Genomic DNA, 40,432 nt, shown 5'->3' on the forward strand with positions numbered 1-40,432 from the left:
GCCGGCCGCCGCACGTGGCGTCCGGGCCCGGGCGCCGCGCCCGCCGCCGGTGGTGAATCCGATTCGATGTACGAGCGCTCGAAGCTGAACCCCGTGCTCACGTTCGACAACTTCGTGACCGGTAAGGCGAACCAGTTGGCGCGCGCCGCCGCGATCCAGGTCGCGGACAACCCGGGCATCTCGTACAACCCGCTGTTCCTGTACGGCGGCGTCGGCCTCGGCAAGACTCACCTGATCCACGCGATCGGCAACCAGCTGCTGCTCGACAAGGCCGGCGCGCGGATCCGCTACATCCACGCGGAGCAATACGTGTCCGACGTGGTGAAGGCGTACCAGCGCAAGGCGTTCGACGACTTCAAGCGCTACTACCACTCGCTCGACCTGCTGCTGATCGACGATATTCAGTTCTTCTCCGGCAAGTCGCGCACGCAAGAGGAATTCTTCTACGCGTTCGAGGCGCTGGTCGCGAACAAGGCGCAGGTGATCATCACCAGCGATACGTATCCGAAGGAGATTTCGGGGATCGACGATCGCCTGATCTCGCGCTTCGACTCGGGCCTCACCGTCGCGATCGAGCCGCCCGAGCTGGAAATGCGCGTCGCGATCCTGATGCGCAAGGCGCAGTCGGAAGGCGTGAACCTGTCGGAGGACGTCGCGTTCTTCGTCGCGAAGCACCTGCGCTCGAACGTGCGCGAACTCGAAGGCGCGCTGCGCAAGATCCTCGCGTATTCGAAGTTCCACGGCCGCGAGATCTCGATCGAGCTGACCAAGGAAGCGCTGAAGGACCTGCTGACCGTGCAGAACCGGCAGATTTCGGTCGAGAACATCCAGAAGACCGTCGCCGACTTCTACAACATCAAGGTCGCGGATATGTACTCGAAGAAGCGTCCCGCGAACATCGCGCGGCCGCGGCAGATCGCGATGTATCTCGCGAAGGAACTCACGCAGAAGAGCCTGCCGGAAATCGGCGAGCTGTTCGGCGGGCGCGACCACACCACCGTGCTGCACGCGGTGCGCAAGATCGCCGACGAACGCAGCAAGGACGCGCAGCTCAACCACGAGCTGCACGTGCTGGAACAGACGCTGAAGGGCTGAGCGCGCGGCGCGCTTGATAATTCGGCCTCCGCCCCAATTTAAGGGGGGCGGTTCGGTTTTGAGGCACAATACTGGTTTGACCGCCCCGGTGGTGGCGGGCCAAGAGCCCGGCCGGCGGGGCGCTGCGAGGCTGCTGCGCTGCAGGCCGTTACTCAACGAAGGAACTCTATGCAACTGGTCAAGACCGAACGAGACACCCTCCTCAGGCCGCTGCAAACGGTCAGCGGCATCGTCGAACGCCGCCATACGTTGCCGATCCTCGCCAACCTGCTGATCACCAAGAACGGCTCGGACGTTTCGTTCCTGTCGACCGACCTGGAGCTGCAGATCACCACGCGCGCCGATTTCGGCGTCGGCGGCGACCAGGTCGCGACCACCGTCGCGGCGCGCAAGCTGCTCGACATCCTGCGCGCGATGCCTGACGGCCAGGTCACGCTGTCGCTCGCCGACAAGCGCCTCACCGTTCAATCCGGCAAGAGCCGTTTCGCACTCCAGACGCTGGCGGCCGACGAGTTCCCGACCGTCGCGCAGGCGAAGGATTTCGGCGCAACGCTGACCGTCCCGCAGAAGTCGTTCCGCCAGCTGCTCGGCATGGTGCACTTCGCGATGGCGCAGCAGGACATCCGCTACTACTTGAACGGCATGCTGCTCGTCGTCGACGGCGACCAACTGATGGCCGTGGCCACCGACGGCCACCGCCTCGCGTTCTCGTCGATGAAGCTCGAAGGCGGCACGTTCGGCCGCCAGGAAGTCATCGTGCCGCGCAAGACGATTCTCGAGCTGCAACGCCTGCTCGAAGACATCGATGACACCGTCACCATCGACATCGCGCAAACCCAGGCCAAGTTCACGTTCGGCCAGGTCGAGCTCGTGTCGAAACTCGTCGAGGGCAAATTCCCCGACTTCCAGCGCGTGATTCCGAAGGCGCACAAGAACACGTTCGAGATCGGCCGTGAAGAACTGCAGCGTTCGCTGCAGCGCGCGGCGATTCTGACCTCGGACAAGTTCAAGGGCGTGCGCTGCATCATCGCGCCGGGCCAGCTGAAGATCATGTCGACCAACGCCGATCAGGAAGAGGCGCAGGAAGAACTGGAAATCGCCTACCAGGGCGATACCGTCGACATCGGCTTCAACGTCACGTATCTGCTCGACGTGCTCGCGAACCTGAAGGTCGACACCGTGCAGGTGAGCCTCGGCGACGCCAGCTCGAGCGCGCTGATTACCGTGCCCGAGAACGACGAGTTCAAGTATGTCGTGATGCCGATGCGCATCTGACGCGCGCGACATCACGACACACACCAGGGGGCGGCAAGCCCCTTTGGCGTTTTTATGGCGAACCGACAACCCGTCCCTTTGGTGCCCTAACGGCGCCTCGGACGGGCCAGGAAAACTGGAGCGGCCCGGCGTTTTCGCAAGGAAACGCACCATGCCGCCGCTTGAGTGGCCTCGCAGAACCGGAAGATATCCATGAGTGAACAGCACAATCCGCAACCCGATAACAGCAGCTACGGCGCTTCGTCGATCCAGATCCTCGAAGGTCTGGAAGCGGTGCGCAAGCGCCCCGGGATGTACATCGGCGACACGTCGGACGGCACCGGTCTGCATCACCTCGTGTTCGAGGTGCTCGACAACTCGATCGACGAAGCGTTGGCCGGGTACTGCAACGACATCCACGTGACGATTCACGCCGACAACTCGATTTCCGTGACCGACAACGGCCGCGGGATTCCGACCGACGTGAAGATGAACGACAAGCACGAGCCGAAGCGCAGCGCTGCCGAAATCGTGATGACCGAGCTGCATGCCGGCGGCAAGTTCGACCAGAACAGCTACAAGGTGTCCGGTGGCCTGCACGGCGTGGGTGTGTCGTGCGTGAACGCGCTGTCGAGCTGGCTGCGCCTCACGGTGCGCCGTGATGGCAAGAAGCGGTTCATGGAGTTCCATCGTGGCGTCGCGCAGGAGCGCGTGCTCGAGATGGTCGATGGTGTCGAAGTGTCGCCGATGCTGGTGACGGGTGACACCGAGAACCGCGGCACCGAAGTGCACTTCATGGCCGATCCGACGATTTTCGGGACGGTCGAGTATCACTACGACATCCTCGCGAAGCGGATGCGCGAGCTTTCGTTCCTGAACAACGGTGTGCGGATTCGCCTCACCGATCTTCGTTCGGGCAAGGAAGACGATTTCGCGTTCGCCGGCGGCGTGAAGGGTTTCGTCGAGTACATCAACAAGACGAAGACCAACCTGCACCCGACGGTGTTCTTCGCCACCGGCGAGAAGGATGGCGTGGGCGTCGAAGTCGCGATGCAGTGGAACGACAGCTACAACGAAAACGTGCTGTGTTTCACGAACAACATTCCGCAGCGCGACGGCGGCACGCACTTGACTGGCCTGCGCGCCGCGATGACGCGCGTCATCAACAAGTACATCACCGACAACGAAATCGCGAAGAAGGCGAAGGTCGAGACGACCGGCGACGACATGCGCGAAGGGCTGTCGTGCGTGCTCTCCGTGAAGGTGCCGGAGCCGAAGTTCAGCTCGCAGACGAAGGACAAGCTGGTTTCTTCCGAGGTTCGTGCGCCGGTTGAAGAAGTTGTGGCGAAGGCGCTGGAAGAATTCCTTTTGGAAACGCCGATCGACGCGAAGATCATCTGCGGGAAGATCGTCGAAGCGGCTCGTGCGCGCGATGCTGCGCGGAAGGCGCGTGAGATGACGCGCCGCAAGGGCGTGCTCGACGGCGTCGGCCTGCCCGGCAAGCTCGCGGACTGCCAGGAGAAAGACCCGGCGAAGTGCGAAATCTACATCGTAGAGGGTGACTCGGCAGGTGGTTCGGCGAAGCAAGGGCGTGACCGGAAGTTCCAGGCAATCCTGCCGCTGCGCGGCAAGGTGCTGAACGTCGAGAAGGCTCGCTACGACAAACTGCTGTCGTCGGAACAGATCGTCACGCTCGTGACCGCGCTTGGGTGCGGGATCGGCAAGGAAGACTACAACCTCGACAAGCTGCGCTATCACCGCATCATCATCATGACCGACGCGGACGTCGACGGTGCGCACATCCGGACGCTGCTGCTCACGTTCCTCTATCGCCAGATGCCGGACATGATCGAGCGCGGGTACGTGTATATCGCGCAGCCGCCGCTTTACAAGATCAAGGCGGGCAAGGACGAGCGTTATCTGAAGGATGACGTGGAGCTCAACGCGCATATGCTGCGGTTGGCGCTGCAAGGGTCGGAGCTGGTGCCTGGTGAGAACGCAGCCGTGATTTCGGGCGATGCGCTTGGAGAGCTGGCGCGGTCGTATCTGCTGTCGAAGAGCGTGATCGAGCGGTTGAGCCGGTTGTATGACCCGGCCGCGCTTGAAGCGATCATGGACGGGGTGGTGATTGATCTTTCCAACGAGGCTTCGACGGAGGCTTCGGCTAAGGCGCTGCATGCTGCGTTGCATGATGAAGCGCTGAAGAACGAAGTTCGTGTCGTGCCTTCGTATGACCCGGTTCGCGAACAGCGGTCGCTGCATGTCGAGCGTACGCATCACGGCAACGTGCGGGTTTCGGTCATCGACCAGGAATTCCAGCACACGGCGGATTATCAGCAGCTCGTGACCACCGCGAATACGTTCAAGGGGCTGATTGGGGAAGGTGCGGTCATCAAGCGTGGTGAGCGCAGCATGGCTGTGACGGACTTCAAGAGCGCGATGAAGTGGCTGCTGGCGGATGCAGAGCGGAACGTTTCGAAGCAGCGGTATAAGGGGCTCGGCGAGATGAACCCCGGGCAGCTGTGGGAAACGACGATGGATCCGGCGGTGCGGCGACTGCTGCGCGTGCAGATCGAAGACGCGATTGCGGCGGATGGGATCTTTACTACCCTCATGGGGGATGATGTGGAGCCGCGGCGGGCGTTTATCGAGTCGAATGCGTTGCGAGCGGGGAATATTGACGTTTGAATTTTCTCGTAGGCGTAGGGCGCCAGAGTAAGTGCGACTGGCGCCAAAGTTTTGCGACTGGACGACGAAGTTGATGCGACTGGCCTACTGTTGAACGTCACGATGAGGGAATTTCCCGAAGGCGTTTGGCGCGCGTCCGCCTAACTCGGCGCACAAATGCTCTGATGGGCTTGGAAGGGCGCGCCCCCAAGGTGGGAAACTCTGTGAAGGTCGAAAATCCTATCCTCCCCAACTCCACCAATTGCAAAAAACCAACCGCTCTCGGTTGGTTTTTTGCCTTTTTCTCCCAGGTATTGACGCGGATTCCGGGCCCAACCTGGCGAGCATCACCCGTGTGAACCTAGAGCACCCCCTCCCGACACCTCCAGTCATCGCCTAATGACTGTGGGGCGCTGTACATTGCTGCCAAGACAGGGGGCATTGCGACCGCCGTGACGGGTGGTGCATCGTCCGTTAAAATCGCCGCTTTAGAGGGGCTCAAGTATGACCGTTTTCACCATAGGCTACGAAGGACTGGACATTGACGCGTTCATGTCGTTGCTCGCTGAGCACGGCATCGACACCGTCGTGGACATCCGCGAGCTGCCCCTGTCGCGCAAACCCGGATTTTCGAAGAAGGCGCTGGCCAGCGCGTTGAATCTCTCAGGCCTCGAGTACGTCCATATGGTTGACTTGGGCTGCCCAAAGATGGTACGCAACCGTTATCGTGAGGATGGTAACTGGAAGCGCTACACCGAGGGTTTCCTGAAGCATCTCAAGACGCAAGAGACCGCGATCGCCGATCTGTCGGAGTTAGCGAGTACGTCGAACTGCGCGCTACTGTGCTATGAGGCCGACTTCAACTTCTGCCACCGGTCGATAGTGGCCAATGCCGTGCGTGACTATTGCGGCGCGGACGTCGAACACATCAACGCTGCAGGCGCTAAAACAACAAACCCTGCCCCACTTCGACTTGCTTTCGCTTAGGCGGATAAACCAAACTGATGATCAGCCACTGGTCTTGGAACCGGTGCTGATTGCCCATCAGGAACATTAAATCCTTTCCACCGAGCGATTCTTCCAGCTTGGCACGGAACGGTGCTTCCCAAGTGACGCCGTGGCTACGGCGGCAGTTCCAAAACAACGCGCCAGCCTCCCAGTCGACGAGCTTGTGTTTGTGCTCCTTTTCGCCCTCCGGCGTATCACACACATACCGATAGTAGAAGTCGAACGGTACCTTGCGAAGCCCCACCACCTGCCGTTTCGCCTCGGCCTCGGAAAAGAGATCGCCCTGCATCTGCTCACGCATCAGCTTCTCTTTTTCCTCCTCCGTCCACTCCTGGTTTCTGGCATTGGTGATTTCGAGACCGAGCAACCTCTTTGGGCGCAGTAATGCAATCGACAAGCTATCGCCAAGCCGTCCAGCTTCGACGGCATCAAAGCTGTCGAAGGTCGGGATCTTGCCCAACCATTCCCAACGGGCGGCCCACTCCTTCTTGGTGTCTATCACGTCCCCACAGCTGATCGTGTCGACGTAGAGCTTGTGGCTCTCAGGCCGATGATCCTTGTTGGCTTTCTCGACTCTGACTTCGATCCACTGCCATTTTTTGAACTGCTGGCCTTCTTCGATCATCCTGAATGGCACAGGGTACAAGCGGCGCATTGAGCCGTCCTGGCTTATGCCTGCCACGCAGGACGTCTCAACATACTGGGCACTGGGCGAGGGGTATGTCTTCGCCAAGATCAAAATACGCTCTATTCGACCCAACGCCATAGTTATCCCCCTCGCTTTTTCTTCGGTGACCTTACATCAGAACCCGATAGTGTCGCTTGTCCGCATCGGACGACTTGAGGATACGGTACTCCATCCCGCTGGCCACCGCGATCTGCTGAGCGAAGTCCTTCTTGGCTTGCACCACGGCGTCCTCGATCTGGTTGTCGGCCTTCACCTCGACAATGACATACTTCAGACTACCATCCAGCTCTTCTCGCTGGAAGATAAAGTCGGGGAAGTAACTACGCACGGTACGCGAGTCTGGGTCGATGTATTGGATGAAGAAATCAGACTGGCCGTGGGTCAACATTCCAGTGAAGTAGATTTTCCTCACCCGCTGCTCACGCAGCAGGTCCCAGAACAGCCAGTTCTCCGAGCCGGAGTCAAAGCAGTAGGTGTCGAGGTGGAAGCTCTTCGCGCGCTCCTCGTCCTTGATCTGCGCGTCATTCATCCGGACGATCTTGTCCTTGGCAGCCGACACCTCGTAGTAGCCGTTCGGGGGCATCTTAATCAGATCGACTTCATGCTCCTCAGTTTGCTGCGACTCGTCAAGGTCGTAAAGCTGGCGGAACAGGCGCGGGATGATCTCGTCATATAGCAGCTCGTTGAATTCGTTGGTTATCGCCACCAGCTCGTCAACGCCTTCCTTCGTCGAGTCCAGCAGTTCCTCAATGTCGAGTGGCCGTAGATTGAGGTAGCGGGACGCCTCCGCCACCAGCGTCATCCGTGAGAAGATCCGCTTTTCGCGGCGCTCGGTCAGGTCGAAGGTGCGGCTGCCCGACGCGCGTGCGGCGTCGGCGGCGGTCAAACCCTCCTGCTGCGTTTCGATTAGCCGATACCTCTCAACTAACTCCGCCCACTTCTCTCGGCTAGAGCGTTCAGGGATCAGTTCCTGCCCAGGAACAAGTTGCTTTTCGCGCATCTGGTATTGCTTGCGCACGCGCACGAGCTTAATCTTAACCGGCGGCTCCACTACGCGCACTTCCACGCGCTCCTTGTCGCTGCCCGTCTTTTGCAGCTCGTCGGCGCTGATGCGGAAGTTCTGTTGTAACTCGTCGTTCAGGGTATTGAGGTTGTCGTTCGAGAGGAAGACATGGCCGGTGTGCTGGGCCTCTCCGATGGCGCGCAGGCAGCGCATCGTGGCTTGCAGCACGAACACCTTGGACTTCGGCTCGCGGAACAGGCCAACGCCGAACAGCGAGCGGCAGTTCCAGCCTTCTCGCCCCTTATTGACCAGCAAGACGAATTGCTTTTCCGAGCCTTCGGTATCGAGCCGATTGAACTCGCGGATGTCGTCGTTGGTGGTGAGCTTGTCGTCACCCACGTTAACCAGAATGCGCGAGGTCGGGATACCGTGCTTGATAAGTGCGCGCTCAACCGCCGGTTTCAGCTCGCTGGTCAGCTCATCGATTGTGGCGGCAAAGAAGGCCAGTTTGGGCAGTAGACCTTCCGGGCGCAGTGTGCCGGATTCCTTCAGGAAGGCTTCGACAGCGATGTCTACGAACTCCTCGGTGCGAGTGTTGCTGTAGCCGTGCAGCAGCACTTTCTTCAAGAAGCCCTTGTCGACTGCTTCCTTCAAGCCGTAGGCATACACCACCTCCGGTAACACCTCACGCCCGACGTAGGGCGTACCTGTGTAGTTGTAGCAAGCCACCACGCGCGTGCCCGCCGCGTTGAGGCTGGCGGCGAGGATGTCAATGGTTGTGCGTAGGCTGGTGTCCGTCTCCTTCGCACCGACGCCCATGTCCTTGGCGAGCGCCTTGCCAAAGGCGTGATGAGCCTCGTCCACGTAGATTCCCAACTGCTCCAGACGGCGCAGCTTCTCGAACCGCTGGTTGGTGGTCAGTTCGCCCTCTTCTTCCGGCTGATCGAAGTTGTAGAGGTCAACGGCATCGGCATAGACGCCGGTGACCGCGAGCGTGTCGGCAGTAGCGCCAAACAGCTTGTCAATGGAAGTCCTTTCCTTGTGCTGGCGCTTGAGGATGATCTTCTGTGTGTTGGAAACGATGATGTTGAAGCGCGAGCGATCCAACGTGTCCAGGGACGTACCTGCTTCTTCAAGGTAGTGGAAACGCAGGTGCGTGGTTAGGAAGTTGACGTACTCCGGCGGCACCACGCGGGTCAGGTCGAACGCTTCGATCTCCTTCAGCGATTGCAGCACCGTCTTGTCCGGCGCGAACACCAGGGCGTTGTGACAGTAGCGCGCATCCTTCTCGAACTTGTTGCCCAGCAGGAACTCGTAGAAGATGCAGGTCGCCATCAAGATGGTTTTGCCGGTCCCCATCGTCAACGCGAAGATGTAATTCGGGTAGGCACGCGAGTTCTTGCGCATCTTCTCAAACAGCACCTTGTACGAGCTCAGTTCCAGCTCGTCCGTCTCGCCGAACTGGAACATCTCTTGCCCTGCGGTTCCGAGGAAGGAACCGAACTTGCGCCCCTCGAACTTGCCGCTACGCTCATACCATGCCTTGAAGACCTCCTCGACCTTGGAGTTACCCAGAAATTCTTTCAGAAAAATGTAGGTCTCCAGCGCCTCGAACTGCGGCTGGCGGAGGAAAGCCTTCGGGTTGCGCTCCGGATTATTGAAGTCGAGGAACTTGCGCGTCAGCTCCTTGTAGTTCTGGCGGACCACACTTCGGTTGTCCTTGTAGAACTGCCACAGAAAGCGGAAGAAGGCGAAATCTAATGATGCACCCGAGCTGGCCACCTTGCCGTTGCCATTAACTACCAAGCGTTTAGTGGCCATTGCTGACGCTCCCTTCCCACGATTCTGAAAGCAAATCGGTGATCTTCACGCGAATGGTCCCGGCGTCCTCTGGCACCTTGTACTCGCCGTTGACCAGTTCATTCTTGCCTGGAATGTCCACCACCGCCGGTTGCAGCACCGCACCGTCGTAGTTCCAGTCGATCAGCACCGATTCGACTAGTTCCTTCCAGTCCTCGACTGACTCCTTCTGGAGCGAGAGCTTTTGCAGCAGGTTCATCGGGTAGAACTTCTCGATGACCAGCTTGCCCTTCTTGATGGACACCTTGGCCTGCGAGTCTCGCTTGAACTCCAGATCGGCCTTGTCGCGTAGGATGTCCACCACATCCACGTCGATCTTGAAGGGCTTGGCGGCTAGTTCCAGTTGCGCGCGCAGGTCAGGCTCGTGGCCCATGCACACCAGGGCGATCTTCTCGACCGGGCGGTTAGGGTTTTCGTTCTGCTTGCGCTCCCACGCCTTGTAGTCGAAGCCCGCAATCAGCTCGTTCAGGTCGGCGCGCGTGGCGATTCGATTGACGGGCATGATTTTGACCATGCGCCCGTCCCTCTCGCCGTCGAATACGGTGCTGAACTCCAGCTTCTGCACTTCCAGCGCCTCGATCAGCAGTTCCTTGGCTTGGACGGGGTTGCGGAAGATGTCGTAGTGGTTGACGTTATGCAGTTCGAAGCCCGTGAAGTGCTTGGCCTCATCATCAAGTGGCGTCTGCCGCAAAACGTCGGCGACACCGATCAGCCGCTTTGCCGTCGTCTGAATTGCCCCCAGATTGATGTCCGCGCCGATAAAGCGGCGGCCAAGGCGCATCGCGGCCTCTTGCGTCGTGCCAGATCCCATAAAGCAATCAAACACGAGCGATCCGGCATCCGAGGATGCCTTGATGATGCGCTCTAGCAGATCAACGGGTTTCTGGGTTGGATAGTCGAGCCGGTCGCTAGCTTGCGAGTTGACCGGAAAGATGTCTGTCCAAACCGAATCCAGCGGGCGACCGTCCGATTCATCCAAGTAGCGAATAAGCCGTGGCCGCTTGGTTGTATCGTCGGGGTACCAGATGCGGCCTTGCGCATCCAGCTCAGTCATCTTTTCAACGCTGTATCGCCATCCATTCTCCGGCGGCTGAAACCCCTTCCAAACATAGGTCATGTTTGGCCGAGGATTCGGGCTTGTCATGTTGTCAAGCGTGTAGCGTCGTCCATCCTTGTCGACATTGTTGTATTTGCTGCTCAGGTAGTTTTCGCTGTGCTCTGTAAACTGCTTATTCCATGTGAATCGCTCCCCTCTCGTATAGAAGAACAGCGTGTCATGCACATGGTTGTAGGTTTTGGAGTCGGCCCTTGCCGCGGTACGCTTCCAAATGATCTCGTTCCGGAAATTCCCCGCTCCAAACACGTCATCCATGAGGCATTTGATGTAATGCCCACGGTTGGCGTCGCAATGGACATAGATTGAACCGTTGACTGTCAAAAGCTCGCGCAGCAGCACCAGTCGCTCATAAAGAAACTGAAGGTACTCGTCGTTGTTCCAGATGTCGCCGTACTGCTTTTCCTCGAACGAGCTCTGGTCGCCTTCCGCTAATCTGCCCTTGAGCTTGATGCGCTTCTTGTAATCCGCCTTCGAGTCAAACGGCGGGTCGATGTAGATCAGATCCACCTGGCCCCGGAACTCCTTGAGCAGATGGCTCATCACCTGCAGATTGTCGCCCCAGAAAATCTTGTTGCGCCACCCGTCCACCTCCTCGCCGTGGACTTCTTTCAACTGCGCCGGGTAATACTGCGTCGAGGTAAACGGGCGCTTGCCGCGCCAGTTCAACATCGGGTAGCCCTTGATCGGCTCGAACTCATACTTTGCGACGTTGGTCGCGCCACCGTCGGGCGTGGCAAATTGCAGGCTTTCCTGCGTGAGCGTGCTCGTCTTTGTCATTAGTTTGTGTTCCTGAATTTCCAATTCTTGTTGTCGCAGTAGACGCGCATGTCACAGTTCTGGCACAGCTTGGCCGGTCGCGCGACGATGCCGTAGTCCTGCCGCTCAATGCGCGCCACGATGTCATCGAAGCGCGCGATGGTCTTACCGATGGCGCGATCGTCCTTGTTGAACGAGACGTAGGGGTTGCCGCCGTCTTCGCCGGTGTAATACAGGTGCATCCGGCTGACCTTCTGGCCGGTGCGCTCCTCGACCAGATGCGCATACACCTCCAACTGGTGCTGGTACTGCCGAAGGCGATCCCGATCCTTCTCCATGTCGGGCTTCTTCTCCGACTTGAAGTCGATAATCTCGACCGTATCCTGCTCGCCCCGTATGAGGTCAACGCTGCCCTTGAGGATGTACTGATCCTTGACCAGCGAAATCTCGACCTCAGCCTCCTTGATGCGATCCCAGTTGCCGTTCTCGCGTTGGTAGTAGCGTAGGACATGCAGCAGCGCCGCCTGCTGCGACGACGGCGCGAGATACACACGCTCCTTCTTCGACAGCATGGCGTAGTTGGCCGAGAACCAGCCTTCAATGGCTTCACGGTTGAGGCTGCCCTCTTCGCCTCGCAGCACCGTCTTGTGGATGTCCTCGATGGTTTGATGCACCAGAGTACCGAACAGCATCGGGCTTTCACGGATGGGCGCGAACTCCAGTTCCTTGAAGAAGCGGTACTGCTCGGCGCAGTTCTCGAACACGGTGATGTGCGAGGTGAAGGAATATTCACGCTTGAGGTTGATCTGCTTGACCGCCTCGAAGTTCAGCGTCGAGAGGTCAATGTCACGCCAACTCGGCTGCTCGTAGAACAAACGCTCGAAGTATTTCGACGGCGACTTGCCCAAGCCCCGGCCCTGCCGCTCCTGCGCGGCCAGCACAAGCAGGTTCTGGGCTCGGGAGAACGCCGTGTAGAACAACCGCCAAAAGTCGAAATTCTTGATGTGGTCAAGCGGCTCGAAGCGCTCCTTGGAAAGGTAGCCCCCGTCTTCCAGCAGCACGTCGAGTTCGCCATACTGCTTCCGCGGTACCGCCTCCAGCGAGCCACAAACGACGACCGGAAACTCCAGCCCCTTCGACTGGTGGATGGTGAGGAACGACACGCAGCCCTTGGGCGCGTACTCGGCCTCATCCTCGTACTCGCCGATGCCACCGTCCACCAGGAAGCGCAGGAACTGGTTGAACAGGTCGCGGATGTTCTTTTCCAGCCACTCCGGGTTCAACACGCTGACGTAGTGCAGGTACTCGAACTTGGTGAGCAGCTTGGAGAAAGTCCCAAGGTTGCGTGCCGCGCGGCCCTTGTCCACGCCTTGCACTGCTTCGTCAGTGAGGAAGCGCGAGAACAACGGGAACTGGAGCAGTTGATAGAACAGGCCGGAGAAGGCGTAGTCAGTATTCTGCGTGAGCACGGCGTGGCGTTTGGCCAGCGGACGCGCCCAATCCAGCAGGGGCTTGTTCTCTGGCTTGCGCAGCTCCGCGGCGAAGACGGCGAAGCACTGGTGGTCGTAGTAGTCCCAGATGGGCAGCGTGACGCCTTCGGCCCAAGCCCGCACTTTGGGGAACTGTGGGAACAGGAAGATCAGCGCGCCGACCACCAGACGGACTTCCTCTCGCTCGAAGAACATGTTCGAGCGAGGCGAGAACACGGGTACGCCCTCGGTTTCGAGGAAGCGGGCCAGGGCAACCACCTTGTCGTTTTTGACAGAGCGGAACAGGAAGGCGACCTGATTCCAGTCCGACAAATGGTTCGATGCCTTCAGACCGTTGAGGAAGGCCAGCACCTCGGCGTGCCAATTGGTGGTTTCGTCCTTGTTGTCGGTAGCGGCCAGCCGCACCGCCGTAGGCACGTCGGGAAAGTCGTCCTCGCGCGGCACGATCTGCTTGGCGAAGCGGAACACGCGCGTGCCGTCGTCCCACGTCTGTTCGCGCATCCATTCGTTGTAGAAGCGAATGATGTCCGGGTGCGAGCGGTAGTTGACCGAGAGCGTGACGCGCTTGCACTGCTCCTCTGGAAACAGCGCAGGAAACTCCAGAATATTGCGGATGGTGGCCCCGCGAAAGCGGTACAAGCCCTGATCGTCGTCACCGACGACGCACAAATTACGGCGTTCGCCCGCCAGCAGCAGAAGGATGCGCTCCTGAATAGTGTTGGTGTCCTGGTACTCGTCCACCATCAAGTAGGTCAGTTTCTCGCGCAATTGCGCCAACACCTCTGGGTGCTTCTCCAACAGTTGCAGCGCCTCATACTGGATGCCGGAGAAGTCGAGCGAATTGTTCTCGTGCAGAAGTTCCTGATACTTTGCGAAGCACGCAGCAAGCGCACGGATTTCGACTTCGGGGGCCGCCGCGAGCGTGGCGATGTCGAGGGCTTCCTCACTGACCTTGTTGAGCCACTTGAGCAGATTCTCCGACTGCTTCCAGCGACCGGACTGGTCGTCGTCCATGACGAGCTGCGCGTCGGGCAGTTCACGGAAGTCCTTGATGCGCTGGTAGAGGAAGTATTGCTGGTCGAACTGGTCGAACAACGTGAAGCTGCGCCTAAGGCGCGTGAACTCGCGGAAATCTTCCAGCAGCCGCAGGCAGATCGAATGGAAGGTACCGAGGTACATCTCGTTCAGATTGAACTTGATATCCAGATCGGCCAGCCGGTTGGAAATACGGGTGGTCAGCTCACGCGCGGCCTTATCGGTGAAGGTGACGACAAACAGCGACTCCGGAGCGACACCTTTCTGTGTAATGAGGTAGACGATGCGCTCGACCAGCGTGAATGTCTTGCCAGAGCCTGGCCCGGCGATGATGAGCACCGGGCCGTCAGTAGCAAGGATAGCTTCGAGCTGCTGGGGGTTCGCCTTGGACTGGAGCCCGGTAGCACTGGAGGTCATTCCGCCCCCTCGTCGTCATCCACAATCGCCTTGCCGATGCGGCTGGCGATCCACTGATCCAGCTCACCGCGACGGAAACGCCAAGTGCCGCCGAGCTTGAACGCCGGCAGTTTGCCACTCGCTGCAAGGCGATAGACCGTACGCTTACCTGCCTTCAGATAAGCGGCAACCTCGTCAATCGTGAGGATTTCGTTCGGCTGGTCGGTCATTGGCTTTCCCCATATCATTTGCACCAAGCTTGGTTTGCTGTCATATTTTGTCATAATATTTCGCGATTTGGCAGACTTGGGCAAACTTGGCATCAAGTGGATGCCTTACCGATAGGGGCGGCGGTGGCATCGAATTACAAGGGAATCTGCGAGGAAAATCGGGAGAGCTACGGCACCAAAGGCGCTCAGAAATCGGGGAGGTTGGCAGCAGGACTGTACGACGACCGCACGCACTTCATTTTCGAATTGCTGCAAAACGCTGAAGACGCCCTCGGTCGGCGCAGCGACCGGTACGGGTCGCGCAAGGTGGCGTTCACGCTGACCCCAACGCGCCTAACGCTATCTCACTTCGGCAAACCGTTCGACGAAGCAGACGTCCGAAGTGTGTGTGACATCGCCGAGAGCACTAAGAATGAGTCCTCGATAGGCCGCTTTGGTCTTGGCTTTAAGTCTGTTTACACCGTCACCGATCTTCCGGAGATTCACTCTGGCGATGAGGACTTCACCATTGAGGGGTATGTATTCCCAAAACGGGCGGACCGCACGGCACGTGAGGCGGACGAAACGCAAATCATCCTACCCCTGAAGCCAGAGGACACGACCGCACCACCGGACATCACAGCAGGGTTCCGGCATCTGGGTCCCGGCGCGCTCCTGTTCCTTCGCCACATCGACGAGATCAACTGGAGCGTCGAAGGTGGCCCGTCCGGGTTCTATCTGCGCAACGCCCCGGAATCGCTCGGGCCCAACGTCCAACACGTCACCGTAATTGGTAAGGAAAGCGATCAAGCCGAAGTCGATCAGAACTGGCTGATATTCCACCGCAACGTGTTCTCCACCAACATGCGGATGGTCGGGCGAGTGGAAATCGCCTTCTCGCTGATTGCGGTGAAGGACTCGCCCGGCCGCTGGGCCGTACAGCCACTGGCCAAGTCGCCGTTGGTGGTCTTCTTTCCGACCGTGGTCGAAAGCCATCTCGGCTTTCTCGTGCAAGGGCCATATCGCACCACGCCCAGCCGGGACAACATTCCGCCCGCTGACCCATGGAACCAGCATCTGGTTCAGGAAACGGCGAGCCTGCTGGTGGAAGCGATGCGCTGGATGCGAGACAAAGCGATGCTGGATGTCTCTGCACTGCGTTGCCTGCCGCTTGACGGCGAGAAGTTTCCGCAAAGCTCGCGGTTTGCGCCGATGTTCGATGCCGTCCACGTGGCATTTCAGAGTGAGACGTTGCTTCCCACGTTCGACGGCGACTACGTGACCGCCCATCAGGCAAAACTGGCGCGCACGCAAGAGTTGCGTGAGCTGCTCAGCCCCAAACAGGTTGCGGAGCTGTTTGGCTTGGAGGCCGCCGCTTGGCTGTCTGGCGATATCACCCAGGACAAGGCACCCGAAATTCGCCAGTACCTTATGCGCGAACTTGATATCGACGAGATCACGCCGACAAAACTGGTGCCAAGCCTGACCAGGTCATTCCTCGAAACGCAACCCGACGAGTGGGTATTGCGGCTGTACGAGTTCCTGAGTGGCCAAGAGAAGGCGTTGCGTCGACATCTCGACACCGTTCCGCTCATCCGTCTCGAAGATGGCACCCACGTCGTCGCCCGCGAGAACGGTGAAACCAAGGCCTTCCTGCCCAGCACCATCGCCACCAGCTTCCCGACGATGCGCCGCGCAGTGTGCGCAACTCCCGAGGTGCGTCTTTTTCTCAGCTCATTGGGGATCACCGAACCCGACCCAGTGGATGATGTGATCTGGAACGTCCTGCCGAAATATCGGCTGGACGAAGTGGACGTGGACAGCGATGTCTACGCTGCCGACATCGAACGCATCCGTGCCGCCTTCGGCACCGATTCGACCGCGCAGAAGGAAAAGCTCCGTTCCGCCCTGCGTGATACCAACTTTGTGATGGTGGTGGACACCGGCGACGGTGAGGCCTATGTCGCCAAGCCAGGCGACATTTACATCGCCACCGACCGCCTGCAGCAGCTCTTCGCAGGCGTACCCGGCATCCTAATCGTCGACAACGAGTACGACTGTCTGCGCGGCGAAGACATCCGTGACCTACTGGTGTCATGCGGTGCAAGCCGCTACCTCATTCCACAAGCGACACCATCGAGACTGGGATACTCCGAGAAGGCACAGATCCGCAAAGAAACTGGTCTTGAGCGCGCGAGCTGGGAACACCAACCGGAAGACTTCACCATCCGCGGGCTCACACAGCTCCTAGACTTCTTGCCCACGCTGAAAGCCACAGAGGCAGCAGCCAGAGTGAAAGTGCTGTGGGAAGCGCTAACCGACCTCGAAGCACGCGGCACTGCCACATTCTACGGCTCCTACAAATGGGGCTATTCCCACGAGACAAAGACGGCCCGATTCGACGCCATCTTTATCCGGACGCTCAATCAAGTGGCTTGGGTGCCGAACGGCGATGGCGAACTGGTTCCCCCGGGCCTAGTGGTATTCGACACCCTTGGCTGGAAACCTAACCCCTTCCTGCTGACCAAAATAGCCTTCAAACCGCCAATCATCGATCAACTGGCGAAGGAAGCGGGCATCGATCCGGCGGCGCTCGATCTGCTGCGCAAGCTCGGCATCACTAACGTGGCCGATCTGACTTCCCGGCTCGGCATTACCAATCCACCATCTGAACCCGAACCATTGACAGACGCCGAGCCGGTGACCGACGCGCAATCCGACTGCGACGTATACGGCAACGCGAAAGATCTGTACGGCGACGACATGCCGGAAATCCCGCCTGGTACACCCGACCCTGATGGGGGCGACGGCGTAGGCAGTGACGCGCGACGTGGCAGCCAGGGCCAAACCGGCACTGGTAGTCCTGGCGGCAGCGGCCTAGGCAACGGAGGCACGCGCAGCGGCTCAGGTGGCCACAGCGTTTCGGGTGGCCAAGGCAACGGAAACGGCGGCAGCCATGGGAAGAGGATACCCGGCCAAACCGGAGGACGCCCCTTCATCTCCTACGTCGGTACACATCCAGACAATGATGAGCCAGATCCCGATGGCCTCGATCAAGCAGCGCGAATGCAAATCGAAGGGCATGCCATCGAATTAATCATTGGCCTTGAGCCAGCACTGCGTCGCACGCCCGACGGTAACCCTGGATTTGACCTCTATGAGACTGACAGCGGCGGCAAGCAGATTCGGTGGGTCGAAGTGAAGTCGATGACGGGCAGCCTGCAAGATCGGCCCGTGGGGCTGTCACACACGCAATTTGACTGCGCCCGCGAAAAACGCGACGCGTACTGGCTGTACATTGTCGAGTACGCGACAGATCCGACACAAGCGCGCGTGCTCAGGATTCAGAACCCCGTCGCACATGTGCGGACGTTCACGTTCGACCGTGGCTGGAGGGAGATTGCTCGGACGGAACCGCTAAGCTGATCGGCATCCCGACCAAGTCATCGAATCCATGCCGTCACCAGCAAACGGACGTGGATTCGGTTCCGCACTCCGTCCCCACCAGTCGGTCCGCGAGCGTCCGTATCCGCGGACCAACCGGCTCTCGATGACAACGTATCCGCCAATGCATCCTCATGCATCTCTTTTCGCTCCGCACGGAGCCGCTGCAGCACCGACTCTGATCTCCGCAATGTCATGTTGAGGCCGCCTGCAATCAAAAGGTCGACCAAATCCCGAAGCGTCACACCACGGCGCACGGCGACTTCGATGTGACCGTATGCGCGATTCGGACCGAGGTTTCGTCGCGGTCGAGATGGCCGTCATTCGTCACTAGGTCTGCTTGCGCAGCCTACACCATACAGCTAGCTACCGCGGTCTACTATGCGAAACCATGCGGACCAGAGCGGCAGCAACGTTGATCCAGTAGGGCCTGACCTGCCCTTTCAAACGAGCTCGCGAAATTTTGGCGTACCCGCTTGATTGCGCTCCGCGTACCGCCGTGCGACATGTCGCTTGTAGCCAGTCCGCGGTGTGGATCAAAAAGCGTATATTAATTTGCATCATAAAAGATATGTCTTTCTTAAGTGATAGCAAATCTTCACTCCACTGTGCAATTTCCTCAAGAACTGCTCCGAAAAAATATAAGAGTCCTGACTTTGCGAAATTTCTCTAATCCAGCTAGGCTCGAGACTCGCCTAAACATCATCTTGCCGTCGAATATCACCGTGACAAATCTTGGAAACTTCGTACGCACTCGCCGGCGGGAGCTCCGCATCACGCAGACGGAGCTTGCTCGTCGAGTGGGCGTCGACGACGCCTACATCAGTGCGATCGAGCGAGGGATTCGCACGCCTGACGGCGTTGCGTTCATCGAGCAACTAGGGGATGCGTTAAACCTGGATGTAGATGGAAAGCAGGAACTCGTGACGGTCGCCACGTGCTCTCAGCGCTACATTCATTTGTCAGATCCACTGCCCGTGTACAAATACCAGGTCATTGCTGACCTGGTGCGTGACCAGGGTCTGTCAGAGGAAGATATGGAGGCGATTGCTCACGTGCATGCAGCGATTCGACGAAATCGCAAGATGCCGATCGGCCCAACCAGCCAAGGAGGAGCCATGTAAAAAGAAAAGCGCCACGAAGCCGAAGGCCTGTAGCGCTTTGGATCAGAATCAGTAGCGATTCGTCTCCCGACAAAGCCGAGTCTCTACCAATCTGACCGCAGCGTCAAGCCCCGCTTTTTCTCTACGATTTGCACCACCTAGAAATTCGATCAAATTTGATCGAATTTCTGAGTTCGCTCGCCCGTACGCGAGGTTCTTTTCGACATCACATTGCTGTCGAAGGGTGGCGTATTCCCGAAACGTAAGCGTCTCCACGAGACGCGACGGAGAGAACTCGTGCCTGCAATATCCCAAATCTTACTTATTCACGCCTCATCGCGTCGAGTGCGTCGCATCGTGACCGTCTCTGGCCAAGGTCGACGAGGAACCTTCCCAAGTCGGAAGTCCGCTAAGTCGGCTCAGTTCGAGAGCCGCATCGAGGAAAAGACGTTACGCATCCTGGAGATAGCCCCATCAGTTGAGTCAATCGAAACACAACCGCAGGTCTTCGAATACTCCGACGGCACGTTCCGACGGCGCTATACGCCTGACGTGAAGATCGATACTGCCGTCGGAACGGTGTTCCTCGAGGTCAAGGATGACGAGTCACTCACTTCAAACTCGCAAGCTATCGCTCGACTTTCCGCCGCCGCTCGATATCTCCGGCAATGTGGTCATCGTTTCCACATCGTTTTGCTAAGTGACCTCGACAACGATCTGCAGCACCAGCTCGAGCTGCTTCTAAAAGCGCGTCCAATACGCGGGCGGTATCGACCCAACATCGACGCAACGCTCTGGGACCCAGAAAACGGAACACATTTGCCTGCAGAGCTACAGCAGCAATGGGAGGGTGCGAAGCGTGAGTGTGACGCTTTCCTTCACCGGATCATGAAACGCGACCCGGACGACCTGCTGCCCGTCTCGATTCGATAACTGGAGATAGACCATGGCCAATTTCACCAAGGATCAAATCGTCTTCAGGGGTGAAGGGACATTTCGCATCATGCGCGTACAAGATGACGTAGCCCAACTGGAAAACACAGTGACGGGGGGGGTCTCCAATCACAATGAGGCAGACCTTCTTGAAGAATACTTGCGAGGATATCTGCGTACGATTAACAGCAAGCAATATCAACGCTCCCCGAAACGCAGCACTTTCAAGAACGCATTAGAGGCTTGCACATCCGCTGGCCAGCGCGGAGATTTCGAGACGCGCCGACGAGTCAACTATCTAGTAATGCTCGATCGAATGGGCGCATTCGAAGGTCCTCGGTCGGCGCTTCGTCCGGCAATCCACAAAGTGGCAGCGGATCTCGCCGATGCTACGCCACCTCATGAAACCACTGTATATCGCTGGCGTCGCCGATACCGTATTGCACATTGCGACATCCGCGCGTTGATTGATCAGTCGGAACATCGGGGCGGAAAGGGAAAATCAAGGCTAGATCTGATTGTGGAATGCATCATCCACGAAAAGATTGAAACGGCCTTCCTCAACAGCAAAACCGGAACCGCAGAAGAAGTCCATAATGCGGTATTCCTCGAAATCCAGCGACAAAACACGACGCGTATCGAGTCCGAATGGCTCAAGGCACCAGGGCTCCGGACTATTCAAAGGCGCATCCATGATATTGATGCATACGACAGAACAACAGCTCGCTATGGCGAGCGCGAAGCTCGGCGCCGATTCGCGGATCAATATCGGGCTCGGAAGGTATCACGAATCCTCGAAATTGTGGAAATCGACCATACGCCGATAGATCTACTGTACGCGGACGCAAATGGCAACGCCATCGATCGGCCGATGTTCACCGTTGTCATCGACCGATTTTCCAGATGCGTTCTGGGCTTCTGCATCAGTTCCGCCGGGCATGGGGTCCACGCTGTATTCGAAGCGCTGCGGCACGCCATGATGCCCAAGAGCTATCTGAGAGAACGATTTCCTGAACTACCTGAGTGGCCATGCCATGGTTGGCCGGAACGCTTACTCATGGACAATGGGCGCGAAATGCATGCCCGTGCAGTCGTCGATGCCTTGACCAATCTGGGCGTGGTCTGTGAGTACGCTGCATCGCGCGACCCAAACGACAAGCCATTCGTTGAACGCTTTCTCAGGACGTTCAATTACTCCTTCATACACAAACTTGCAGGAACGACTCTCGCGAAGGTTCACCAACGTATCGGCTTCAAGGCGGAAGACGAAGCATGCATCACGTTCGATAAACTCAATGAGATGGTTCATGTCTGGATCACCACGGTCTATCACATGAGGCCTCACAAAGGTCTAGGCGGCCGCGCGCCTATCGACGTTTGGAAGGAAGGTGCCACTGCGAATCCCCCCTTGCTGAAATGTAACGCCGCTGATCTCAGCATCGAGTTCGGCGAACATGCCGAACGCGAGTTGCAGCACTACGGCGTCGACTTCAACACATTTCGGTACGTGTCCCAGGAGTTGCTGGCCTTGCGGCGCATGTTGCCAGAGAAATCAAAGGTACATATCAAGGCTCCGTATGAGAACGCTGGCGTAATCTATGTTTGGGATCCGATCGAGAACCAATACATCCACGCCGTCAATACCGACGATAGGTACCACAACCTGACAGTCGAGCAAGCCAAGACGGTGAAGAACCAATACAAAAACTCCGATCCGCACCAAAGAACGAGGGCAAATGGAGAGGCAATGATCCGCGAGATGAGCATCGAGGCGATGCAATCAAAGAAGCTCAAGGAGCGCAAACGAGGCGCGCGTCAATCCCACATTACATCGAAGTCCGTCAATCGTCACTCTCCCATCGCGCCTGTACCCCAGAATGATCTTCCTCAAGGCGCTCTCAATTCGGATTCCAATGAGTTAACCGGGTTTGAAGTCGACACCTTCAATGTTGAGGTCGATCATGACGAATGACGCCGCGTGCGCAGCAACCATTCAGAATATTCGAAAAGGATTCATCATATTCCCTCACGTCAAGCGAATATCGGCTTCATTGGATCGCGTGCGTGCGTATCAGTGCGCATTTGAGGAAGCCGACCACATCATGCTAATCGGTGAGTCCGGCGTTGGGAAATCAACTCTGCTTAAAAATTACGCGAAGAAACATCCTCCGATCGAACACGAGGAATTCACCGAGGTACCGGTACTGTATGTGGTACTTGGCCCATCCCCGACACCTAAAACGCTGGCACACACGCTCCTGCGGGCGCTAGGGGATCCGAAATGGAGTACGGGTCGAGAAGTGGAATTGACGGCCCGACTGGTTTTTCTCATAAAACAGTGCCGTGTTCGGCTCGTGATCATCGACGAGGCCAATCACCTGATCGACAGAGGAGGAGAGAAAACCCTCCACACTGCTGCCGACTGGATCAAACGATTGGTGGACGCTACACGAGTGTCGTTTGTACTAGCCGGCATCCCCAGAATAACGCGCTTGCTCGACACGAATGACCAACTGCGCGAACGGTTCCGGGAGGTTATCGAGATCAAGCGACTGTCCGTAGCCATCACATCTGTCGAGCTTGAGTTTCGCAATGTACTTGCGACCTTCAAAAAATTTCTACGGGACCTCCCAGCGATTGACATCTCTGGTGAAGTCATCACTCGCCTGTTTGCGTTTGCGACCGATGGGCGTCTTCGCGATATCCGAAGGCTCCTAGTCCGCGCTGTCGAACTGGCATACGACCAGCCTGATCCCAGGTTGACAGACAGCGTTCTCGCGCAGGCATTCCGGACAGTCATCTATCCAGGCTCACCAGATAACCGGAACCCATTCCACGAGGCGTTCGATACGACGCCGCTCGTGAAGGCCGGTGAACCATTTTCACCGGTGGAGCGCTGACATGATGACGTCCAACACTTCTCGTCTACCACTATGTCGCCCCAAAATCCTTCCTGACGAATGGATCGAAACCTATCTTTTTCGCGTCGCCAGGGCAAATGGCATTCGCCGTCCAAGGCTCAGCGATCTCGAACGGTTTCGCCCAACGCTTCCCGTCACGGCCGGGAGCAAACCTGACGGCTATCCGATTTGGAGCGACACCACGCTGCCACGATGGAGCGTGGTTACTCGCGTAAACAAAATCCGGTATTGCCCGGAATGCATGGTTCAGTCCAGGCACATTCGTTCGCGCTGGCGCCTCAATGCATTTGAGGTCTGCACGCTCCACCATGTCCGTCTGAAAGATGATCTCGCCGAACCTGTGATGACCCGGGGCTATAAGCAAGACGACAAACATCTGATCACGGATGTCACGGATGAGCAGCTCTGGGACGGTGCAGTGTGCCCAATGCCCAGCGAGCGACGGCATGTTGATCGATTGTGGTCGGGTTTCGAACGGCTAATCCTTGACGGCGATCTGTCCGGCGCTTTCGAGGGGCTCACTCACATCTTGTTTCTGCAGGCTCTACTCGATGCCCTGGCAATCGCCACGCCAGAGTCCGAATCTCTGCCCATAAATGCCCCTCGGTCGACCCGACTGACAGAACTGGTCGAGAGGAACCAACTTTCCTTGGTCCCGAATTCGGACGGAATTCGCGACTTCCTAGACCAGATCACCGACTCATCACATCGCAACACCGTGCTCGCTCGACTACGTCGCATGCTGCTCGATGAATCTCACAGACCCACATGCCTTTCGAGTTTGCCGATTGCAGACTTGAGGCGGCGATTTTTGATGAGCGGCCAGAAAAGCACTGCTCCACAAACCCAAGGAGAACTCCATCCGGGTCATGGGGTACCCGACGGGTACGTAAGCTTCGAAAAAGCGACTGCGCTCATTGAATGTTCAAGAGGGCATATTCGACACTTCATCCGGGAAAACATCATTCAAGGCTCCGTCACTGTCCATCACGGCAGCAAGCGACTCGTATTTCTCCCACCCCAGGCAGTGGAAGCATGCCGCAGATGGTACGAATCCGTCGCAACCCGCGAGCAGGTAATGAAGGAATTGCATATCAATCGGCACGGTTGCCTCACGCTAATGAATTCCGGCCTACCGCAGCCGCTGACAGTCAGCGGGCAGACATATTTCTATCGAACGCACCTCGCAGGTCTGTGTCGCCGGCTAGAGGACTTGTCGCAGCCTTGTCCGGCCGGCCCTGTGTATTTACAACCGTTGTTCGGAACATGGTTGCAGTGGCAGGGGCCCTATACATCAAGTTCACGAGAAGTGCTGAAGGAAGTCCTATCTGGCGAATTTCCCATCTTCCGTCGACTGGAAAATCCAGGCCTATCTGCCTACTTCATTGATTGGACGGCAATCGAAAGACTGCATCAGTCCAAGACGGACGTAGGTGCCAACCGGGCACAGTTGAAACGATCATCGCAGCAGCTTTCCCTCTTGCCGGAATGAACCACAAATCAATCCACCACGTAGCTTGGCGCTCCCGAGGAGTCGCCCTGTTTTCAGGGCGGTTCCTGGTGCGACCTATGGCAGGCGCGGATGAAAGTTTCCTTGGCTACCGCTTGCGGGTCGCATTCGCCAACGGACTGTCCAACCCTGGTTGGTTGGACTGCTTGGATTTCAGCCTCCCGAAGGCTCATGGCATCGCCCGCTGGTGCCCGCGTTGCTTGTCCGACTCCGGATGCAATTGGCGGGAGGACTGGTACTCCGGGCCGGCAGCGTGCTTGGCGCATCGCTGCTGGCTCACTTCAGTGTGCGCCGCGTGCCGGCGGACGTTGCGCTGGAAACAGGTTCGCTTCGCCAATTGCGCATGCGGCGCACCATTGCAAGAAGCGACCGTCGACAAATTTTCAGACGAAGTCCTGAAGCTGATCGACGAGCAAATCGCTTCGAGTACCGCCTTTCTGTCCGTTGGGGAAAGATGGAGCCTCGCTCGTTTCCTAGGGGCACTCTCACAGTTCGGACTTCAAGGCAAACCATTGAAGAGGGCCTCGCGTCGAACAGAGAACGTCGAACAACTCCTGGTGACTGCCGGCGCATCACTAATCGCCGATCGGTCGGCTTGTTTCGAATTGCTTGACCGCCTTCGTGCCCCTCAGGCAGGCGTGAATAACGTTCCCCTGCTCTCGGATGTCTTTCCGCGCCTGCTCACTATGCTGCGCAAGCAGTTGAGTGAGGCAGAACGTCGCTGGATGCTGAACCTCCTATATGCGTACGTTACGAGTTCATCGCGCCATGGGCCGGCAGTGCTCTGGGAACGAAAAGGCGCTGCCGGGCGGACGAACAAGGAGTTACGCAATCGGCAGAAGACACGAAATTCAGCCATTGCCAACATGCTTGCGCAGACCGGTGAAACCGCACCAGTCAGGCGAACCCCGGCTGGACGGCAGAAGTTTGCAATCAGTGACGATAACCTGAAACGTCTCCGAAACATCCAACGTTCGCTGGTCCCGTTGAAGACAGCGGCCCGATACGCCGGGATGTCCACCAGACGTATCCAAGCACTGGCGAAGGCAGGTCTACTTGCCTCACACGAGGCACGGATCGACACGAGGTCAGTCGATCGTTTGCTCGGCAACATCGCGGCAGCCTGTGGTCGGGACGGATCGGTGTTTGAGGATCCGGTCAGCATAGCCGAGGCCTTGCGTCTGTACGTTCCTGTTGAAGCGTCAGCAGCATTCTTCAACCACCTCACGAACGGTGCTTTGCGCCTTGCCGTCGAGCGAGGCAAACAACCGGCGTTGCGGAATATTTTTGCCAACCGCTGCGACGTAATCTCCACCGCGCAGATACCGGTCGAATCGGATTCCCCGATATCCATTGTTGAAGCAGCTCGTCGACTCGGCGTCAAACAGGAAGTGATGTACCACCTGATCAAGGTAGGGCTAATCAGGACTCGAACGGGCAAACTGCGCCGCCGGGCAGCACGAGTCGTCGATGTTGATGAACTGAAGAAATTTTCCGAACAATTTCAGCCGTTGTTCACGGTGGCAAGTGCGATTGGAATCTCCGCTCGCGAAGCGCCTGGCTGGGCCAGGCAACATGGTATCGAGATCGTCACCGGACCATCTGTCGATGGTGGACGACAGTACTGGGTCCGCAGGCAGACCGACGCGGGAAATTCCCGCCGTGTAAGCGGCGAAGCATGACAACTCGGCTTTCGTGGACCGTGTGAGCCGATCTTGCGACAGGAGCTTATATGGGAATCTGGAACTCTAGCCCGGTTGTGCTGGAGCCCCTTGTATTTCTGTCTCGTTGGCAAGTTATGGAGACGGACAAGGGCTTCCGCCATTTCATTGGGCACAACATGGAAACCATGAGCGGGCGGGCAAGCACCCCTATCGTGAAATTTGATCCGGAGACCCGCCGTGGGGTCACCCAATCCGGGAGGATCTACGAACTGATCGCGGAAAGCGGCGTCGACAGCAATGCCAACATTCTATGGGACATTACATGCGCTCAAACCGGCGCGACCTCCACAGACGTCTCATCTGAGTACGATCAAACGGATATCGCCTCCCTGCAACCTGTCGCGCCTTTCATTGCCAATCTGTTCTACGACGTCAGGCTAAGGTGCCTGAGCGCCAATGTCCTGGCCACCCATCAATCTTTCGAGCCACGGAATCCGGACGACCTGGCGGAGCTGTTGTTTGCAATGGGCGTGAGACAGGGTTACCTGCGCGTCCCGGATTTCGACATGGTCGAAAATCGGACTGAATTCGTTGAACTTGTGCACGCGGTAGAGCGTCGGCTCAATCAAATGGAGCGGGGCTTGCCGCGCGACGCTGATGGACCGCCAACCGCAGAACCGTCGTGATGAACTGACGACCTGCCGAAATTGAACATCTTGATCTGACACCAACCAATCTAGGCAACAATCCAACCATGATCGCGAAGCCGTGAAACGGCTCGTCCTGTCCAATCTGCACAACGAATTCGAACTAGCCGTAGCTGATGCGGAGGCCGTCGCCCGCGCCGATGTCATCGGCCTAGCTGGCGACATCCACGCGAAGGACCGCAGCGTTGAATGGGCTCGCGCATTCGTTGACGATCCGGCCAAGCCCGTCATCTCGGTATCGGGGAATCACGAGTTCGACCAAGGGCACTTCGATCACACGCTGGACAAGCTCCGCGAGCTTGCGCAGGGCGCCGCCGATCGATTCATGTATCAATCAGACGCTCAAGAGGAATGAAACAAACGATGCGAGTTTTTGTCGATACCGAATTTACCGATTTCGTCGACTGCGATCTGATCAGCATTGCGCTGGTCGCCGACGATGGCCGAGAGTTCTATGCCGAGTGCGACGACTTCGATCGAAACACGTGCAGCGCGTTCGTCCATGAAGCGGTATTGCCGCAGCTAGGTCAATACCCCGATCGAGTGTTCTCTCGGGCGAGCCTCCAGTTGGCACTCCTCGCATGGCTCCAACCGTTCGAGGGCGGCATCTTCTGCATGGACTTCCCTGGGGACTGGGATCTTCTTTTAGACATCCTCGATGGGGTACCGAATGGCTGGCAGGGGCTGCTTGTGCGTGATCAGGCTGACCAGGGCCGGCTGGAGTCCTACTACAAGCAGTTCGGCGGTCGACACCATGCGCTACACGATGCCCGCGCTCTGCGTTACGCGATGCAAGATGGAACGTCGTCTACGCGTCCTGCGCAATCGAGCTCCGACTGACATTGATTGTGATCGCCTAGGAGACGAATTCATCAATCCGTTGCAGTACGGCAGGATCGTCTATCCCACGGGCTGGATCGCATACGACGAGTCGGGATTGCAGTTCCGGGGCGGACGCGAATTCCTTGGGGGCGTCATCCAGAATCAAGATATCGGCCAACGTCAGTCGGCGCCTCCGCATATAGTCCGCAATCCGTAGCGAGCGACTCTCGATGCGTCGATTCGTAAGATAAACTTTGGTAGCCGCGCTCAGCTCGCGCAGATACTCATGTTGCAAGCGTTTGAGGTCGAACATATAGATCCAGGTGCTATGGATTGCGATGTCGACCGCTTTCCCGCTGACCCGTTCGGCCAGTTTGGTCTGCAGTGAACAAACCCCCTGTCCGACCACCGCCGGTCCGTTGGGACCGTATTCGAGTTCGCCCACTGAATTTGGATGTAGAACTCCATCGATGTCGAGGAATATCGTTACCCTCTTGCTCATTGCCGAGGTCGCCCATAGTGAACCAGGAGAGCAGGCCGGACTGTGACAGCGCCGGGGACGCATGCTTCGCTCAGCACTATTCTATGCCCGGCGATTGTTCTCGCTGATAGGTTGGAGTATGCGCAGGGAGCGATACTCTTCATGGCACCCTCAATTGTACGGAACGCGACGTTTCGCCGCCGCACCGACGACTTTTGAGCACAGAAAGTTCTGAGGCTTCGGGCAAAACAATTCACCGCCACTTCCCCATGCAGTGCGCGCCGTCGAAACTCGGATTAACGTAACCAAATGCCAAGCCTCAAAGGAAGGTGGACCTACTCCTGTTCTGATGCCCGATTGTCGGCTGCGATAGCGTCCATCGTCGAGACGAGGCTGTCCAGCAAGTCGCCGTGATACCGTTTCAGATGCCCGTGGATATTGTTGTTACGGAGCAAGCGGCTCATGAACCCTTTGGCGACGACCAGCGCGAGCATGGTATCGCCCACTTCCGTCTCAACAGCTTGGCAGTCTTCACGCAGGCGCTCCATCTCCGCTTCCATGCGAGCTAGATCCTCCGGCGATATCTCGCTCTTTTTCTTCGGCTTCGCGAAGTCATTCAATCCTTCAGGCCTAGTTGTCGCGAGGATCATCTCCAAGTATGGGACTGTGAACTTGTTCGCCGCCACCATCATTTCGGCCGCTTCTATCTGCCGATATGGCTTCATTTTCTTAAGGAGAATGAATATCTTGGGAAGCACCTGGCGGTTCTTGAGGATAGAAACAGCTTCAGGTGCAACGCCGTCGAGCATCGTCGCTCGCTCACGAATACTACGAACGTCGGTCCTCAAGACTTCTGCAATGCGCTCTTCGGACGCGCCTTTCGCGAGAGCGGCACGAATCATTTTGTGCTCCTGCACCGCGGACAGACGGTTGATATGCCGATTGAACGTGAATCCCTCATCGTCTGTCGAAACCATGCATGGCGCTACAGCAACGCCAAGCTGCTTTAACGCTTCAAGCCGCAAACGCCCATCCAGCAATTCATAGTGCCCCAGGCGCTCAGTTGACGGAAAAACAGCCAACGGTTCGATGATGCCCAACTTCTCAATCGAGGTCATGATCGAGGCAAACTTGCGCGACAGTACCATACCCTTGGACAGGGGTGAGCCCGGGTGGATCAGTTCAATCGACACCTCAATGATTCGTTCCTCGAAACCTCGCTTAACGGTCGTCATGGCAGCAGCTCCTGAGGTAGTCGCGTCGCAACCGCTTCGGGAATGTCCTTTATCCCTTCTGCGCGCAACAACGTTCGAAAATGCTCGTCGGACAAGAAGCGTTTGATTGCAGAGATGATGAGTAGCAGACGCTGATCCTGAATTCTCGCGTTCTGAAGTACGATTTTTTTCCTTCGCACTTCTGTCTGATATGTTCTGAGCAATTTCTGCGGCGTCGTATTGTCCCTGGAGTGCAGTCGACCGCCCATCTTCTTTCCTGTGGCCTCCCGCTTACTTATGATTCGCCGCACTCGTATCAGTTGCTCGCCCTTCAGCGTCTTCGACTCATAGGCAGAAAGCATGGCTGCTTGCACATCTTCGCTAGACGAGCGTGCAATTTCTACGGCGAGCCAAAGTGGCATGTCGCGCTTCTCGACGGCTTGTAGCAGCCGCTGCTCGCCTCTTTCGAGCAACACAAGAATTCCGCTGAGGTACGCGGGATCCAAGTTCGTCTTTCTTGCGATTTGGTCATTGGTGTAGCCTTTGGCTCGAAGCACTTGCAAGCCGTTCATGAGCTCCACTGCGGAGTGCCGACGCCGAGCAATGTTCTCGGTCAGTGTGATCAAAAAGCGATCGATCTGACTGGCCTCGACGATGCAACACGGAATCATCGTCTCGCCTAAGGCCTTGAGCGCCTCGAGTCGCCCTTGCCCGCACAGCACCTCGTACCAATCTCCTTCCTCGTTCTTACCTCCGTAGGCCACTGTGATAGGCCGCTTTAGTCCAACCGTGGCAATGTTCTCGACTAGCTGGGAGAAGAAGTATGGGTTGCGCGTACGCGGGTTCAGCACTCGAAGTTGGTTCGCCGGAATTTGCACAATCGCGTCGCTACGCGCGAGTGTTGACCCGAGTCTGTCCAGTCGATCATTCATACTCAACTCCTTTGAGTGGCGCACGACGCCCGAGTTGGCAGAGCACATCAAGATCGTCAAAGCGATATGCCTCGAACCCAAAGTCGTTGTAGTCTTGAAGGCGCACCATATCGACCCGCAGTTCGACCGCGGGCAGTAGGAAGTAGTCGCGGATCGACTTGGCATCGAACTCCATACGCGCCGCAACAATGATGTCGGGTAGTAGCGCATTGTCGAAGCGGATCACCCACCGATTGCTTCCGACGGCGGTCGGCCGGCAACGCGAAAGAACGAGAGAAACACGAAACTCGTCGTTGACCCATAGCAGATCGGATCGCGCATCTTTCACGACATCTGCTCCGGCTTCCGTCATAGCTTGTATTGCCTGAGCGACGATCTGAGGATGAAGTCTGCGCAGTTGCCGATTAATCTCCACGTAGCGATAGTCTCTACTCGGCAAGTAGCCGATCAGATCATAGGTTCGCAGCAGGCTCCCGAAGCGGTGCATGTACGCGCTGCTCGACGGGCAGCCGACAGCTTCGTCAATGACGATGCCTGACAGATAACCATTCTTTAGAAGAAGTTGACGCAAGCGCTCGAGCATCTCGGCATCGCTCATACGATATGAGCGTGCCATGATGATCTGCCGTGCAGCTTCGAACAACAAGGGACTGACAATCGGCTTAAACGCGTTGTCCGCTCGCACCCATTGCTCGGGTGGGTTCTTAACCCGCTGTTGTTTCAATTTGAACGAGGTGCGGTTCCAAACGTTGTGCCCGACATATTTTTCGTTGATGAGAATCTGATGTACCGTGCCACGCGTCCACAACGTCCCCCTATCAGTCCGAAGGCCTTCGGCATTCAGTGACGCCGCTATCTCGGTCTCGGTTCGTCCGTCCTCGACAAAGGCGCTGTAGATACCGCGAACGGTATCCACTTCTTCTGCCGGTCCGGGAGACAAGATGACTCGATCAGTCTGGATGGATTTCTGCTGGCCGCGCTCGAGCGTGCCTTTGATTTCTCTCGCGTGGTCAACCAGCACGCGGCGCAAACCGTAGCCGGCAGGACCGCCTTGTCGATTTCCGCAACGGATCAGCCGACTTTGCCCAGCATGAACCTTCACGCTGAGTTCGCGGCTGTACTCCCCCGCCATAGTCCGCTTCACACTCTTGATGATGCTGGAGACGGGGCTCCCGTCGTTTTCGAACTGCTCAGCGCAATAGAGAACTTTCACTCCAGCATGCTTGCATCGAATCTCGTAGCTGGCACTTTCGTCCGGGTCCTGAAATCGCCCCCAGCGGCTAACGTCGTAGACCAATACAACAGAGAAGTCCGCGTTGCCTGACTCTGCATCGCGCAGCAATGCCTTAAGCGAATCCCGGCCGTCGAGACGTAGACCGCTTTTCCCTTCATCGGCATATACGCGAACGACCTCGAGGTCTCGTGTCTCCGCGAATACGCGAATGACGTCCAGCTGGTTTTCGGTCGAATACTGTTGATGCTCCGTGGACATGCGGACGTACGCGACCGCCCGGCGTTCGGTATCCGAGCCCTCATGCGCTGCCTGTCGCGTCGAGCGGACCACGCTGCCTCCCTCCGGCAAGCTACCCCACGCCCGCCTGCGTCAAGACACTCCATCAGACGACTATAGTTTTGGAGACGTGAAAAATGTTGCCGAAAACAAGCAAGAAGTTGCGCGACAACGAAACCTCAAAGGTGGGAAGCGAATACCCGCTGGTCATCGCCCTTGCGCTAAAGGGAGAAGTGGGAGGTTCACGGCGCGCGATAAAAACACTGACGCGGTGGACGGGCGCGAGCGAACGCACCGTACAGAATTGGCTTTCTGCGGTTCGGGGACCAAGCGGCCCACATCTGGTAGCCCTAGCCAAACATTCGAATGCAGTTCACGAAGCGTATTTGTCGCTCTCAGGACGGAGTGAGGGCGTAGACTCACAAATCGAGATGTCGATAGAACTACTTCGCAAGGCGCTCAGCCTCCTTGTCGATGGAAGTTAATAGTCCGCCTTGCCATGCGGCTATTTCACGCTACTTAATACTCGGGCTCCTGCCATCCTGCAGGCAACACGAGCTGAACTCGTCAGCCTCGCACTAGTGGCGGAAGACGGTCACACGGGTTCTATGTCGAACCAGTCAATGCCTGGAACCCCGAGGTTTGTACGCTGTTTCTACAACGTGAAGTGCTGCCGCCGCATCGATATTGACACGTGACCAGAAAAGATACAGATTGATAAAGTTCAGTACGCGACAAATACGCCAACTACATTTTTGAGAAACGCGCCACATCTCGCCAGCTTAGTATGACACTCATGGTCGCGCCTGCACATTGCCCCATCACACAACGACGACCATCGAATTGAGACTAGCGCTATAGGAGACCATATGCCAGACCGCCTACTCATAACACAGAATGCACAATTTTACTTCCCGAAAGCAGAGTTGACAGATGACTCGATAGGTGCCCTATTAGACGCCGCATCTCAAAATATCGAGAAGAATAGCAATTTTCTGATCGATGAATTTAGGCAAGCGCGCATCGTACCCAATACAGATTTCACGTTCACGTATTCTGCAAGAGCATTTCCTTCGTCCCGTCCGGTCTATTTTTTGACTGAGGACTTCCAAGATACAATATATGCGTACATCATCATAATCGAAATCGGAAAATATATATCGATCTTCAAAAAAAGCTGCACCAATATATCCGACAAAATCGACGAACACTTCAATGCGGTCGACCACTCGCTTCTTACATCAACCTTTGATGACGACGAAGTTGAGTTTCAAAAAATTGCACTGCGCAATATGACGATATCAGAGCGCGCGATGCGAGCAAGATCGTATGAAGCCGCTGATTTAAAAGGCCTACTGTCGACGCATGCCGCCGGGCGATCAATTCCCTATTTTCTGAAAATTCGTCAAGGCTCAAACTTAAAAACTATTTCTGCGAACTCTGGTCGAGTAGTGGAGGCCTCCGAACGGAAGAGGCTTGATGAAATCGCGCTTTGGGCAAAGGGCCAAGTTCACCTAATTGAAAATCCAAATGCAAACAAGGCATTTTTGGACTCTTTCGCAAAATTGGTCGATCTTAACGAAGTGCTAGCCGTCACCGAGCCTTCGGCCATTTTGATCGAGAGCGCGATGCTACACGACAGAATAATTAGAGAAAACATCCCTGTTTCTTACAAAACACGAAAGAAAAAATTGCTTTCACTAAACAAGGGCCGACTTGATCGAATCTTCGAAATTTTGGAGAAGGTGTATGAAGTCGACAAAGACCTAAAGGTGATGGGTCACGAAAATACTTCAAGGCTCAGAAAGAACGAGAAATCAATCACACTACTATCCATCCCCCTTCAGAGAATCAAGCTTACAGAGAACGGAAAGGATATCTCTCTTCAGAAATACATCATTAAGAACGGATTCTTTAGCATTTGCTTCGAAGATCCCAAGTACATGTATTTCATGGGGCGATGCTTCGAAGACTCATCCGGGATTTCCGAAATCGATAGCATACTAGATATTTTGATTGCCAAACCCGAGATCGCGAATGCCACTAGCGAAAAGGGCGAAATCCAATCAACCTCAGCCGCATTTGATGCCAATTCAATGTTTGGTATAGCAGAGGCCATTCATGCTCATGATGATTACATTTTTTGTGATGATCTGGGTAACGAATGGGCTGATCATATTACCCTGAACAGTGCAGACTCGTGCATTTGCTTTATCCACTCGAAACACGGGGACGTTAGCCGATCCGCAAGCAAGCTTCATGACGTTGTGGGCCAAGGTATAAAAAATCTTGGGAATATGTATTTCTCAAAGGAACAATTCACAAAGAAGGTCGATGAAAAGTTCTCCAAGAGTTATTCTCAAGATTCGGTACAGAGCGAAATTAGCCGAACCAGAAAAGGCGATTGCACCGCGATCGACGACTACGTTAAACACCTCTTGCAAGACTATAAGCTCCACCGAAAAGCCATCCTATCATGCTCGTTTATATCAAAATCCGCCATTGAGATTGAATTTAATAAAATAAAAGCCAAGCAGGCTATCACGGGTAATATCATACAACTGCTTTGGATTCTGTCGTCTTTCGCGCATGCCGCGAAGGATATGAATGTCATCCCCATCATTTACTGCCAGGAATAAAATGCGCGCGCCGACCGCCCGGCCTACAGAAGGGCATCGGTGCGCAAACTGCTTAAGTGAGATGCAATCCCTATACCCACTCGTCATCACCCTCACGCTCAAAGGAGAAGTTGGAGGTTCGCGGCGCGCGTTAAAAACACTGACGCGATGGACGGGCGCGAGCGAGCGCACCGTACAGAACTGGCTCTCTGCGGTTCGGGGACCGAGCTGCCCACATCTGGTAGCCCTGACCAAACATTCGAATGCGGTTCACGAAGCGTATTTATCGCTCGCAGGACGAAGCGAGGCATCCGCCTCGCAGATCGAAATGTCGATAGCGCTACGTCGTGAGGCGGTCGGTCTACTTGCCGGCAGTAGTTAGAAGACGGCGTTCATTCCAAGCCAGCACGAGTGCATTTAACCAGCCACGCCGAGGCGCGGCCGACTGAGAGATGGTGAAGCTCTGCAGCTATCGACGGGTCTTGTACACGCGCTTAAACACGACGCGATCGCCGAACATCTTCTGTATGAGCAGGCTCAGCCCAACGAACACAACAGCGCCCGTAACCCAACCACCTACCGACATAGATTCAGGCAGATGTCGATGGGCTTGATAGCCCGCGAACGCGGCAGCAAGGAGTGCCGCACCGAACAGCCCTCTCGCCGGCCCATACTCGACTTCAGCCTGACACCCCGTGCAAACCGTCGCGCCGCGCGGAACCCCAGTGCGGCAGTGAGTACAAGTCATATTGCTCATTATTTTCACGATCTTGGCTATAGAACCACTCGACTGCAACACGCAGTGAGCCCCTTTAAACGCATTACGACACAAAGGTAAGATTCTTTAGACGAATTCGCAACGCCTCAACACACGAATTCCGGATCGCGCAATTCTCACGACCAGCAGGCCGATTTTCGAAACAATGTACCGCCAAGCCGCGTAAGTTCAGGCACTCGGTTCGAGAGCCGGCTGCTCTAAGGCAATCGTATCCACGACGGCTTGCAGTTCGCAAAGCAAGTCTGCCTGTTGGGCTTGTAGGTATTGGTGTACCGACTCGTTCGCAAGCAGCCTCGCAAGATAGCCCTTTGCGAGCACGAGGTTGAGCACGTCCTGTCCATAAGTCTGTTCGACCACCTTGTACTGCCCCTGCAGATTGCTCATCTCCCGCTCCATCTTCGCCATTTGCTCGGGGCTCACACCTGCAAGCTTTCTCGGTTTCTTTCCTTCGACCAGCCGAGATGCCGGTGTCGCAACGAGCAACGCTTCCGCATACGACACGGACAGGTTGTTCGCTGCCACCATGAGCTCGACACATTCGACTTGCCGCGTCGGCTTCATCTTCCGCAGAGCTCGCGCGAGTTCCGGCGAAAACTGCCGGTCCTTCAGGAGCTCAGTCGCTTCAGCGCAAATCCCTTCCAGTAATGCCATCCTCTTGATGATCTGCGACACATCTACCGACAGCGCTTTCGCGAGCCGCTCCGGGGACACACCACGTTCAACGGCTCGACGAATCATGAAGTGCTCCTGGATGGTCGATAGTCGATTGACGCGGTTGTTGTACGTGTAGCTCTCGTCGTCCGTGGCAACGAGGCACGACACGGTGTTGAACTGGAGCTCCTGCAACGCGATCAGTCGCAGATGCCCATCGAGCAGGACGTGGTTGCCCGATGCCTGATCGACCGGCGTCACCGAAAGCGGCTCGATCAAGCCCACCTCTTCGATGGAGCTTCTGATCTGCTTGAACTTTCGCGAGTTCATCATGCCGGCAGGCGTGCGTCGTGATGGCAGGATGCTCGTGATCGGAACAGAGAGTGGTTCCGGAATGAACCCAAGTGCTACGCCGGTCATGCTGGACTCCCGCTCGGCCATACACGTTCTGCCAGATACTTCGGCAAAGTCGCCAGTTCCTCAGCGCGCAGCAGGTTGACGAAGTTCTCATCCGCAAATAGCTGCCTGAGGGCGCCGACGATGAACAGCAAACGCTGCTGCGTAAACTCGGCCTTCCGCACCATCGTTTTCTGCCGCTCAACTTCATGCTGATACGTTCGGACGAGGCTCGATGTGGTCACGTCCATCACCTTGCGCGTCATGTTTCGATTCGCGGTACGGCCGAGCGCTTTCCTCCGCTCGATAACGCGCCGAGCGTCCATCAGTTGGCGCCCGCGCAATCTCCCCGATTCATATGCCTCCTGCAGGGCGGCCTGGATCGCCTCATCGTCGTCGCCGGCACCAACAATCGATAACGCTGCGTTCAGCGGAATTCGGCCTTTCTCCACAGCGATCACGAGTCGCTCCTCACCCTGATGCAGCAGCGTCAGGATTCCCTGCACGTAGTGCTGCGTGAGGCCCGTCTTCTCGGCGATCGCCTTCGGCGCGTAACCGCGCTCCTGCAACTCGCGTATGCCGGCGAGCAACTCGAGCGGTCGGCACTGTCGTCTCGCGATGTTCTCCGTCAGGCTCATGATGAACGCGTCTTCGTCGCTCACGCTCACCACCAGCGCGGGTATCGTCGTTTCGCCGAGCGATCGGAACGCCTTCAGTCGCCCCTCGCCACACACGAGGAGATACTTCTCAACGCCACTGGCCGTTGCCCGCGGCGTGACCAGGATCGGTTTCTTCAGGCCGATCGTCTTGATGTTGCTGACGATTTCGTCGAAGACTCGACCATTACGCTCGCGGGGGTTGATCACCTCGATTTGGCTGATGGGGATCATTCGAACCTCACCGGGCTGCTCGCGCTGAGTCATGCTCTTCTCCTCAGCCGAGCACGCTGTGCCATACCGTATAAGTAGTCCAGCGTGTCAAAGCGATAGCTCTCGAACTCGATCGGATTCCAGTCCGCGAGGCTGATACGAGGCTGCCAAAAGTCGATGTGCGGCAGCAGGTAGTAGTCGAGCGCAGTCGAGTTGCTCTGGTCCAGCCTGACTGCGACGGTGATATCCGGCAGCAGGCTCGTGTCGAACCGCACCTTCCAGCGGTTACGGCCGCTGCTGCGCACCTGACACCGTGACAGCACGATGCAGGCAGTGAATTCTCTATTCACGGTCAACAGGTCCGTCGCCGGATCACGCGACACGGATCCGCCGAGATCCGCAATCTTCTTTTCCGTCTCGGCAACGATCTCTGGGTGCAGTTGCCGAATGAAGCGGTTCGTCTCGATATAACGATAGTCACGGCCGGGCGTGAAGCCAACCGTCTGGTACGCACGAATCAAGCTACCGAAGCGATACACGTAGACCGAGGTGGACGGCATACCCTCCGTTTCGTCGATCACGACGCCGGATAGAAAGCCTCGGCTTCGATACAGGTTTCGCAGACGCTCGATAAGCTCCTCACTCGAGTAGCGCCGGGCCCGCGCCCGCATGATGCCCTGCGCTGTATAGAACGTTTCGCTCGGCACGAGGGGTTCGAACGCACCCTCCTTGCGTATCCACATTTCAGATGGATTCGTGACGCGCGATTTCTTCAGCTTGAACGACACACGGTTGTAGACGTTGTTGCCGATGTACTTTTCGTTAGTCAGCACCTCCCGAATGGTTGCCCGAGTCCAGGGCCGCCCAAGGTCCGTCTGAACGTTCATGCCATTCAGACGTGCGGCGATCTCGTGCTCGTTGAGCGACTCATTGATGAACCAGTTGTAGATGAGGTTGACGATACGCACCTCGCTGTCCGGGCCCGGCATCAAAATGACGCGATCCGTCTGCAGGCACTTGTGTTGGCCGCGTAGCAATTCCCCCTTCATGAGGCCATGTTCGTCCACGAGGATCCGGCGTAACGCGTAGCCTGCAGGCCCGCCTTGCCGGAAACCAAGCTCGATCAACCGACACTGGCCAGCAAAGACCTTCGCTGACAACTCACGGCTGTACTCACCGGCCATCGCACGTTTCACACCTTTGACGATCGTGGAAACGGGCGAGCCGTCGTTCTCGAACTGTTCGGCGCAATAGGCGACCTGGATGCCAGCGCGCCGGCAGATGTATTCGTAATAGGCACTTTCGTCTGCATCCTGGAATCGTCCCCAGCGGCTTACGTCGTAAACGAGGATTACCTGGAAATCGGCCATGCCGGTTTCCACGTCCCGGATCAGCTGCTGCAGCGCTTGGCGCCCATCGATTCGCAAACCACTTTTACCCTCGTCGGCGTAGGTCCGTACGATCTCGAGATCGCGACGAGCAGCGTAGTCGCGAATCCGATCACGCTGATTCTCCGTCGAGTATTGCTGGTGCTCCGTCGACATCCGAACGTATTCAGCAGCCCGCATCCTGCAAGTCTGCTCGCCAACGGATTCGCATGTGCATTCGAGGTCCACGATCCAGCTCCCACCGGCAACCGCTCCTCGCTGCACCGTCCTCGACATCAACTATGAGGACTTGTATCGGCGGACGCGTCGCGCCTTGCTACGACGTCGAATGCGAGCGAGTACACAGGCAAGGTAGCAGGCCATAGACCGTTGTCGAACACGTCATCTCTTTGCAATCACGCCGGAACAGGTCTCGGCTCAGACAGCACGGCGATGTGCACGGTCCACGCGTTCATCTTTGCAACGCCGGCCTCAACCACGTCGCGCAGGATGTAGAACCCAGATGCCAGTGGGCGACAGGCTGGCCACACGTCCATATTTGCAACAGGACTAGCAATGCGCCGTGCATTTCGTCGTCGCTGCATCACGCAATTGCGATCGCGATAAGACGGGTGCGTCTCGCGGTAGTGCCGCCAGTAGTCAGGATGTCGGGCCCGCCAGCTGGCCTGGGCGCGGATCTGATTCTCGCGATAGTCGGGATCGACTCGCATGCGCTGGTGCTGCCATGCACGCCGGCGAGCACGCTGGCACGCTTTGGCCGAGCAGAAGCGTTGATGCGGGATGTGTAAGAGCGGAGTGAAGGGTGCGCCGCAGGCGGCACAGATCCGATCCGATTTCATGGCCGTACTCCACAGAGGAATCGCAGTGGGGTCGGCCGTGTTCGGGGCCAGGGTCAGTTGAAGCCAGCTCGAGGGACGCGGCGTCCCACCCTCGCAGATTTTCCCGCTCTTGGAGCCGCTCTTGAGCTTTTTCTAGGCCTGGACCTTCCGAGGCTCACACGAGCCGCTCATAGAGCTCGCGGGTTATTGGGGTCGCACCCAGACGCTACTACTTCGGCGCGGAAGTAGACCAGTCGCAACAACTCCGTCGTCGCGACAAAGTGCTTGTGGCGGGGGTCTTCGTAAGTCTTTGATTTTTAGTCAGCGGCGTCTCATCAACTAAGTCGCCCTACGGTACCCATACGACCCGCTGACCACAACCAACTCAGTACAGGAGTCGGAAGATGGCTAACGCCAATAGTAAGTTACGTCCCAAGAAGCTCAAACAGTATCCCGAGGTTGAGCTGACCCTCGGCAACAAGCCTGACCTTCCCCAGGATGGCCAACCGTACATGCCATGGATGCGCGCCATCGACGCGCATTTCGAGATGTTCGGATTCAAGCCGGGTGATCGCGTCTATCTTCGGTTCAGCTTTGCTTCCCGAAGGGTCACCATCACGCCCGACTACAGCGCGCTGAACTGGCGAGAGCAGCCCTATGGTGCAGCTGCCCAAGAAGAGGATAGGGAAGAGGAATACGCAGCGCTGGCCTCTTTGCGCAGCTCTACTGCCTGGTGATGGCTCGGCGTGATGCATTTCGGCACACGCGTTGACGCAAATGGACCGCGGTGGGGCTGCAGGTAACTTCAACAACCGTCACAACAGACGAAAAGTTGCGTTCCGCTCTCTCGGCATTCGACGACATCGCAAGCATCAGCGCATGCAGCACGACAAGCATCCATGCCGAGTACTCCACGCACATTTCCGCCGCTCAAATGCAAAAACCCCCGCCTTTCGGGCGGGGGTTTCTGGCTTAGGGAGCCTGACGATTACCTACTTTCACACGGGAATCCGCACTATCATCGGCGTAGAGTCGTTTCACGGTCCTGTTCGGGATGGGAAGGGGTGGGACCGACTCGCTATGGTCATCAGGCAA

At 57.1% G+C, this 40,432-nt stretch carries 29 protein-coding genes and 1 rRNA gene; 16 read left to right on the forward strand and 14 right to left on the reverse strand.

Annotation, left to right across the window (positions count from 1 at the left end):
* The 4 genes from dnaA to G3N99_RS06770 form a co-directional block, all read left to right on the forward strand.
* Window positions 1-1,095, forward strand: a 1,095-nt coding sequence (gene dnaA / locus G3N99_RS06755) for a chromosomal replication initiator protein DnaA (RefSeq protein WP_206121988.1), incomplete at its 5' end; no start/stop codon positions are given.
* A gap of 168 nt (window positions 1,096-1,263) precedes the next feature.
* The gene (dnaN, locus tag G3N99_RS06760) at window positions 1,264-2,370 is read left to right on the forward strand and encodes a DNA polymerase III subunit beta (RefSeq protein WP_039364632.1); all 1,107 of its coding nucleotides are present in this window, start codon (window positions 1,264-1,266) and stop codon (window positions 2,368-2,370) included.
* Between the two features lie 192 nt (window positions 2,371-2,562).
* On the forward strand, window positions 2,563-5,037 hold the full coding sequence (gene gyrB / locus G3N99_RS06765) for a DNA topoisomerase (ATP-hydrolyzing) subunit B (RefSeq protein WP_206121989.1): 2,475 nt from the start codon (window positions 2,563-2,565) through the stop codon (window positions 5,035-5,037).
* 483 nt (window positions 5,038-5,520) lie between these two features.
* A complete protein-coding gene (locus tag G3N99_RS06770; protein ID WP_206121990.1) occupies window positions 5,521-6,003 on the forward strand; it encodes a DUF488 domain-containing protein in 483 nt (160 codons plus the stop codon).
* Here the strand turns inward: G3N99_RS06770 and G3N99_RS06775 are convergent.
* The 5 genes from G3N99_RS06775 to G3N99_RS06795 all read right to left on the reverse strand — a co-directional run bounded on the left by G3N99_RS06775 (window position 5,960) and on the right by G3N99_RS06795 (window position 14,599).
* The gene (locus tag G3N99_RS06775; protein ID WP_241011516.1) at window positions 5,960-6,649 is read right to left on the reverse strand and encodes a hypothetical protein; all 690 of its coding nucleotides are present in this window, start codon (window positions 6,647-6,649) and stop codon (window positions 5,960-5,962) included. The two genes, G3N99_RS06770 and G3N99_RS06775, sit on opposite strands and share 44 nt — an antisense overlap.
* Window positions 6,650-6,821: 172 nt before the next feature.
* Window positions 6,822-9,536 carry a TnsA endonuclease N-terminal domain-containing protein gene (locus G3N99_RS06780; protein WP_206121992.1) on the reverse strand — a complete coding sequence of 905 codons (2,715 nt, stop codon included), beginning with the start codon at window positions 9,534-9,536 and terminating at the stop codon, window positions 6,822-6,824.
* On the reverse strand, window positions 9,526-11,469 hold the full coding sequence (locus G3N99_RS06785; RefSeq protein ID WP_206121993.1) for a site-specific DNA-methyltransferase: 1,944 nt from the start codon (window positions 11,467-11,469) through the stop codon (window positions 9,526-9,528). Before G3N99_RS06785 ends, G3N99_RS06780 begins: the two co-directional genes overlap by 11 nt.
* Window positions 11,469-14,390 (reverse strand): ATP-dependent DNA helicase, encoded by a 2,922-nt coding sequence (locus tag G3N99_RS06790; RefSeq protein WP_206121994.1) that lies wholly within the window; start codon window positions 14,388-14,390, stop codon window positions 11,469-11,471. The genes G3N99_RS06785 and G3N99_RS06790 overlap by 1 nt, the downstream gene beginning before the upstream one ends.
* Window positions 14,387-14,599 (reverse strand): helix-turn-helix domain-containing protein, encoded by a 213-nt coding sequence (locus G3N99_RS06795; protein WP_206121995.1) that lies wholly within the window; start codon window positions 14,597-14,599, stop codon window positions 14,387-14,389. The genes G3N99_RS06790 and G3N99_RS06795 overlap by 4 nt, the downstream gene beginning before the upstream one ends.
* Before the next feature lie 123 nt (window positions 14,600-14,722).
* Between G3N99_RS06795 and G3N99_RS42525 the strand changes: the two genes are divergently transcribed.
* From G3N99_RS42525 to G3N99_RS06845, 10 genes are all read left to right on the forward strand, one after another.
* Window positions 14,723-18,004, forward strand: coding sequence for a DUF3883 domain-containing protein (locus G3N99_RS42525; protein ID WP_206121996.1), 3,282 nt, complete (start codon window positions 14,723-14,725; stop codon window positions 18,002-18,004).
* Between the two features lie 743 nt (window positions 18,005-18,747).
* Complete coding sequence (locus G3N99_RS06805; protein WP_206121997.1) at window positions 18,748-19,146, forward strand: helix-turn-helix transcriptional regulator; 399 nt, start codon at window positions 18,748-18,750, stop codon at window positions 19,144-19,146.
* 336 nt (window positions 19,147-19,482) lie between these two features.
* Window positions 19,483-20,058, forward strand: coding sequence for a TnsA endonuclease N-terminal domain-containing protein (locus G3N99_RS06810; RefSeq protein ID WP_346778475.1), 576 nt, complete (start codon window positions 19,483-19,485; stop codon window positions 20,056-20,058).
* A gap of 13 nt (window positions 20,059-20,071) precedes the next feature.
* Window positions 20,072-22,030, forward strand: a complete 1,959-nt coding sequence (locus G3N99_RS06815) for a Mu transposase C-terminal domain-containing protein (protein WP_206121998.1) — start codon at window positions 20,072-20,074, stop codon at window positions 22,028-22,030.
* Window positions 22,020-22,958 (forward strand): TniB family NTP-binding protein, encoded by a 939-nt coding sequence (locus G3N99_RS06820; RefSeq protein WP_206121999.1) that lies wholly within the window; start codon window positions 22,020-22,022, stop codon window positions 22,956-22,958. Before G3N99_RS06815 ends, G3N99_RS06820 begins: the two co-directional genes overlap by 11 nt.
* Before the next feature lies 1 nt (window position 22,959).
* Window positions 22,960-24,471: a TniQ family protein gene (locus tag G3N99_RS06825; protein ID WP_206122000.1), complete on the forward strand. Its 1,512-nt coding sequence runs from the start codon at window positions 22,960-22,962 to the stop codon at window positions 24,469-24,471.
* Window positions 24,472-24,845: 374 nt separating this feature from the next.
* A complete protein-coding gene (locus G3N99_RS06830; protein ID WP_206122001.1) occupies window positions 24,846-26,171 on the forward strand; it encodes a hypothetical protein in 1,326 nt (441 codons plus the stop codon).
* Window positions 26,172-26,221: 50 nt separating this feature from the next.
* Window positions 26,222-26,839: a hypothetical protein gene (locus G3N99_RS06835; protein ID WP_206122002.1), complete on the forward strand. Its 618-nt coding sequence runs from the start codon at window positions 26,222-26,224 to the stop codon at window positions 26,837-26,839.
* A gap of 82 nt (window positions 26,840-26,921) precedes the next feature.
* On the forward strand, window positions 26,922-27,215 hold the full coding sequence (locus G3N99_RS06840; protein ID WP_206122003.1) for a metallophosphoesterase family protein: 294 nt from the start codon (window positions 26,922-26,924) through the stop codon (window positions 27,213-27,215).
* A complete protein-coding gene (locus G3N99_RS06845; protein ID WP_241011518.1) occupies window positions 27,212-27,700 on the forward strand; it encodes a 3'-5' exoribonuclease in 489 nt (162 codons plus the stop codon). The genes G3N99_RS06840 and G3N99_RS06845 overlap by 4 nt, the downstream gene beginning before the upstream one ends.
* A 16-nt stretch (window positions 27,701-27,716) precedes the next feature.
* Here the strand turns inward: G3N99_RS06845 and G3N99_RS06850 are convergent, their stop codons facing one another.
* The 4 genes from G3N99_RS06850 to G3N99_RS06865 all read right to left on the reverse strand — a co-directional run bounded on the left by G3N99_RS06850 (window position 27,717) and on the right by G3N99_RS06865 (window position 31,873).
* Window positions 27,717-28,184, reverse strand: a complete 468-nt coding sequence (locus G3N99_RS06850) for an HAD domain-containing protein (protein ID WP_124486758.1) — start codon at window positions 28,182-28,184, stop codon at window positions 27,717-27,719.
* A gap of 314 nt (window positions 28,185-28,498) precedes the next feature.
* Window positions 28,499-29,398: a plasmid partitioning protein RepB C-terminal domain-containing protein gene (locus tag G3N99_RS06855; RefSeq protein ID WP_206122004.1), complete on the reverse strand. Its 900-nt coding sequence runs from the start codon at window positions 29,396-29,398 to the stop codon at window positions 28,499-28,501.
* Window positions 29,395-30,309 (reverse strand): plasmid partitioning protein RepB C-terminal domain-containing protein, encoded by a 915-nt coding sequence (locus tag G3N99_RS06860; protein WP_175000884.1) that lies wholly within the window; start codon window positions 30,307-30,309, stop codon window positions 29,395-29,397. Before G3N99_RS06860 ends, G3N99_RS06855 begins: the two co-directional genes overlap by 4 nt.
* Window positions 30,302-31,873: a recombinase family protein gene (locus G3N99_RS06865; RefSeq protein ID WP_346778476.1), complete on the reverse strand. Its 1,572-nt coding sequence runs from the start codon at window positions 31,871-31,873 to the stop codon at window positions 30,302-30,304. The genes G3N99_RS06860 and G3N99_RS06865 overlap by 8 nt, the downstream gene beginning before the upstream one ends.
* An 815-nt stretch (window positions 31,874-32,688) precedes the next feature.
* On the opposite strand from G3N99_RS06865, the gene G3N99_RS06870 reads away from it, so the two are divergent.
* Window positions 32,689-34,458, forward strand: coding sequence for a hypothetical protein (locus tag G3N99_RS06870; protein ID WP_206122005.1), 1,770 nt, complete (start codon window positions 32,689-32,691; stop codon window positions 34,456-34,458).
* 925 nt (window positions 34,459-35,383) lie between these two features.
* Here the strand turns inward: G3N99_RS06870 and G3N99_RS06875 are convergent.
* The 4 genes from G3N99_RS06875 to G3N99_RS06890 all read right to left on the reverse strand — a co-directional run bounded on the left by G3N99_RS06875 (window position 35,384) and on the right by G3N99_RS06890 (window position 39,358).
* Window positions 35,384-36,286 (reverse strand): plasmid partitioning protein RepB C-terminal domain-containing protein, encoded by a 903-nt coding sequence (locus tag G3N99_RS06875; protein WP_206122006.1) that lies wholly within the window; start codon window positions 36,284-36,286, stop codon window positions 35,384-35,386.
* On the reverse strand, window positions 36,283-37,185 hold the full coding sequence (locus G3N99_RS06880; protein ID WP_046544129.1) for a ParB/RepB/Spo0J family partition protein: 903 nt from the start codon (window positions 37,183-37,185) through the stop codon (window positions 36,283-36,285). Before G3N99_RS06880 ends, G3N99_RS06875 begins: the two co-directional genes overlap by 4 nt.
* Entirely contained in the window at window positions 37,182-38,795 is a 1,614-nt protein-coding gene (locus G3N99_RS06885; protein WP_206122011.1) for a recombinase family protein, read from the reverse strand. Before G3N99_RS06885 ends, G3N99_RS06880 begins: the two co-directional genes overlap by 4 nt.
* Before the next feature lie 119 nt (window positions 38,796-38,914).
* Window positions 38,915-39,358 carry a hypothetical protein gene (locus G3N99_RS06890; RefSeq protein WP_205817910.1) on the reverse strand — a complete coding sequence of 148 codons (444 nt, stop codon included), beginning with the start codon at window positions 39,356-39,358 and terminating at the stop codon, window positions 38,915-38,917.
* Between the two features lie 383 nt (window positions 39,359-39,741).
* Here G3N99_RS06890 and G3N99_RS06895 point away from each other — a divergent pair, with 383 nt between their 5' ends.
* Window positions 39,742-40,074, forward strand: coding sequence for a hypothetical protein (locus G3N99_RS06895; protein WP_206122007.1), 333 nt, complete (start codon window positions 39,742-39,744; stop codon window positions 40,072-40,074).
* 242 nt (window positions 40,075-40,316) lie between these two features.
* Here G3N99_RS06895 and rrf read toward each other — a convergent pair.
* Window positions 40,317-40,429, reverse strand: a 5S ribosomal RNA gene (rrf, locus tag G3N99_RS06900).
* Window positions 40,430-40,432 lie beyond the last annotated feature (3 nt).

The sequence above is a fragment of the Burkholderia sp. Ac-20392 genome (assembly GCF_017104585.1).
GTDB classification, from domain to species: domain Bacteria; phylum Pseudomonadota; class Gammaproteobacteria; order Burkholderiales; family Burkholderiaceae; genus Burkholderia; species Burkholderia lata.

Coding starts and splice junctions, on each gene's coding strand:
- G3N99_RS06785 (WP_206121993.1), bottom strand. CDS start 11,469: ATGACAAAGACGAGCACGCTCACGCAGGAAAGCCTGCAATTTGCCACG.
- G3N99_RS06855 (WP_206122004.1), bottom strand. CDS start 29,398: ATGACGACCGTTAAGCGAGGTTTCGAGGAACGAATCATTGAGGTGTCG.
- G3N99_RS06895 (WP_206122007.1), top strand. CDS start 39,742: ATGGCTAACGCCAATAGTAAGTTACGTCCCAAGAAGCTCAAACAGTAT.
- dnaN (WP_039364632.1), top strand. CDS start 1,264: ATGCAACTGGTCAAGACCGAACGAGACACCCTCCTCAGGCCGCTGCAA.
- G3N99_RS06845 (WP_241011518.1), top strand. CDS start 27,212: ATGAAACAAACGATGCGAGTTTTTGTCGATACCGAATTTACCGATTTC.
- G3N99_RS06795 (WP_206121995.1), bottom strand. CDS start 14,599: ATGACCGACCAGCCGAACGAAATCCTCACGATTGACGAGGTTGCCGCT.
- G3N99_RS06780 (WP_206121992.1), bottom strand. CDS start 9,536: ATGGCCACTAAACGCTTGGTAGTTAATGGCAACGGCAAGGTGGCCAGC.
- G3N99_RS06770 (WP_206121990.1), top strand. CDS start 5,521: ATGACCGTTTTCACCATAGGCTACGAAGGACTGGACATTGACGCGTTC.
- G3N99_RS06775 (WP_241011516.1), bottom strand. CDS start 6,649: ATGATCGAAGAAGGCCAGCAGTTCAAAAAATGGCAGTGGATCGAAGTC.
- G3N99_RS06815 (WP_206121998.1), top strand. CDS start 20,072: ATGGCCAATTTCACCAAGGATCAAATCGTCTTCAGGGGTGAAGGGACA.
- G3N99_RS06885 (WP_206122011.1), bottom strand. CDS start 38,795: ATGTCGAGGACGGTGCAGCGAGGAGCGGTTGCCGGTGGGAGCTGGATC.
- G3N99_RS06880 (WP_046544129.1), bottom strand. CDS start 37,185: ATGACTCAGCGCGAGCAGCCCGGTGAGGTTCGAATGATCCCCATCAGC.
- gyrB (WP_206121989.1), top strand. CDS start 2,563: ATGAGTGAACAGCACAATCCGCAACCCGATAACAGCAGCTACGGCGCT.
- G3N99_RS06870 (WP_206122005.1), top strand. CDS start 32,689: ATGCCAGACCGCCTACTCATAACACAGAATGCACAATTTTACTTCCCG.
- G3N99_RS06825 (WP_206122000.1), top strand. CDS start 22,960: ATGATGACGTCCAACACTTCTCGTCTACCACTATGTCGCCCCAAAATC.
- G3N99_RS06835 (WP_206122002.1), top strand. CDS start 26,222: ATGGGAATCTGGAACTCTAGCCCGGTTGTGCTGGAGCCCCTTGTATTT.
- G3N99_RS06850 (WP_124486758.1), bottom strand. CDS start 28,184: ATGAGCAAGAGGGTAACGATATTCCTCGACATCGATGGAGTTCTACAT.
- G3N99_RS06875 (WP_206122006.1), bottom strand. CDS start 36,286: ATGACCGGCGTAGCACTTGGGTTCATTCCGGAACCACTCTCTGTTCCG.
- G3N99_RS06820 (WP_206121999.1), top strand. CDS start 22,020: ATGACGAATGACGCCGCGTGCGCAGCAACCATTCAGAATATTCGAAAA.
- G3N99_RS06890 (WP_205817910.1), bottom strand. CDS start 39,358: ATGAAATCGGATCGGATCTGTGCCGCCTGCGGCGCACCCTTCACTCCG.
- G3N99_RS06860 (WP_175000884.1), bottom strand. CDS start 30,309: ATGAATGATCGACTGGACAGACTCGGGTCAACACTCGCGCGTAGCGAC.
- G3N99_RS06790 (WP_206121994.1), bottom strand. CDS start 14,390: ATGACCTCCAGTGCTACCGGGCTCCAGTCCAAGGCGAACCCCCAGCAG.